Raw genomic sequence first — 55,736 nt, forward strand, 5'->3', positions numbered from 1 at the left:
GCTTCTTCTTTTCCATCGAGCCGGCTTCGTCGCGGTCGATCAGGCGCCCCTGCCGTTCGGAGGTGCGCGCGGTCAGCATTTCGCCGACGATGGCTTCCAGCGTGTCGGCATCCGATTCGATGGCCCCGGTCAGCGGATAGCAGCCAAGCGTGCGGAACCGCACCAGCCGGTTCTCCACCGTCTCGCTGGGGCGCAGTTTCATGCGCTCGTCATCCCTGAGGATCAACATGCCGTCGCGTTCCACCACCGGCCGTTCCTGGCGAAATAGAGCTCCTCGCCGCGGAAAAAAGGACAGGTTTAGGATCGGCGTCCGGCGGCCCCCATCCGCGCGGTCGGTCGCGCGATGCAATCCGAAAGCCGGGTCTGTGCCGAGCGATGCGATCTGGTCCCTGATGGACATGGTCGTCTCCAAGCCAATCACCGGCTCTTCATAATCCTCGTCCTCGACGCTGTCTTCTCACGATCTGCGCTTCCGCGGATCAGGCAAGAGGACTCTGGATCATTATACCGCAGGGGGCGCGTCCATGAAATGGTCCAATCAATGGGTCAGGTTCGCCTGAAGCTGCAACAGGGCCATGATGATCGAGCACAAAACGTCATCAGCACCGGCGCGTACTTCGGCGTTGGCGAGGCCACGGCAGGGTCGGGCCACAATGCTGCCAGCTACCAAGTGAGCTCATCTCCCGCTGGGCCCAATGTGACCCGTTACGGGTCAATACGCTTGGCACCGCAATTGCGTGGATACGTGTGTGGGCTGGGGCGAGGGCCCGTCGCTTCGCAAATGGGGCGGCGGGCCTTTGAACGAACGGGTTTGAGTCGAGCGGCCCGGCATCCCTTGTTGGGATGGGGCTAGGACACCGGGCCTAACCGACGGGGCAGTTTGTGAGAAACGGCGCCGGGGCTGGGGACTATATGCGCTTATGCTGAATAGGCGCAAAGCATACGAAAGAAGTACGAGTGCAACAATCGGGGGGACAACCGGGTGACGACCGCCGCCGTGACCATATGCGAGAAGCCGCACTGGTGCTGATTAAAGCAGAGTGGGAGTAGGAGGGGCGGCTGCGACAGCGTAGGAATAAGGCTTCTCGTTTCCCGCTTTCCACGGCGCCAGAATGCCATACGGCTTTTTGTACTCCTTCTGGACGTTTTGCTGATTTGGCACATCGCTGCGCCGACCGCCTTCGGGTTGTCATAGCTAACGCTTGTCGTTTCGCGGCTTGCCACTATGGCTCCAGCGGGTTCAAAAAGAGGACACCGGCGTGCTTCGTCGATCGGCTGGAGCTCATCTGCTTGGTCTTATCGCCGCAGCGGTTCTGCCGGTCTGGCTGTTCGCGGCATATTTGCTCGTCCAGTATGCAGTGCAACAGCAAGCTCGCTTCGAACAGGATGCCTTGCAGACGGCACGACAAGTCTCGCTGCTGGTCGAGGCGGAACTGATCAACCTGCAGAGGATTCTTGACGGTCTCTCCAAATCGGCCACTCTCGCAAACGGCGATCTGAAATCGTTTCACGATGAGGCTGGTCGCCTTGTGCAAGGCATGGATCAGGTGATCGCGTTGAACGATGCCGATCACAATCAGCTGGCGACCACCGGCATCGCGCAAGGTGGAAATTCGCCACTCGTGGAACCGACAACGGCTGAAGACAGTGAAAAGCTGAAGTCCACTGGTGTCTTGGTCAGCAATGTCTTTGTGGGCCAGCAGTCGGGGGGCTATCGCGTTGCTGTTACAAGGCGAGTGCTCGGACCCAAGAATGAAGAGTGGCTTCTTTCGATCTCGGTTCCGAGTGCGCGCATTCGCGACGTCATGCTACCGGCCGTGCCGGCAGGCTGGACGGTCGGCATCGGCGTTCGCGGCGGCAATTATATTGCGCGGTCCACGCAGCACGAGAACATGACTGGCAAGCCAGGACTGGCCGAATATGTCGACAAAATCATCGGCCTGACCGGCAACTTCAAATCTCGTGATTTCGAGGGAACGACGCTGCTGGCAGGATATTATCGGTCGACCTACTCCGGTACTTTCGGGTATATTAGCTAGCTAAGATATAATTACCAAATTGTTAACCAGGGTTAATGCGTCTTTTCCACAGCATCGTAGTATGCCCTCCAGGTTGGGTTACCTCCATAGGGCGGGGAAGCCATACGTCCGTGCGTTGGGGCGGCGTATGCCCTACTCCTTGAATCCAATCTTCAGTCAACATCTAGTCAGCCTGACGGACGATGAGCGTATCAGTTCACGCCTTTGACATGCTTTGCGAGGGAGCCAAACCAAAAAGGATAAAAGCAAGTCAGCGCGATGGAGAGGAGTAGGTAAAGCGATGGCAAATCCCCAAATTTCCGATTTTTGGAACGACGCAACAAGACCGGTACACAATGGACATCTGCCGGACGCGAATGGTCTTGGCAGGTCCGATCTCGACGAAGGACGTCCAAGCGAAGGCTTTGTCATGATCGTCGACAAGCGAGCGCTTGAGCGTGAATGCCTTGCGCGCGGCCTTATCGAACACAATCCCAACTTGCGCGTTAGCGCGGTAGGATCGCTTGACGAAATCCAGCACATTGCCGGGGACGAGGAGCCATCTGCGATCCTCGTAATTCTTGGCGCCAGAAAGGTCACGGACCAGAGTGTTCGGGCGGAACTTGCGCACTTCATTTCCGAGTTTGGCACCGTACCTGTAATCGTCGTGGTGGATTCCGACGAGCCGGGGGAGATTCTCGCGGCTCTCGAATGCGGCGCCCGAGGCTACATTCCTACGACCGTGAAGGTGAAGGTCGCTGCCGAGGCCATTGGTCTCGCTCGTGCCGGAGGGATCTTTGTACCCGCCAGCTGCGTGCTGGCGCTTCGAGAGGTCATCCACTCGACCGCAAACGGTGCCCGTCCGCTCACCGGCATGTTCACCACACGCGAGGCTGCGGTTGTGGAGGCACTGAGGACAGGCAAGGCGAACAAGATAATTGCCTACGAACTCAACCTCTGCGAGAGCACCGTCAAGGTCCACATCCGAAATATCATGAAAAAGCTCAAGGCTACGAACCGCACCGAAGTAGCGTACAAGCTTAGACAAATGTTGCTTTGAGGCTGCCTCGATCGGTCTTTGCCTGGACGGCTCTGGGCAATGTAACTGCCGGGTGCGTTAAGGGAGGGACCACAGGTTCGCCGTTCCGATCTAAGGTTCCGAAGGTCGATGGCCTCGTCTGAGCGTTTCGCGACAACGGGCACGCTCAGCGTGTGTTTAAGCATGTTCCCAGCCAACCGTCGCGGACCCTGCCCTCACGAGAAATCCAACGCTGCTGTCCCCTCCAAGCTCTGCGCCCCGATATGCGGCTTCGGCGGCCTTCAGTCCTCCCGTCACTCTGCGGACCATTGGAGCCGGTCCGAGTACGTCAAGGGGAAGGCCTAGCTGACCACTGGTGGGCCGCTTCAGTGGCCAGATCCTGAGGCCGAAATAGCTGGCGGCCGAGCGATCGATCCCGCCGCTGAACTGCACCAGCAGCGCTTGGCGAGAGTTCCGGGCAATCCGGCCCAGGCTATTAATGTTCATTGGTGGCTTGTCGGACGGCCTCATCGCGACCACGATCACATCCCATGCATCGTCGGTCAGGAGCATGGGGTGCGAAAAGACACTTACTGTGGCCCCGCTCTCGCGCAGCGTTCGCTCAAGGGACGGCGCACAGGGCGTGTCACAGACGATGGCGAGCCGGGCGGCACGTGGATCGACACCGGCATCGCCGAGCAAGATGCAGCATAACCGCGCGAATTCCGGCAGCAGATTTATGGCTGGGTGGCTGAGATTGGGGGCCGCAACTTTGATGCCGGCCTCGTCACAGGCGTCGAAGTCTACAACGCCCGGCCGAAGCTCCCATGGTTCAGCCATTAGCGAAACAACCGCATCCGAGGGTAAGAGTTCGATAAGCGATCTCGAAATTGGCCCGACCTCAAGACAGTTCGTGACGAGGTCGACGTCCTGCCATTTGCGGCTGCCGATGCGGTTTGTCGCTTCAACGCGTTCGGAGACCTTAGCGTGTTTGGCAAATGCCAACGTCGCGTCTGCGATGGCCACCAGACTCGGATGTCTGGAGGATATGCGGGTGAGCGCAACGACACGGCTGGCATTGGCAAGCGCCGCCACTGTAGCAGTCACGGCTTGGTATCCTGTCGTAGCGCCAACGACGACCGTGAGGCCGGAGAGATCGAGATCAAGCAAGGCTATCGTGTCGCGGCCCAGCCCCAACTCTGACGGCGGCCTCGGCGCTCACCTGGGGCCCACTAATGCCCTTCACGCAGGCGGTTATTGTCATCTTCACCGGCAGTGACGAAGGTCCTGTGGTCGGCGCGATATTGTAGCGCGGCTCCTCATTGCGGCCGGTCTCGGCTGGCGCCGTCAGCCGATAGAGGCGGTGGATTTCCGACCAGCTCTCTCGTGTAGCGGCCGCAAGTGTCTTCCCCAATTGCACAGGATCTCGGGAACACTGAGCGGGCTAAGGCCAAGGATGCGTTTGTACTGATCCGTGCGACGCCAGACACCGCGTATTTTGCCATTCTCTTGGTCGCGTTTCGGGTCGAACGCCTAGCCAACGAAATGGTCTCGGAAAGCCTTGGCCGCATTGCCTTTCGCGACCGGTGGTTGGCAACAGGTGGCAACAGGGCCACGCCTTGTTCAAGGAAGTTGCGCGTTATCGCGGAGGCTTGATGGCATTGAACCCAGGATCTGATGGATTACAATCCCAATGTCACCGGGCAAGGCTAGCGGGCATCGGTGATTGAGAGCTGGTTGCACTCCCGTCCTTAGATGGGAGGTTAGCATCATGGACCAGGATCTTGAAGGTTGCCGCGTGTCGGCGCTCGATAGCGACATCCTGCGAGCACTTTCCATAAAGTCTGGCGGCGCTCCAAACGCCGCGCTGTGTCGATGGGATGGCAAGGGCAGCACGTTCTGACCGACCTACATATGGTGATACCCCGCAGTGGAACATTACGAGCCGCTAAAGGTTGTTGCTTAGCGGTAGAGTGGCCCTCTCCATCCCCCTGCCGAAGATCGGGGCATTACCCTTGATCGGCCCGCGCTCTCCGCCAGAGGCGCGGGCTCAAGGGGAAGCGGGATCCTTTTCGAAAAGCCTTGCTGCGCACGACTACCGGTCGCAGTGTTGCTCGCGGCCGGCCGCTGGTGGGTTGGTGGATCATCTTTGGATGAGCACCCGCAGGATCAACTTCCTCGCCAAACGGATGGCCGAGAACTTGACTGATCCCGCCCACGCCAAGAGATAGGCCAGCCAAGCCTCCGTCCCCGGGTGTCCTTGCGGGGGGCTACAGCCGCCGCGCCTCGGGGACGCCAGCCATCAAGGACGTCCGTCAGTGTGGCGCCCGGCGCCACGAGTGCGATTCCAAGCGCTCTTCACCAACATTCGAGCGGGATCGCCTGCGTCAGCCACCTCCGAACCCATCCAGCCGAGGAGCGTCGCGCGGTCGGTCGCAGCCACCATGCTGGTCACAGCCCGACCATTTCTAAAGGATAGCGCCTGGACGACGCCGCCTTGCAAAATGGGGCGGGAGATCTGGGTTGTCTCCTCGCGTTGCGGAACATTAGGCGTTTAACGAAGTTTGGTTGGATGGCTCGCTCTTGATGCCTTCGGGAGGAAGCTATGGTTCATGTCACGCCTTCGCTTCATGTCTGTCGCCCCCGGGCACTGCAATATGACAGTCGTCGGCAGCTATCCCTTTCATCCGTTTTTATGCTGATGAGAGCGCAATGAACGTCAGCAGCGAAGCGACGAAATCTTTTTGGGCGCTCGACGCCAGCTTGCCCACCGCTCCCCGTCTCGAGCAAAACGAAGAATGCGACGTGGCCGTGATTGGGGCTGGCATCGCCGGGATTTCGGTTGCCTATGAACTGGCACTGGCGGGACGCAAAGTGGTGCTCGTGGATCGTGGACCCTTGCTCGGCGGCATGACATCGCGCACGACCGCCCATCTGGCGCCCATCTGCGACGACGGCTTGAGCGCGCTGGTCGGTTTGCGTGGCGAGGCTGTGGCGCGCGGGTTTCAGGCAAGCCAGCAAGCTGCGGTCGACCGGATCGAACAGCATATCGCAAGGCTGGAAATTGACTGCGATTTCCGGCGACTGGAGGGGTTCCTTTTCCCGGCCGCATGGATGGACGAGAAGGAGGCCGCCAGACGATGCAACGAGGAATATGCGGCCGCGGCAAAGACGGGCGTCGAAGTCGAGCATGGCAAGGGCGTGCCGCTCAAGGGTCATGAATCGGCGCCCGTCCTGCGCTATCCAGGCCAGGCCACCTTCCACCCGCTGAAGTACCTCCGCGCCCTCCTTGCTGATTTCGGGAAGCGAGGCGGCAAGGCATTCGCCGACAGCGCCGTCGTCGAAATCAAGGAGGGGAACCCAGTTCGCCTCAAATGCGACAGCGGCTCAACCATCATGGCTTTGAATGCGGTGTTTGCAACCAACTCTCCGATCAACACTTGGGTCAAGATCCACAGCAAGATGGCGCCCTATCGGACCTATGCGATGGCTTTTGACATCGCCAGGGGAATTCTCCCGGACGCGCTCTACTGGGATATGGACGACCCCTACTATTACGTCCGCCTCAATCGCGGGTCTGGTGAGACCGACTGTCTCATCGCGGGCGGTCGCGATCACAAATCGGGCGAAGCAGACGATGGCGACGCACGCTTTGCGGCGCTCGAAGCCTGGATCAGAGCGTTGGTGCCCGACCTTGGCGGAGAAAGAGCGAGATGGTCAGGTCAGGTTCTCGAAACAATTGATTACTGTGGCTTCATCGGCCGCAGTCCCGGCAACGGCAACGTCTTCATCGCCACCGGCGACTCCGGCCAGGGCATGACGCATGGTGCATTGGCCGGACGCCTGATCCGCGATCTGATCGTCGACGGATCGAACCCCTGGGAAGCCGTCTATGCTCCCGACCGGACGCCGCCCGCTGCCTTCACGCGTTACGTCAATGAGAACCTCACGACGGTGAAGAACCTCGCCGGTTACTTGCTACCCGGCCAGATCAAATCGGCCGAGGATCTCAAACCCGGCGAAGGCGGCGTCCTTCATGACGGCTTGAGCAAACTCGCCGTGTGCCGCGACCGCGACGGCAAGCTGCACAGGCGGTCGGCCAGTTGCACGCATCTCGGCTGCATCGTGCACTGGAATTCCACCGAGCAATGCTGGGATTGCCCCTGCCATGGCTCGCAGTTCGCGCCGGACGGGACGGTACTTAACGGTCCAGCGATCCGAGGTCTAGTTCAGCCGAAGTCATAATGCCAAACGTCAGAGGCGGATCAGCCAGACGACATAAGCCAGCTTCTTTGTGGGTGCTCTTTTTTGCTGGTTTGTGTGGACAAGCCGTGTTTCGCCTATTTGGTCCTGGCCAATCGGGGCTGCCATCTTGGCCGCCCTTGTGAGAGCGGATGGAAGAGAAGCTGGCGCCTTCGCTCGCATCTCGGCCGTTTGTCGAGCGCGTTTCCTGAGGAAGTGATTAGCAGCGCTGCCATGCCGCTTCTCCCCGATCGCCGCCACCAGGCCGGCATGGTCGTCGGACATGACCAGTTTGACGCCCCTGAGGCCACGCGCCTTCAAACCGACGAGGAAGTCCTTCCAGGCCGAGCGGCTCTCGCGATTGGCCATCTCCACGGCCAGGATCTGGCGCCTTCCGTCCCGGTCGATGCCGACAGCGATCAGCACCGCTGGCTCATGACAATGCCGTCTTCGTGCATCATATCCGGTCATATCCGGCATCGAGGATGAAGTGGGCAAACGGCTCTTGCAGCGGGCGCTCGGCAAACGCCTTCAGGCTCGTCCATGCGCTTGCTGATGTCGGGACCGTCATCCCAGGCAGATGCACGCCCGGCCCCGGCCGGCGGGCGCCTCCTCCGCATTCATTACCGGCACCGAACTGTAGGACCTAAGTCGCGAGGTCAGACCAACGATGCAAGCCGCCGGAAAGTCCAGAAGCTCAAAAAGGAACCTTTCACCGAGCTCCCTTGTTTGAGGGGAGAAGGGAGATTGCTTCTAATAGGAGATGAATGATGAAACAACTTCTTCTCGCTTCTGCTTCTTTCCACCGGTCTTGGGATCGCCGGCTGGACTAGCACGACTTCGGGTGGATCCTCTTCAATAAACACAACTACCACCGTGCCGACGGATCAGAACACTGACGCGACCACGACCAAGTCGACTAACTCCAACTCCGCGAAGGACTGTGCACCCGGGCAGCAGACCGGCAGCGCTAAGCAGGCAGCTCCTGGTCAGCAAGATACGGCGGCCAAATCCGCAGCTCCTGGGCAGGTAAAAAAAACTGCGGAAGGTTGCTAGCTTTCCTAAGGCGGGAGCGTCCTGGTTAGTCCGTCGGAAACTTTCGCCCGCTGGCCTCGACCGGCGGGCTTTTTTGTTTGCGCTCGGAACTTCGCTGACCTTGGCTTATTGAAGCTGATGCGGCAGGTTTTCATCGGGCTCTGCTGCTGACTGAGAGTCCTCCTCGGTCGGCCCGTGTCCTGCAACAGGGCGCGGGCCACTGGCAGGCTGAGACAACGCTTCGGCGGGGCGGAAGAGCAGCGAGCGGGAACGCGCTGGCGAGGCTGTTTAGAGATTGATCTTTTTTGTGCTCTCGACGAAAGCCTTCGGGTGATAACTGTTCGAGCCTGTGTTTCTCACCGCAATAGCGAGCCGTAGGAATCGCTGTGGGGGACAGCACGACCTCTATTTCGTCGCGTTCGATCTGCTCCACCACAACGGCCACGATCTACGTGACATGGCGCTGGAGGAAGCGCCGCGAGATCCTGGCAAGCATGATCGAACCCGGCGGAGCCTCCAGGTTCAGCGAGCCGCTGCGGGCGAACAAGGCCATCTATCACCTTGTCGACCAAGCTTGGCTTGAGGGCGTGATCTCGAAGCGCCGGGAAAGCAAGTGCCGCAGCGGTCCGTCGACCAACTGGCTCAAGGCAAAATGCTATTCGATCGACGAATTTGTGCTGCTCGGCGTCGAGCGTGAGGCCGGCAAACCGGCTTTCGCGCTGGTGGCCGAGCGCGACACTGGACGCTATGTCGGCAGCGCTTTCGTGACACTGAACCGAGAAATGCGCGAACGGCTCTGGAAGCGCGTCAAGGACCATCCCGGCACCGCGCCAAAGCGCATGAAGCGGCCGGCGACGCTATGGGTTCAGCGGGAGCTGATCGGCTGCGTCAAGCATCTCGCGGCGAGGAAGATCCGCGACACGCTTCGCGCTGCAAGATTTCCGGAGGATGACGACAACGGCTGGACCAATGATTTCGCAACTTGCACGGCAATGTCCGCTGCTGCCGACCGGCCAATTAGATGATGGTCTATGGCGGCGGCATCGATCCGCAGACGTTGAAGTTCGACTGCAGCCGCTGCAAGCCCCAGACCAAGATCAAGTGCCTGATGCGACCGGCCTATCCCGAGAGCTTATTTGTCGGGTGCTTTTGATCGCGACATACGGGACTTGGATATGCTTCGCTGGCAGCAAATCGGCTTCCACCCGCCCAAAGGGCGTCATTGTAGCGCTGCTTTCAATGTTCCTCGGGCTAAGCGCGTGGGGCGGATACCTGTCGCTGAGGAGCAGGATCATGTAGCCCCGGCGCCCCACTTGTGATGATGCAACCGGTCGACCAACTGTGTCGTGGAACCTATTCGCTTGCCGCACGCTTTGACTCGGTGTCAGGAGTGTGCCGTGAGTTTCAAAGCCGCGGGTGGTAGGCTCTCGTTCGTTGAGTTTCAGTCGCCCACGCTGGTCGCGAATGCACCCGGGGGCGGCAATTGGATTCATGAGATCAAGTACGATGGCTACCGCACCGAGCTGATCATTGAGAACCGCACAGCGCGAGCATTCACGCGCCGGGGCTACGACTGGTCGCATCGATACCGACGAATTGTTCAAGCAGCTGCGGGCTTGCCGGTGAAGACCGCGATCATTGATGGGGAGGCTGTCGTTCTCGGCGACACTGGACTGCCGGATTACCAAGCTCTGGAAAGGGAGTTGGCCAATCCAGACTCGGCGAGGCTCATCTTCTACGCATTCGACCTGCTGCACCTTAACGGGCGCGATCTTCGGCAACAGCCGCTGGTGAAGCGCAAGGCAGCGCTGGAGAAGCTGCTGGAGAACACCGCCCCGACACTGACCTATGCCGAACATCTGGAGGTGAGTGGCAAAGACGTGTTTCACCATGCCTGCCGGATGGGGTTGGAGGGGATCGTATCCAAGCGCGTTGATGGCACCTATCGTTCGGGCGTTCAGACCAGTTGGCTCAAGGTGAAGTGCGTCAAGAGCGACACCTTTCCCATCGTTGCATTTGTCGAGAAACTTGGCGCTCACCCGCGCCGCATCGCATCGCTCTATATCGGGCGTCGCGAGGGCGACCGACTGCTCTATGCGGGGAAGGCGAGAAGCGGGTACACCTTGAGCGCTGCGCAATCTGTTCGAGAGCGGCTTGACCCGCTGATCATCAGCAAGTCGCCTTTGTCAGAGCCCATTGTGAAACCCCAGGCAACTTGGGTGAGCCCGGACGTTCTGGCCGAGGTGCAATTCAGCGGCGTCACTGATCGTGGCGTGCTGCGCGAGGCAGTGTTCAAGGGGCTGCGCGAAGACCTCGTGCCCATCCCGGCCAAGCCTCCAGCTCCATCAAAGCGACGTGGGCCAACCCCGAAGCATGGCGTTCCAAGCCACAACATTCTGCAATTGCTGCCTGACGCTGTCTCGCCCTCCAAGGACGAGCTTGGGCGGTACTGGGAGAGGGTTGCGGATCATGCCCTGGTCCATCTCGGTCACAGACCGCTAAAGCTGGTCCGCCATGCACTCGGCGCGACCTTCTACCACAAGGGCGCGTTGCCGAAGATTCCGGCCGCGGTGCATCAGTTAAGGGTCCAGAAGCGTGAGGGCGGCGAAGGTGTGCGCGTGTGGGTGGACGACCTTGCTGGCTTGCTGGGGTTGGTCGAGATGGATGCTGTAGAACTGCATCCGTGGAACGCCACTGTTGATGACATCGAGCATGCTGACCGCATCGTTCTGGACCTGGATCCCGGCGAGGGCGTCGAGTGGGGTGAAGTGATCGAGACCGCGCTGGCGCTCCGCGGCATCATGGAAGCGGAAGGTTTGGAGAGTTGGCCGAAGGTGACCGGTGGCAAGGGCATTCACCTGATGGCCCCGCTCGGGGCGAAGATCACGCACGACAATGCCCGGCTCCTTGCCCGGTCTTTCGCCAAGCGGCTCGCTGAAGGTCATCCGGACCGTTACCTGCTGTCCGCCGCGCCGGCAGCCCGAAGGGGCCGCATCTTCATTGACTATCTTCGCAATGGGCGCGGCAACACTGCGGTCGGCGCCTTTTCGCCACGGGCGCGGCCCGGCTTCCCAATCGCCCATCCGGTGACCTGGAGCCAAGTTGAGGAATGTATCCGCCCAGATGCCTTTACGATCGACCGTCCGTTCAGGGCAGTTGCCAGAAGGGCGGCGTGAGCCACAGGGATGAAAGGACGGATCGGGAACTGGACAGCGGCACCTAGGAGGCTTCGTCGGACTGTCCTTCTTGTTCTTCTTATGAGGAGGGTCGTATCGGACGCAATCATGCGCCGGTTCGCAGCCGACATCTGCCCTGATTGATAATGCTCGGCCATTATTGGGAACTGCCCCACACCTAAGCGCCAAACGCTTTCGAGGTATGGTTCCCATGAGAGGTCACCGTCCGGCTAGCCCTTCCGATCGCCTTGGCCCGGAAAATCAAGCGTCCCCTCACATGCTCTGATGGCTGAGCAATACATCAGTGAGTCTCGGTGGGTAATGTGAGGATAAGGCGCCGCCCGTTGAGCCGACGGGCCAGAGTTCGCAGTTCCGGTGCTTCTTCCAAAATTGATGATAGGAGGTTTGAGGAAAGAGCGTGCACAAGCTGCGTTGGCAGTTTGAGAATTCGCCGATATGCCGCACAACGGTAAATGCAACGCTGGGCCGGCAGGCACGTCTGACCAAATGTCAGGTCGCAGGAGGACAAGCAGCCGTGACGCAAAAGGGGATCACTCTCAAAGACGTAGCCGCCGCGGCCAACGTGTCGCGCGCCACGGCAGCGCGGGCGCTCAACAGTTATGGTTACGTCGGCGACGAGACGGCGGTGCGCGTGCTGGAGGCCGCCGAAAAGCTGGGCTATCGAGCGAACCTCGTCGCCCAGGCGTTGCGCAGCGGACAGTTGCCGATCGTCGGCTTCGTGCCGGGCGATATCCAAAACCCTTTCTTCGCTCGAATCGCCCACGACATTGAAGTGGAACTGCGCAAGCACCGCCACAATCTGCTGATCGCCAGCAGTGAGGAAGATGTCGAACAGGAAAAAGAATTGCTCCAAAGCCTGCGATCTCTCAGGATTCGGGGTTTTATCCTAGCGCCAACTTCAGCAACTGACAGCAATCACATCGTGCAGTTGGCGCAAGAAGGGGCGCCGATCGTGTTGATCGACCGCGTCGTCAAGGACCTGCAATGCGACAGCGTCGTCGTTGACAATGAGGGTGGTGCGCGCGAGGCGGTGGATTATCTCGTTGGCAATGGTCACGACCGGATTGGTCTTCTGCGGGACGAGTCGCGCATCTTCACCGCACAGGAACGCTTGGCTGGCTATCAAAACTCGCTCCAGTCGCACGGGATTGCGATCGATGAATCGTTCATCGGGGTGTCGCGCTCGACGGTCGAGCACGCCGTCGAAGCCACCATCCGCCTGTTCAGCCGACGCAATCGGCCAACGGCCCTGTTCACGGTGGACAGTCTTATGACGCAAGGTGCTCTTCTTGGCCTGCGTTCCATGGGGCTCTCGATTCCGCACGACGTGTCGCTGGTTGGATTTGATGACTTCAATCTCGCCACGTTCACCGACCCGCAGATAACGGTCGTGGCGCAGCCCATCTCCGAGATCGGACCGCTCGCGGCCAGGTATCTGCTCGAGCGGCTCGCCGGCAAGAAAGTTGCCCCGCGCCGCACCCGATTCCAAACCCGCTTAATCGTGCGCGGCTCGGTTACTCAGCCCATCATGCCCTGAGAGCGGACTCCGCTATTCCAGAAAATTTCTGGCTAGAGGACTTGCCATTGGCGGAATTGCGTGCCCATTATCCGCGTGTGAGATCGATCTCACATTAGCAGAGAAACAAAGTGGGACGGCGCGCTGGCGAGGCAGAGGCCTGCCACATGCGAGTACAAGGAAAACTACATGCTGAACTTCGATAGGGACCGCTTCATAAAAATCCAAAGCGGGGCTGTTTCAATCGCCGGTGAGGCTCGCTCGCTTATACGGACGCTGCTTGCGGAAGGCGTCGAGCGGCTGTTTTTCATGGGTACCGGCGGTGTGCAGCTTCTGACCCTACCCGCAATCGAGCTGGCGCAGCGTTACACCACCTTCCCGATGAGCGCCGCATATCCGGCCCAGGTCGTTCTCGATCCGCCGGCTGGTCTCGACAGCAAGGCTGCGGTCGTCATCCCGTCGTTGTCGGGTACGACCAAGGAAGGCGTCGAGCTCATGGCTTTCCTGAAAAAGCGGGGCGTGCGTACGATCTCACTCACAGGCCACTCGGACACGCCGATCGCGCGGGAGGCTGATCACAATTTCACGAATTTTGCCGAAGACGACACGTCATCGGAAATGTTTTACCTGCAGACGCTGCTGATCGTTCTGGCGTTGCTGGCTGAACGCGGCGAATACGAAGGCTTCGACGCGGCTGTCGCCGAACTCAAGCTGTTGCCGGGCCTGCTTGCCGATGCGAAGGCTGCCTTCGAGGACAAGGCGGCTGAACTGGCCGCGACGATCAAGGACGAGACCTATCACATTTTCACCGGCGCTGGCTCGGTTTGGCCGCAAGCCAACTACTACGCCATGTGCATCCTCGAAGAGATGCAGTGGATCCGCACCCGCCCGGTGCACGCCGCGGACTTCTTCCACGGCACGCTCGAACTGGTCGAGCCGGGCGTCAGCGTCTTCGTGTTCAAGGGCGAGGACGCTCTTCGCCCGTTGGCCGACCGGGTCGAGAACTTTGCCAGACGCTACACGGACCGTGTTCGTACCCTCGATGCAGCCTCGGTAAAATTGCCGGGCATCTCCGCCCACGTGCGGAGCATGATCTCGCCGGTCCTGCTCGCCACCTTGCTTGAGCGGCTGAGCGCGCATCTCGAGGTGCTGCGCAACCACCCGCTGACGACACGTCGCTACTACAAACGCGTTGAATATTGATCCCTCTCACATCCCAAGGAGCTGTTTATGAAACGTTCGCTGCAAGTCGTGGCGGTCACGGTGGCCGCGGTATCATCGTTGGGGTGGTCTATGAGCGCCAGTTCAGCCGCTTCGACGACCGTCGCGGCCGACCCCAATGCCAAGGTCGAATATAGCGGCACGCTGTCGATCCTGACCAAGTTCGGGCTGCAGCAGCTGTCGCCCTATTTCGTCAACCTGGCGCAGGACTACGAAAAACTTCATCCGGGCGTGAAGGTCGAACTCATCCAGGAAAGCGACGACAGCGTAAAGGGCAAGACCAAGACGCTTGTCGCTTCGAACTCACTGCCCGATGTCTACTTCTCTTGGACGGGCAGTTGGGGTGGCAATTTCGTGCGCGGCAATCGCGCCGTTGATCTTACTCCCGTCATTGGTCCCGATACCGCGTGGGGCAAGTCGCTGTCTCCGGCGGCCGTCAAGGCGTTCGAATACAACGGCAAGTTCTATGGCATTCCGCTTTACCAGGATGCCAAGTTCATGGGCTACAACAAGCAGGTCTTCGCCAAGCTTGGCCTGAAGGCATCCGCCACTTTCGAGGAACTGCTGACCAGCTGCGACGCCATCCGCAAATCCGGCGCGACACCGATCTCGTTCGGCAACAAGGAGGCCTGGCCGGCAATCCACTTCGCGGGTCAGCTGCTCGCCTACAGCGTGCCGCAGGCGACGCTGGAGCGCGACTTCGATCCGGCCACCGCCGATTACAGCGATCCAGGCTATGTCGCGGCACTCAAGCAGTTCAGTCAGCTTGTCGAGCGCTGCACCGATGGCGCCGGCGTCAACGGCACGTCCTATGCCTCGGCTCTCCAGGCCTTCACCAACGCGCAGTCGGCCATGTACTACCAGGAAATCATCGAGTTCGATCAGGCCGCCACCTCCGACTCGGCGTTGAAACCTGTCGATTTCGGATTCTTCAGACTGCCGGTGCCTGATGGCGCCAAGGGTGACCCCAACTCGATCGAGGGCGCGCCGGAGGGCTACATGATCAATGCAGCATCGAAGAACGTCCCGCTGGCGATCGATTTCATGAAGTTCGTGACCTCGAAGGAAAACGCGCAGGTGCTGTCGGCGCCGCCCTATGGCCAGCCGAGCGCCACCATCGGCGGCGCCTCGGAAAACAATATGAGCGTGGCTGTGGTTGACGGCCTCAAGGATATCAACGCGGCCTCCTACCTCATGCCTTGGCTGGATACGGCCAATCCGCCGCGTGTCGCCGCCGTCTGGCTGTCCAGCCTGCAGGCGCTGGCGGGCGGCTCAATGACGCCTGAGCAAGTGATGGACGAGGTGCGCAAAGCCGCATCCGCGGCCAAATAAAGCAGACCATGGCAAGCGCCTCGGACACAAGGGACAGCGGCGCCGACCTTCGCGGCGTCGCCAGGCCGCAAGGGCCAAAAAGCCCGCGCGTCCGCTTCGACAATCTGTTGTCGTTCCGATGGGCGGCGATTGCGCTCATCCTCATTGGCTGGTTCGTCTACTATCCGATCGTCGATAATTTCATCGTCAGCACCACCGACCAAGACATCTATACCGGCGAGGTCACCAATGTCGGCCTCGCCAATTACGGCCGGCTGCTGCATGACCCGGTCGTGCTGCTCGCGCTCTGGAACAACTGCCTCTACGCCATCATCTCCGTCATCTTCCAGGTCTTCGGCGCGTTCCTGCTCGCGGCCATCATCGAGGACTTGAGGAGCGAACGCTGGCGCCGCCTGTGGCGCGCCGTCTATTTCGTGCCATCTGCCATCTCGATCACGGTGACTGGACTGCTTTTTTATTTCATCTACCAGCCGCAGATCGGCTTGCTGGATGCGGCGCTCAGCCGTGTTGGCCTCAGCCAGCTCGTCATGCCCTGGCTCGGCAATGAGCATACCGCCATCTATGCCATCATCGCCATGAGCCAGTGGCAGGGTTTTGGCTATTCGACGCTTCTGTTTGCCATTGCCATCCAGAAGATCCCGCGCGACCTCTACGATGCCGCAACGATCGACGGCGCGGGTCCGCTTCGCCGCCTGTGGAGCATCACCTTTCCGCTGACCCGGGAAATGACGGGGTTGATGATCATCGTCACCATCACCGGCGCTTTCCAGGTGTTCAACGAAGTCATGGTGATGACCGCGGGCGGGCCCAACAACCGCAGCCAGGTGCTGGGTACATGGCTCTACCAGAAGGCCTTCATCGAGGACAGTTTCGGCTATGGCGCGGCGATCGCCGCCGTCATCTTCATATTGACCATGCTCACCGGCGCGGCCCAGCTCTGGTACACCAAGCGCCGCCGGGTGCAGCTATGAGCGCAACGGTCGCAGCCGGGCGCAGCCGGCACGTCAATGTGTGGTCGGTCATCGCCAGGACATTGCTCTATTCGTTCCTGGTCTGCCTCGGTGTCGTCGTCATCTATCCGCTGATCTGGATGGCGCTGAGCGGCTTCAAGGACAATGCGCAGATCTTCGGCGATCCCTTCGCGCTGCCTACCCATTGGTCATGGAACAATTACGCACAGGCGTGGAACCAGGGCGTGCGTGGCTACGTAACAGTCTCGGTGCTGGTAACTGTTACCTCGGCCGTATGCACCGTGCTCATCAGCGCCTGGACCGCATTTGGCCTGACCCGAACGCGAATGCCGGCAAAGCCGCTGGTCATCGCCATCGTTCTGGGCGGGCTCATGCTTAGCCCGACCGTCGCGATCATTCCTCTGGTGAAGATGCTGCAGGGGCTTGGCCTCTACAACACCTACTGGGCGCTGATCATCCTTTACACGGCGTTCCGGGTGCCGTTCACCACTTTCCTCATCCGCGCATACATGCTGGACCTGCCTGGAGATATCGATGAGGCGGCGACGATGGACGGCGCCAGCGAAGGCCAGATCTTCTGGCGCCTCACCTTGCCGCTGTGCCGGCCGATCATCATCTCCTGCGTCATCCTGCACGTCCTGTTCGCCTGGAACGAATATCTCTTCGCCATGATCTTCACGAGTGGCAGCGATGTGCAGACGTTGCCGGTTGGACTGACGTCGATCATGGCAACGCACGGGACCAACTATGCCGTGGTCTTCGCCGCCATGACGATCTCGGCCCTGCCCATCGTGATCGTGTTCTTTGCCGCGCAACGCTACTTCATCCGGGGCCTGTCCGAAGGCATCGGCAAATAACAATCCCCAAAGGAGCCTTCATGCCGCAGCTCGCTGCTCACCAGCTGATCGGAGCCAATTTCAGCTTTCAGCACTTCCCGTTCGATGAGGTCGCCAGGACGATCCGCGACTTTGGCATGCGCGAGATCGAACTGTGGGGGATTGCCCAGCATCTAGACCTGTTCCATGCCACGGACGCGCGTGTCGAATCCGTTCGCCGGGTGCTCGCCGACAACGAGCTGTCGGCTTGGTGCTTTACCCCTGAGCAGATGTTGTATCCAATCAACATCGCCGCCGGCGACGAGGCACTGCGCCAAGACAGCATCGAGCGGTTTTGCCGTGCAGCCGACATCTGCGCCCTGCTCGGTGCGCGCTATCTCTTCCTGACGCCCGGTCATGGCTATGAGAGTCACGCCCGGCAACTGGCATGGGACCGCGCGGCCGACGCGATCGGCAATATCGCCCGGCATGCCGCCGGAAACGGGGTGCGCTGCCTGCTCGAACCTTTGCAGCGGCTCGAGAGCAACATCGTCAATGATGCAGCGGGCCTGCGCCAAATGCTGGACGAGCTGGGCGCTGACAACATCGATGTCGTGCTGGACACTGTCGCCACGGCCACGGCCGGCGACACCGTGGCCGGCTATGTCGACCTGTTCGGCTCGCGGCTGGCGCATGTCCATCTTATCGACGGCACTCCAGGTGGGCATTTGGTGTGGGGGGACGGGACATTGCCGCTCAGCCACTATGTGAGCGAACTGGCGCGCCTCGGCTATGCGGGAAAGCTCACCTTCGAGCCCTTCGGCAACGGTTCCTACGCGCTGGACCCGGTAAAGGCCTGGACACGCTGTCTCAGCGCCATCGAGCCCTATCTGAAACGCGCAACGGTGCTGGCATGACCTCAAGGAAGTTTGTCGCTGTCGGCGACAATTGCCTAGACCTCTATCTGACAAACGGCTTGATGACTGTTGGCGGCAACGCCTTGAATGTTGCCGCGCAATGGCGGCGCAATGGCTGGAGCGCACGCTATTTCGGGGCCGTCGGCCAGGATTCCGAAGGCGAGGTGGTTCTTGCCGAACTGGCAGGTGTCGGCCTGTCGCGCGGCGATGTCGAACAGCGCCTCGGCGACACTGCGGTGACCTTGCTTCGGGACGAGGCTGGCGATCGGAAATTCCTGCACGAATCCTTTGGGGTTGGTGAAGATTATATGCCCTCGCCGGAGCACTATGCGATCATTGCCGCAGCCGATTGGGTGCATCTCGGCACCAATGCGAACAAGGGCTTTGTTCGCAGGTTGGTGGTGGACAACGTGCCGTTCAGCATCGACGTCTCGACGGCCCACTTGGTCCTGCCGCTCGATGGCGTGCCGTTGCTGTTTGCTTCCGGCCCTGATGACGACGATATTCCGATCGAGCCGTCGCTGTCCGCGCTCCGCGCCGCCGGTGCGCGGCAGGTGGTTTTGACTTGCGGCCGACGCGGCTCCTACTTTGACGACGGCATCGACGTCGTGCATGCGCCGGCGACGCTTGTCGATGTCGTGGATACGTGTGGCGCCGGCGACAGCTTTATTGCCACTTTCCTCGCCGGCTTCCGTTTCGGCGGCCTTGGCGCCCTGGAAGCATTGCACAAGGCGTCGGTCGCCGCGGCGCAGACCTGCACCCATCTCGGCGGGTTTCCCCAGAGACCGCGTCCCATACCCGATTGGCTACCGGCCAAATATGCCAGCTTCATTACCCACGCGCAGGGAGCCCGAGCGTGACCAAACTTCGTTTGCGGCGGCCTGCGGTGGCGCTTCCGTCCGACCGGTCGTTTTGGCTCGAGGACATCGGCGCCGACACCGCGAGCGAACCGTTGAACGGCGATGAGCGCGCCGACGTGGTGATCGTCGGTGGCGGCTACACCGGTCTGTGGACGGCGCTGCGGATCCGTGAACTGGCGCCGGAGACGCGGGTCATCATGCTTGAGGCAGATCTATGCGGTTCAGGAGCTTCAGGGCGCAACGGGGGCCAAGTCCATTCCTGGTTCGCCGAAATCGAGCAGATCAGTGCCGTCGTCGGCCTCGACGAAGCGCGACAGCTGTGCGCCGACACGGTGGAATCGATCGCGGAGCTGAAGGCGCTGCAGCAAAGCGGAATCATCGATATGGATCTGCGGTTGGACGGATGGCTGTGGACCGCGAGTTCAATTGCGCAAGAGGGCGCCTGGGAGAACGCCGTTGCCATGACGGCGGCGGTTGGAGAGAACCGTTTCAAGCCGCTGACGGCCGAGGACATTGAACGCCGCACCGGTTCATCGGCATCCTATGTCGGCGTCGTCGAGACCAATGCAGGCACAGTCCATCCCGCCAAGCTGGCCATCGGATTGCGCAAGCTGGCATTGGCCCGCGGGGTCATCATCCACGAGCGCAGCCCGGTCCTCGACATCGAGCCCGGCAGGACATGCACGGTGCGCACGGCGCACGGCGCGGTACGGGCTGAGAAAATCGTGCTTGCCGCCAACGCCTGGCTCTCGGCGCTGCCTGAACTGCGGCGACATCTTTATGTGGTCGGCAGCGAGGTGATTGCCACCGCCGCCGTCCCCGAACTGCTCGACAGCATTGGCTGGCGCAACGGCGCCTCGATCTGCGATTCGCAGGCCCAGGTGCTCTACTACCAGCGCACCATCAGTGGCAGGGTCGTCTTCGGCCGTGGCAGCGGCAACGTCGCCTTCAGCGGGAATTTCGGCGCCAGCTTCAACCGCGGTCCGGAGCATGGCCGCGACAATGTGCGAGAGCTGCATCGGGTCTACCCGTCGCTGCGTGGTGTGGCGATCGAATATGACTGGTCGGGGCCAATCGACTGCGTGCCTGAACACGTTCCCGTCTTCGACCACCTGCGCGATCATCCCAACATTTTCTACGGCATGGGATTCAACGGCACCGGCATCGCGCAGACGCCGATCGCCGGACGCATTTTGGCCAGCCTGGTGCTCGAGCGAAAGGATCGCTGGAGCGACAGCGGCCTGGTTGGCATCGAGCGGCGCATGTCGCTGCCGCCGGAGCCATTCCGCTACCTTGGCGCCAAGCTCGTGCGCGGGGCGGTCCGCCGCAAGAACGATGCCGAGATCCGCGACCGCAAGGCGGACAGGATCACCAACCTGCTGGCCGGGCTGAAGCCAGGCCACCGCAAGAAATAAGCAACGTCCACAGCGTCTTGTCCGTCACGCCATCGAGGAGGATAGGGTTGCCGATCTGCCCTTGATGTAACTCACGACCCTTCACGGCAGCCGCCGATGCGTGGCTGTAGCCGCCGATCGTCAGCGCGTGGCGCCGGCAAACAAAGCTGGGCCCGGGTTTCTTTCCCAGCGCTAAAAAGAAGCTTGATCCCTTCGTCGATATGTGTGCCTAATCCGATGTGAGATCGATCTCATGTCGCGATCTCAAATTGCCCTTCCCGACGGGAGTGCGCTTTTGGTCTGAATGAGGATGAAGAGGGAGGATTAAATGAGGAAATTGATTGCGTGGGTGGCCTTGGCTACTACCACGCTTGCGTTCGCGTCTGGGGCGTCGGCGGGTGAAACCATGGACAGGGTAACCTCGAAGAAGGCCATGGTGGTCGCCACAAACAGCGGCTGGCCGCCGCAGAGTTTCCTCGACGACAGCAATCAGTTGGTCGGCTTCGACATCGACGTCTCAAAGGAAATCGCAAGGCGCCTCGATGTCGAGGTCAGTTTCGACACGCCGGACTGGGCGACGATGACGGGCGGCCATTGGCAGGGGCGCTACGATCTGGGTGTCGGCTCGGTGACGCCGACCAAGGCGCGGGCCAAGGTGATCGATTTCGAAGGCGTCTATTATTACAGCCCCTATGTTTATGTAGTTCACAAGGACAGCCCGGCCAAAACGGTCGCCGACCTGAACGGTAAGATCATCGGCGTCGAGACCGCCACCACGTCGGAGGATTTCATCCGCCGACAGCTCGAGATCGATGCTCCCGGGCTTCCCCCCATCGAATACAAGCTGGAGCCAGGTGAGATCAGGACTTTCGCCGACTCAATGCTGCCGTTCGATGATTTGAGGTTGGGCGACGGCGTGCGCCTCAACGCGCTCATCGCACCAGAACAGACAGCTCAGAACGCGATAAAGAACAGCTATCCGTTGCGTATCCTAGAGGGCGGCTATGCCTTCCGCGAGCCACTGGTTGTGATCGCGGAAAAAGGTGATGCCGAGTGGAATGCCAAGATCGGCGGCATCCTCGACGAGATGAAGAAGGACGGCACCCTCGCGAAGCTGACCACCAAGTGGTACGGCAAGGATTACAGCGCCGACTGAGGAGTCGTCGTGGTCGAAGCTTGAGCGGGATACATTTAAATTGAACTCCCGCTCTGTTCTGTTTGTTTCGGCCGCCCCGCCTAGCCGCAAACTTCACTCATCACACCGATTATGACGTATCCTGACACCTATTACCAACGCACGCTTGCCGACAACACCATCAGACCGCCGCTAAGCGGCGTTTCCGAGTGCGAAACAGTCGTTGTCGGCGGCGGACTGGCCGGCCTGACGACGGCGTTGCAGCTGGCTCGCGCCGGCAGGCAGGTGATCGTGCTTGAGGCGCAGCGCATCGGCTTCGGCGCTTCGGGTCGCAATGGCGGCTTCGTTAACCCCGGCTTCGCCACCGGCACCGATAACATCGCCGCCATGGCAAGCGTGGACGCGGCGCAAAAACTGCACCGCCTGTCCATCGAAGGCGTCGATTTCGTGCGGCAGACGATCCGTGATCTCGACATCAAGGCGGCAGAGCCGCGCTCCGGTATATTGGGCGTGCTTCGTCACGATGGCGGCGCCGCACTCAAGGCATATGCCGAGCAACTGGCGCGCGATTTCAACTATCGGCTCGACTATCTCGAGCGCGACCAGGTGCGAGCGGTGCTGCATTCCGAGCGCTATCATCAAGGATTGCGCGATCCCAGCGCCTTCCACATGCATCCGCTCAACTATCTGCGCGCCGTTGCCAGCGAGATCGAACGGCTGGGTGGCAGAATCCACGAGAGGTCGGGGGCTGTTGAAGCCAGCCTTGACGGCGCGGAAAAGATCGTTCGCACCCACGGCGGCGACGTGCGCGCCCGCCAAGCCGTATTTGCCACCGGCGGCTATACGGGGCCACTGGTCGGTCGGCTAAAGCGAGCGTTCCTGCCGATCGCCACTTACGTCATGGTGAGCGAGGAAGCCCCTGATCTGATCGCCAAGGCGATTACGACAACCGACGCCGTTGGCGACAACCGTCGCGCTGGCGATTACTACCGCATTGTCGAAGACGGCAGACGGCTGCTCTGGGGTGGACGCATCACGACGCGGGCAGCCTCGCCGGGCGTGTTGGCGAGGCAATTGCGCCTTGAGATGGTCGCCACCTATCCGCAACTCGAACAGCTCAAGGCCGAACTCGCTTGGTCCGGGCTCATGTCTTATGCCCGCCACCTGATGCCCCAAATCGGCGTGTTGCAGCCGGGCGTCTGGTACCTCACGGCTTTTGGCGGCCATGGCATCAACACCACGGCGATCGCCGGCAAACTGATCGCCGAAGCCATACTCGGAGAATCGGACCGCTACCGGCTGTTCGCACCATTCGGGCTTGCCTGGGCGGGCGGGCCGGCTGGACTTGCGGTCGCGCAACTTACCTACTGGAAGCTGCAGGTCCAGGATTGGTGGCGCGAGCGCGCCCGCTGACCACAGGGAGATAAAGGACGTGATCGGCCGACTATTGCTTACTCACCCGGACGCGGCGCGCCGGCTTGGCGTGTTCTTCGTGCTCGCCGCCATCTCCGCCGGCCTGTATGGGTTCGGCATCAAAGCCAGTTGGCTTGGCAAGCTTGTTCCGGGGTCAGTCGAGTGGCTCGCCGCCAACCCTGAGATCGGGCGGGCGGTCTCAGCGGTGCTGATCGCACTGATCGTGGCGGCGAACTGGAACGCGCTGCGGTATCTCAGCCGCAAACCGCAGATTGTGTCGGTCTGGATAGAGCTGTTCGTGTTGTTAATGCTGTTTTTCTATTCCTTCGACCTGTCCTTCGCATTCATCGCCAAGAAGATCGGCTTCCTTGTCTCGAAGGGCGTCGTGACGACTCTCTACATTTCGGCCATTTCGATCGCCATCGCCACCCTCATCGCCTTCGTTGGCGCCATCGCCAAACTTTCCCGCAACGGCGTGGTCTATGGCTTGGCGACCTTCTATACCTCTCTGTTTCGTGGCTTGCCGCTGCTGATGCAGATCTACATTATCTATCTCGGCCTGCCGCAGATTGGCTACGTGATAGGCGCCGTGCCGGCTGGCATCATGGCGCTGTCGCTCTGCTACGGCGCGTACATGACCGAGATCTTCCGTGCCGGCATCGAAAGCATCTCGCGCGGTCAGACCGAGGGTGCTACGGCACTCGGCCTTAGCGCTAACCAGACGATGTTCCTGGTCATCCTGCCGCAGGCGATGCGCGTCATCGTGCCGCCGACTGGCAACCAGTTCATTGCGATGTTGAAGGATTCTTCGCTGGTCTCGGTGGTCGGGGTCTGGGAGATCATGTATCTCGCGCGCACGCAGGGCCAGACGGAGTTCCGCCACATCGAGATGCTCATCACCGCCTCGATGATATATTGGCTGCTCTCGATGGGGCTCGAGTTCCTGCAGTCGCGGATCGAGGATCGGTTCGGGCGCTCACTCAAGCGCTGATCGTCATCCTCCGTGATTTTCGCCAAGACGAGTTGCAGCGCACCGCTTCAGGTCGAATGAGTACCGCTGAAGCTGCTTGACCAGGACGGTCTCAACTCGGTCCTCACGGGCTCGGCCGCTTCGTCGTGGGAGTTCCGCGTCCATGTCGACGCGCCTATTACGGGTGTTCGAGAGCGTGACCGACACGTCGGGCCACCAGGGCCATCTGAGCAGCAACAAGGTTCAATCGCCGAGGGGAGGCGCCTGAACCGGCGGTACCGGCAGCATCACCGAGGCGGCCGACATGCGGGGCAGTGTCGGTGCTGCTCGAGCGGCGCTAGCAGCAAACCGTTCCAGTCGATAACGTAGGGGCGTCCAGGATGCAGCCAGCATGCACACGGTCACCGAGTATATCAGTGGCTCGCCTGAGGGCCGCCAGCGGTCGCGCGGACTTTGGATTTCCAGCACGGAATAGCCCAATTCCCGCAGCTGCCCGCTGACCTCGCGTTTTATGCGGCGCTGCGCATCACGTGTCATTAACCGATGACGTACCGAGGCAGGTGTCGGCCAGAGCGTTCGATTCGTTTTTCACCACTAACGGGGTCGGCAAAGGCACCTGCCGGGGCTTAGGTAAGTCTATGGTTTGTTCGTCCGGCGGCAGCATGAAAATCTATCCGAGCAGGGTATCGGAACCGCAGCGCGTGCTCGACAGCCAGATCGAGTCTTGGCGAGCGAGCACCCCCGCGGACGGGATCGTCATGGTTCTCGAGCATGAAGATCGTGTCTGGTTGATGGCCAAGCTGGCCCGCCAGGCTGGGCTGGTGGCGGGCAACCCCGATGGCTTTTCCATGATCCGGCGTTGGAACAATACGTCCTTTTGCAAGTTTGGATCGGCCAGCAAGGAGTAACGAAATGTCAGAATCGCGCGAATGGTTTGTGCAGTGGCTCAGGGATGCTCATGCCATGGAGGAGCAAGCCCAGACTATGCTCAACGGGCAGTTGAGCCGTATCGAAAATTATCCTGAGCTCAGCAGCCGAATCCGGCAGCACCTCGACGAGACGGTGCAGCAGGCCGCTCGGCTCAAGACCTGCCTCGACCGCATCGGGCAAGGGTCCTCCGCGCTGAAGGATGCCGGCGGCAAGCTAACGGCTATGGTGCAGTCGCTGAGCGGCATCTTCGCTGGCGACGAGGTCATGAAAGGATCGCTTGCGAGCTACACGTTCGAGCACATGGAGATTGCCTCCTATACAATTCTCATCGCCGCCGCTCGATCGCTGGGTGAGGCCGAGGTCGCACGCGTATGCGAGGAGAACCTGCGAGAAGAGGTCGCGATGGCGGACTGGTTGAAAGATCATCTCCCGTCTACGGCCGAGCAGTTCCTTGCGCGGGCCGATACGGAAAGCGAGAGCGCCAAGCGCTAGCCGTCAGGGCTTGCTCGCTACTTGGCCGCCGTAGCCGGCCCATCCCACGGGATACCCCGGCTCAGTCCGCTTGCAAACCCAGGGCGTCGTACCGGAAGGACACCTTGAGCTCTGAAACAGAGTCGCTCGAAAACAGGCTTCGGCAAGGATCCGCGTGGTCCGAACGTGAAGGTCGCTTCGGGTTCTGTTGCTGCGATGGAAAAGCAAGCCGGTCGCGGATCCGCCCTCGCCGGCGATGTAATCGGGCGGCTGTTGCGGGAAGCCAACAGGACGTCAAGGACCACATCACCCCACTTTCCCCGCGTGATCGAGCCAGGGTCGAGGACCGCGGCGCAGTGCATCGAGTATCGCGCCCTATCTCTGGTAGCTCCGACCCGCCATCACGAACGTCGTCTTCTCCGGCGTGCCCGACGGCGGCGCCCGCAAGAGGGGTGCCGTCCGACACGAGGTTGCCGATCTCGCTAAGCACTCGCAGATGTCGCGGAAAGGCGCTTCGGCAACGGCGCGCGGCCAGCCGCAATCGTCCTCACATGGACATTTTGACCGCGTCGGCACGGTTCCTTGCAGAGCAGTTTCGATAATCCGCCGATTCCCCCAGTCGAGAGATATGTGCGGCATCCAGCCACCGTTGAAGACGTCGCATCTTATCGGCAGCCCTGAGCCTACGAAAGTCCGATTTGAGGCGGACACGCCCCATGGACCGGAACGCATCCATGGACGCCTGCGGCATACTCCAGACCTCCCTCATTTCGCTTCGGCGATCTTGCTGAGGAAAGCTACCAAGCTCTGCTGCGGATTCTTATCGTCCCCAGCCACGACGTTGAGACCCCAGCGCCCGAGAACCGCTTCCTGAACCACGTTCGGGGCCGGCATGAACACGAATGACTTTGGACGGTCTCGCTCGTAACCGGACAGGCGCCAAGTCTGCCACAGACGATGCAGCAGTAGACGGATGTTCATATCGGACATGCTGTAACCGATGAACAGGATGGTGCGCCCCAGCGCATCGGCCCGGAACTTCACATCCAGCGGGGAATCGAAGGAAAGCCGGTCAAAATAGTCCGTCTCGGCCAACACTAGCGAAGTATCGTCATCAAAATCGCCATGGTATTTGACGATCTGGGTAAGGTCGCCGCCGGCTTTGGCGATGTCCTTCGCATTGGCTATTTTGACGAATGGGCGGCCATGTATCTCGAAAGCCGCTTCCAGGTTCCGGTCGTAGTTGGTGGTGTAGATAATCGGGAAGTCGAGCAACACGATGAGTTTGTGGATCTCCGATCGCCTCACCTTTTCCCGAGAAACACTCCACTCCCGGTCCATCCAGCTTCGCAGGGACCCTATACTGCCGTGCTTAAGGCGGTAGTACTCGGCAAGGGCCTGATAGCTGGCGTCAGGCATACCGACCATCTGCTCATCCAGGCCAAGCTCATTTGCCATGTGCTCGATGAGTTTTCTCCATGGTGGCAAGCCGACGCTCATCGACACTCCGGCGCCAACAAACAGCATGGCTCTCCGCTCCTTCAGTGATCCCGCAATTTGTTCGAACACCGACTCCATGCCAGCAAACTGGCGAATGCCTCTTCTGTTCCAACGATTGCTTCCGCGACCACAGGCAAGTCCGCAGTCGCTCGCCCGGACCGAAGCCGCAAAGGACGCGAAGAATAGAATTTTTCAGCCGGATAGCGTTTTCACCAACCTCAAGCGTTGGAGAGCGTTCGCGTCGACATCCTGCCGGCTCGGGCTGTTGCCGCGGCCATATGTCAGCTGGGATGACGCCGATATTGGGCTCGCTGACATTGTTCCTGCGCGCTCTCGCGCAGCTGGGAACCACTAGCAATCCGACTGTTCGGTCTCGTCAGCAGACCGATAGGTAGATCGATGGGCAAAAAGGCCAAGCAACGCACGGAGTCTCAGGCGGATCGGGAAAGGGCGATCGAGGCAAGCGGTTTTGCGCACAAGTGCGCCTCACCAAAGAAGAGGCACCGAAGATGCTGACTGGTGCCCGCATGAGCGGCTTCTCGGCACCGGACAATTCGCTGGGCTTTTCGCCCCCCTCCTCTTGGCCGGCCGCGCACGTTGATGACGCGACGTAGGCTTACCGAAGGCCAAAAAAGCTCAGTATCAATAATACGACGACCACCGCTCCAACGAGCCAAATGATATTATTCATGATCTGTCTCCTATTGCTTCCGAAAGCTCGTGCTTAGCTAATAGCTGATTGGAATGGGCCAGATGCTTGCGCTGCTTCTTCTTCGAGCTTCACAACCTTTTCCCTGATCTCCTCCGGGTCGGCATGCTCCAGCCCGACAACATCGTTTCTGGTTTCCTCAAGTGCAACGATGATCTCATCGAGTTTGGCGTGGATGGCGGCGGTGTCGCGATAGCCCTGTATCAGGACAACACCAGTAATCACGATGGCCGCGACCGACAGGCCATACGTAACCGTATTTGTCAGGCCAAAAGGTACCAGCGCTGTGCAAAGCACCATGGCTATGAGCATCACATAGAACCCGGGGGGCCGGGAAAGAAAGTCGGCCGCGACGAAAAGGAAGCGATTCATTCCAACCATTGTCCGCCAAAAGGCCAAGGCGAAGATAGCGCCGTGACCGCCACGCAGAAAGGCACTGCCAGGAGCATGCCCGCCTCTAGAAACCGGGTTTCTTTGTCGCTTAACATTAGGGTCGCCTCATACGCATCGTTGAAGATAGAGGGTTCGCACGCCTCTCGGCAGAAGCGAGCGAACCCTTATTAGCGCAGGAAGGAACGTAGCTGTGCCGATCTACAAGATTGTCAGCCAGCGATCGCGAGAAAAAGGTGACGGTCCCAAATAGCGGTGCGAGCAACCAGCGCGCCTCACCAACACTTCTATCCATCTGATTTCTCCGAACTTTCCGAGAAACAATAACCTTGGAAGCAAGCTGTTCCACACCACATCATGGGTAGGACCATTGCGTTTTACGCTCGGACTTAAGTCTTACCCTCTGCCCGACCGAAGCCTCAACCCGGGAACGTTTGACGTTGCCCCAAGTTCGGTTTGGAGGTCGGCGTTGGACGATGTCGTGGTCGCCGGCCGCAAGAGGAGAAAATCATGAGAATGCATCTTACGAGCGCCGCTGCGGCGTTGTTGCTCTTCGCTGGTGTCGGCGCGGTCGCGGCTCAGGACGTGATCATCACGCCTGAGCAGGACACGGTCATCCATGAGTATGTGAAGAAACAGCCTTTGGCATCGGTGAAGGTTCCCGGCGTGGAACTCAATATCGGCACAGCGCTGCCCGACACCGTCGAGCTGCATGAAGTGCCCGACGTCAAATACCGCTATGTCGTGATCGACAACCGGACAGTTCTGGTGGATCCAGGCACTCGCAAGATTATCAAGGTCTATGACTGACCAACCTTTCGGCTGAAGCCCGTCGCCTATGTGGCGGCGGGCTGCCAGCTGAGGCTCGGCGGGCACCACACCGAAGAACAACATGAAGTTAGGCCAGATCATCGCGAATGCCTTGACCGCCGCTCTGGTTGTGTGGCTGCTGGCGATCGCGTTGTTACTATTCGGCCGACCGCTTTGGCCCGAGACTAAAGCCCGGATGGTCATCCTTATGCCGGTTGATGCCATGACAACGACCTCAGTGGAGATCGACACGCATCCCAATTTGCCAGAGACTTTTGATGTCAAGCTGGCGCTGCCGCGACCCGAACTGCAATAGCGGCAGGCACAGACTGGCGTTTCAGCTAGCGCAACCCCTGCATGATAGCGTCGACGACTACGCCAATTTCCTAATCAATCTCTTGGCCGGGAATGCCTTGGGTTTCCGCCGCCCGTTTCGCGTCCACAGTCATATCGATTACCAGCAGCACCGGGTCGATGATCGGATCGTCCTGTAAATGGTCCGATATCCAATGATAGAGAAAGTCACTGCTGCGCTTGCTCATTCTTCCCTGAGGCCTGCTTCGTTCAAGACGATGATTTCGCCGTCGACAATGGAGTTCTCGGCGCCGAGGCTCTTGGCCTCTTTCAGGTCGCAATATTTCGCCGTCCAGTGGTGGCCGTTGCGCGTATAGATCCTGGTGCCGTCTTCGTCGATGATGAGCTGCGATCGGTAGCCGTCGAACTTGACCTCGTGAATCCAGCCGTCTCCCTCCGGAGGTTTCTTCACCAGGGTCGGCATCAACGGCTCGACGAACTTTAAACGCATGCCAGACTCGCAAAACCCTCGATTCAATTAGCCTGCGCCAATAGTTCCGGAACATTTTAGACGAATTGCATGTTTGAAGAGTTATGAAGATCGAAGCCGACGAATGCCGGGCAGCGCTGGTGCTGATCCGGCGCACTATCGAGGAACACTGCCCGCCCGGCGTGCTGCCCATCGAGAGATGATCCACGGTCTCTACGGTCCGGAACTGATCCATGAGGCGGAAGCGCTGGCGGATGCCATCGTCGCAACTATCGATCAGATGCAATTGCGCGTTATGGTGAAACCGCCTTCCCCCAGTACGAAATAGTGGGCCGACACAGGGAAGATCACCAGCGCGCGTTTCCGCCGGCCGCCATCCTACGCCGCCAACGCGTGCCGCGCGTCCACCGAGGCGGAAGCGAACGATGCCTTGAAGAAGCTTCCAGATTGCAAGAAGTGACTGCGTGTGTCGTTTGCTCGAAGCGCGTCAACAATCGCCCTGTCTTGCCCTCGCCAGTGCCATACACTGATGCGCCATACCGCGGGAAAGACCTTCCTGCTTGTCCAGCCAAGGCCCGAAATGACCATGCGGCAATGATGCCTTTGCCTCCAGCGACTGGCGCCCGATCGCCAGCTTGCGATCTTCGGAGAGCCGAGCACCAGTTGATCGACCCTTTGCGGCCTCGCTCGCTCGGATGCGCTTGTCGACGTGGGGCGCCGACCTGCCGCTGCCGCGCCAGCATGTAAATCATGCCCGCGAGCGCATGGCCCTGGTGAACGATGCCGCGGAGCTCGTTGGCAAGCGCCATCATTGGCATTGGCCCGAGCGGGATGAGATCGAACATATCGAGCAGCGCCGTGGTGTGTTGCTCGACTAGGTCGGGACAGGCGCGCAGCAGGTCAGAGATGGCCACAAGCGAGGTTTCGTCTATCAGGGCGTTGTTGCCCCGCCCTTCAGCCAGGATGCACATAGGCGCGCATGCTCGACGCCGTGGCGATCGATGATCCGCCGGATCGTGGCGACGGCTCGGGTCTCTCCTGGAAGCGGGTAGGCCAATTTGCTGACAATCCGGACATTGAATTCCTGGCACAGCCGCTTTCACGCGAGGGGTCGACGACCATGCCGGAGGGGATATCGCGAGGAAGGGGTCTGTTCGTGCCAGCATGCCGCGCCTCGGTTGGGAGCACGTGGCGGATATTGCATAAGTCGCGGCTTATAGGCAAGTCATCGGATTTCAAGGTAGCGATCGGCGAGATCGTGATCACCCACGTCAGCCAGGATGAATGTGATCGCCGTCTCTCACGATGATGCGAACGTAGAGGTTCACGCGTATGCTGCGATACGCTTTAGGCCATCTCATCCTCGCCTCGGACGCGTTGAGCCGTTACGTCGATGGACAGATCATTGAGTTTATGGCGGGCAATACATGCATTGAAAAGAACGGCGCGGCGACGATCCCGTTGGCTTGGACGCGCTTATCGCCTGGCCAATATCAGTTGATCGCTAGATGGTCTGAGAAAGCATGGGATTCCCCAACAGCTGAAATTCGTCAATAAAATCGCTCTCCGAAGCTGCCATTCCGCTCCCGGCATCGCGAGATAATCGGCGACGATCTCGTCATTCTGCTCGTCGGTCCAGTCACCGGCCATGGATGCCTTAGACAATTGCGGAGTGGGAGAGGGCCCGCTTCATGTCAGCAACTGTGTCGGCACGCCGAGCGCCGGCCCGGCCTCGCCGAGCCGCGGGTCGAGCGTGTGCACCGTGGCGCCATGCTCCGATGCAATGGCGAGATGCAGCGCATCGCCGGCCCGAAGCCCAAGCATATGCTGATCGGCAAACTTCGCTGCGGTCCGGAATTGCTCGCCCGTCACGCCGAGCACGGTGAAGCTCTCGATGACTAGCTTGTTGAACATGGCGAGCGCCCCAGCGCGCTGTTCCAGGCTGATCTGGCTGGTCCGCAGCTTTATCGCCATGGCCGAAGACATCTCGGTGAGGGTCCAGTCGCTGATCAGAAGCTGCGCCGCATCCTGCTCCGCCAGCCAAGTCTGGACGCGCGGCGTCATCGCTTCATTGGAGAGCGCCGCGACGATCAGCGACGTGTCGAGATAAAGCATCAGTAGCGGTCGCCGTCCCGCATCGCGCGCACCAGATCAGCAGCGCTTTCAGTCTGCGGCGGCACAATCGCCGTCAGAGACCGGAGCAGGGCAGCGTCGATTGGTTTGCGAGGATTGGAAACGGCGGTGAGCCGAGCAACCGGCTTGCCGCGCCGAGTGATGTCGATTGAATGGCCTGCCTCGACCCGGTCGACCAACTCGCTCAGATGGGCCTTGGCTTCTGCCAGATTGATCACATCCATGACATTCTCCTGACCATGTAGGTGGTCATATAGCGTGTTCAACTTAAGAATTCCAGAGCGAACTCCCGGCGCGCAAGCGGCTGGGTTGGCTTGCCGCTTCCGTGGACTCGGGCGCACCCGGTTTGTATCGAGCGACAATGCATAGAGGGCAGTTCAGCTTGTTCTTGATTGTTGCGTGCATCACGTAGCTCTCCGTTTTCAGCCTGATCAAAAAATGTTTTCACCTAAGGAACATCGCAGGCTCCTCGAAGTTGGGTAGGCACGGAGGAACGTGCCATGAACAGTGTCATCTATCTTATCGGTCTCATCGTTGTCGTGCTCGCGGTCCTCTCCTTCCTCGGTTTTCACTAGGTGACCCATGCAGCGTGATAATGATGAGGGCGGACAGCCCACTGATTTCGACAAGGCGAAAAGCGACGTTTCCGAGAGGCTTCGCGAAGAATCCGAGAGGCTTCGCGAAGAAAAAGAACGTGCCAGCGAGTTGCTTCACGACGCGCGGGACGAGGTGAGCCGCAAGGCTGGCGATTACGCAAAAGAAGCCGCGCATGTCATCTCCGACAAGGCACAGGAGGCGCAGCGCGACATCGGATCGAGCTTGGCGGCGTTGGGTGGCGCGTTGCGCGCGGCGAGCGATCACCTGGCCAACAACGATGAAAGGAACGCATCGAAATTCGCGTTGGATGCCGCCGGCGGCTTGGAGCGGCTTTCATCTTCCTTGAAACAAAAGCCTTTTGGCCATGTCCTGGAGGACGTGCAGTCCTTCGGCCGACAAAATCCCGGTGTCCTGCTTGCGGGATCCGTGTTGGCCGGTTTGGCTCTCGGGCGGTTCATCAAAGCTTCTCCACCGGCAGGCCCTGAAGCCTCTCAAAGCGCTCCGGGAGACGCCAAGTCACACACGGATGAGGCATCGGATTGGTCTGCCGATAGGTCCCAAGATTTTGGCCTCGTCGGCAATGATCCGGCCACGCAGAACGCGGAGCAAGACAGATGAACACTCAAGACAATCCTAGTCTTGCCACGCTGGTCACCGACTTGACCCAGCACATCACCACCCTGGTGCAGACCGAAGCCAAGCTTTTTCGGGCGGAGCTTTCTGAGAAGCTTACCAAAGCCGGATCGGGTGCCGGTGAAGTGCTGGGTGGCGCGATTTGCCTCCTCGCGGCGCTTTTGGTGCTGCTGCAAGCACTCGTCATCGCCTTGACACAAGCAGGGCTTGGCGCAGGGTGGTCTTCCCTGCTCGTCGGTGTGGTCGTGGCCGTCTTGGGAGTCATCCTGCTGCGGACCGGGCTGGCTAGCATGGCACCTTCCGAGCTTACGCCCGACCGGACCCAGGAACAGCTCAAGCGTGATGCAAACGTGATCAAGGGACAAGTCAGATGAATAAGAAATCCGCAGCCGAACTTGAGCGCGAGGCCGAGGCGGCACGCGCCAGGGTCGTGGAGACCGCTGAATCCATTCGGGGCAGGATGACGCCTGGACAACTGCTGGACGAATTCACCGGCCTGTTCACCGGAGGACAAAGTTCGGCCATGCTCAGCAACCTCAGAACGCAAGTCAGGGACAACCCCTTGCCGGTCACTATGGTGGGCGCAGGCCTAGCTTGGCTGATGCTCGGCAGCGGCCCCTCAAATGGCACGCGTGACGCTGCCGGCTACACAGCGCCTGGCCGGCGTGACAGCGAGCAGAGTCGCGGCTTGGGCAGTGCACTCTCCGATGCAGCTGAAACGGTCTCGTCGGCCGCAAGCAATGTCGGCGATACGGTGTCGAGCGCGGCGAGCGTCGCTACCGAGATGCTGGCGAGGAACGCGGCCGGTGCAAGATCGACCACCGGTGACATGGCGGCGAACGCCAGCCGCTCTGCGCAAGAGTTGTTGGCGGAGCAGCCCTTGGCCATAGCGGCCCTTGGCCTGGCCATAGGCGCCGCTATAGGGGCCATGCTGCCCCATACCGCAGCGGAGGACGAGCGACTGGGCGGCTATGGGGACACACTTCGCGATACTGCCGAATCCGTGCTCAACAGAGGCCTCGATGAGGCCAAACAGGTTGCAGCCGATGCATACGACACCATCAAGCAGGAAGCTGGCCGGCAACATATGGACGCGGGCACAACGGCCAATCAGCTTGGAGAAATCGTGAAGTCCACAGCAGACAAGACCGAGCATGCCGTGCGTGAACGGATTTCCGATCCTTCGCAGGAAAAATCTTAGCTGGCGGTGAGCCGTACCACATGACCTGCGTCAGCTGTTTCTGGAACATCCTCGTCTGGACGGCGTTTCCTTTTCGAACTTCTAAATCAAGGAGAACCGCGTCATGGATTGGAACCGCGTGGAAGGAAACTGGAAACAAATGAAAGGCAAGGTCAAAGAGCAGTGGGGCAAGCTCACCGATGACGACCTTGACCGGATTGCAGGCAAGCGCGATCAGCTGGAAGGCACGATTCAGGAGCGGTACGGTATCGAGAAGGATCGTGTGCGGCGCGACATTGACGACTGGTATGGTCGGCAAGATTGGTAGTCGTGCCGTACGGCCATCTTAGCCCTTGAGCTCAGAAGCATCTCGGTCCCGCGCGGTAGCGTCGGCGGCAGGCGCAAGTCGGCGCGTGGCGCGGATGGAAAGTGCGGCAATGCGGAAAGGCGACAGCCCGCCGGGGTAGTGTGTTTGTAGCAGAGGTTCGCCCAGTAGCAGAAGATCTCTTACGCCAAGCCGAGCAACGTGACACCGCGAGTCCGCATGACAGACGTGCCGGCGCGGTACCCGTTTCAAAGCTTCACGGACGCCTCCCGCGCCCAGAGCGCAGCTGGCGGCATGCCTGCACAAATGGATCGAGTACCGGCCCCATGCGCGCCGTACCCGCAGGCATGAACCACCCATTCCGGACTGCGTTCGTGGTCGAAGTGAAAATCTTTTCGCGAAAATAAGCCTCATAAGCGAGGGTCCGGGCTCCCCGAGTCAATGTATTTGGTCGTCGGAGAGGCCCAGAGGCCCAGATCGTCATCCAGGTGCCAGTCCATGTGGACCAGCACCCGCATGCCAAGTCCGCCAAATCCTGCTGCGAAATGACTAGAACGGAGCAACGAAATCAATAGTTTGGATCGCGGCGGCGTTTCTCTCTCCCGCTACCAAAATTCTCTTAAGAGAATCGTGACGTTACGCGAGCAGAGGCCCTTCTCTGCGTGCTCAGTGGGGGGCTTTCATTTTCGGTTAAGCCAACGATCGGCTTTGCCACGGCTCGCCTTCGCGAGGGTTCCGGTTCAGAGCGCAGTGTCAGGCATAATTTGGCAATCCCGACACCGGCCCGCTGCTCTCCCCCGAAGTAGCGGGCTTTGGTGCTTGCCGCTAGCTCGGCTTGCCGCCCAGTTCGCGGAAGACTTTACACCAAAATCGACAATCCGAGCTGCGACCCTCCAAATGGGCAGTCAATGCGCGGTACGCAACAGCAGTCGCCGCGTCCACCAGGAAGAGAAGATGTTGGCATGACCGCAACCTGTCGACCCGCGCGCGGGTCGTGGTCCAATTTAAGGCCGCAAGGTTCAACTTGTGCGAATTGTGTTCGCCCTGCCGCGATTAATCTTCGTCAAACGCGATCTGGCCTCGACCACGCGCCGTTGCGCGGCCCGTATTCTGTTGCAGAGAGCGATATTGATGCGGCGCCGCAAGTCTTCATCCAGCATCTCGTTCGCATTTTCGAGGGCAAGCTCCTCTCGGTTAAGCCGCTGTCGGGCTCGCGCCAGTTCCATATCCAAAAGTTCCATTATTCCGCGTCCATTGCGGTCCCTTCGATTGGTAAACCGCTTGTGATCGGCTTTGGTTCCCCGCTGTTCGTGAGGACCTGGACGGCCCTGGGCCTACTAGGCGCGACTTCGCCTCCTGCGCTCACTACTGCGGGCATTTCGCCGAGCAAGTCTAAGTTCAGCAAGGGTTGGTCTCCACCAGCCTCTGAAGCGTTCGGTCGGCCCGGCGGCTGACCGAGCAGGCCATGTGCTCACAAGTTCGGCCAGGGTTGCCGAACGCCACCTGCCCCAAACGAAGTCGCCGCTCGCAGGTGTGGCATGGGGATAGAAGGTGGCTGCGTCTGATAGCTCAACGAGTTCACCGGAAATTTCAGTGAAGACGACTATCCCGTACTGCACGGTTGCGACAGCACGGCCCAAGGTAGGCAGATCCTGAACTGGCAACGGATAGCGATGGCGCCGGCGTTCACCAGCCCGCTGTTGTGCGGCTCTATGGGCTTCCGTGTTTCTGGTGGCCGCAAGCCGCCGTTTCCTTTCCTCCGGTTCGGCGTATTGCGCAGCCTGTTCGATGTTTGGCCATCGACGCCGGAGCGCTTCATATGAGCGGAATGGAACTCGCCAGGCCCGCAACTCATCGTCCCAACTCGCCCACGGCACGGCACGCAGTTCTTCTAGCACCGTCCTGGAATAGGGCGTGCGAATGCGCAGGTCGTCCGCGATTTCCAGATACTGGCTCGATATTGGGTCGAAGGCGAAGGCATCTCGTCCCTTGCTATCGTCATGGGGCGCCCGCAACGCCGCCTCCTGCTCCAGCCAGCGGTCGATCCGGCGGGCCGCGGTCTTGCCGGGCACGAACCAGCTCTTGCGCTCGTCGCTCCATCTGGCACGCGGAAAAGCTTTCTGAAACCGCTCGACCGCCATTCGATCGTATGCAAAGCCGGCTTCGGCACCAATTGCATCCTGTTTGTGCGGCGCAGGACGAGCGTTGGAGTCCGTCATTGTAAATCAACCGAGTTCGCTGCATGGAACGCGGCGCCGGGCCAAAGGTTCATCAGCCCCTGGCAAGCGCGCAGGAATATGGCACCTGAACGAAGCCAATGCTTAAGACGTGTGCTGTGAAACTTTCCCCACGCTCGGCAGTTTAAGCAGGGTCCGAGAGGATCAAGGATGTCGAAATCAGACGAGAGAGCGGCTGAAGGCGAGCGGCCGAAAAAGGCTCGTTCGCGTCCCATAAAAGGCGAGGACGCAGAGGTGAGGCATGTCATCGAGACACATGATCTATCACCAGCGCAGGCGCGGGAGTTGATACGTCGCTATGGAAATGACTGGCGAAAGATTGACGAGGCCGCCAAGTCCTACAAAGACCACTGAGGATCAACAGCTAAGTCTTTCTTGCTCACCAAGAGTTTATTGAGACTCGGATGATCCGCATCGCAACCTTCAACTTGAACGGCGTGAACGGTCGCCTGCCCGTGCTCATCAAGTGGCTGGGTCAGACTGACTATGACATCGTGTGCCTTCAGGAATTGAAGACCTCGGACGAGAAATTTCCCGCCGAAGCCATCAGGAACGCAGGTTACGGCGCAATCTGGCACGGGCAAAAGTCCTACAATGGTGTGGCCATACTCGCCCGGGGGAGGGAGCCGGTGGAACGTCGACGCGGCCTGCCGGGCGATCCCGACGATACCCACAGTCGGTATATCGAGACCGAGGTGGATGGGATTGTGGTCGGCTGCCTCTATCTGCCCAACGGCAATCCAGCGCCCGGCCCGAAATTCGACTATAAGCTGCGCTGGTTCGACCGTCTGATCAGCTACGGCCAGCTACTGCTCAGGGAAGGTGCAACAAGCGTTCTTTGCGGCGACTACAATGTCGTGCCAACGCCCATCGATGCCGTGGCACCAAGACGTTGGCTAGGCGACGCAGTCTACTTTCCGGAGAGCCGACAAGCCTACGCTGAAATGCTTGGTAACGGCTGGATCGATGCCATTCGCCGTATCCATCCGGAGAAAGGCATCTACACCTATTGGAACTTCTCCTACCGGGGCGGTTATGATCGGAGTTCCGGCCTCCGGATGGACCATCTTCTCGTCAGCCCATCACTTGCCATCAGGCTGCGGGATGCCGGCGTCGACGCTGACTTGCGAGGTTGGGAAAAGCCGAGCGATCATGCGCCAGCCTGGATAGAACTTGACCTCTCCGGCCAGGTTGCGGGTCATGTCAATCGTGAGGCTGGATGATCGTCGCTCCCGGAAGCGAAGCATTTCTTTGACATCGCGGCGTGGACCACGGCCATCCGGCAAAAGGAACAAAGTGCGGGGCCGCTAGTTGAGATTTGTTGAGACCAGAGCGGAGGCGTCCTCACTGCTCTATCTGGCCCCCTACAATCCAGCGCGAGGATAGCCGTGGGTATTCTTGAGAGCGTGAAGAAGGCGGCCGAGTTGGCGACGGGTATTGGCCGACCGAGAACGCAAGAACTCGCCGAACTGGTGAGGTTGAAGAAACCACTCGAATTTCGGTTCAAGGACGATGGCCTCGTGCCGAACCATCCGTTCTGGCCATTTGTCGTCTATCGTGGCGCCGTGAAGCCGATGGAGCAATTCGACTTCGCGGCCGTGCTGGAAGAGCTTTTCGAGGCGAATGGCTGGCGTGACAGCTGGCGTGACGGCATCTATCACTACGTTCATTACCATTCCCGCATACACGAGGTGCTTGGGGTTGCGCGCGGTACCGGCAGGGTTCGGTTCGGAGGCAAAAGGGGCCGGGTATTATCCTTGAAGGCCGGCGACGTGGCCGTTCTACCGGCCGGCACCGGACACCAATGCCTCCGCGAAAGTGATGACTTCCTGGTGGTCGGTGCTTATCCGGCATCGGGCACTTATGACGAATGCACGACAGCCCAGGAACATGAGCGGGCATTGCGAACGATTCCCAGGGTTGCCCGTCCCCGGAAGGATCCGGTCTATGGGAGCAAAGGCCCGCTGCTGTCAGTATGGCCGAAATGACGACAAAGTGCGAACGTTGAGACGCGCGAGCGACGCTCCGCAGGCGCCGCGTTGACAATTTCCGGGCCAGCGGCCCTGCCGCGCATGCACATTCGTGATCTTGCACCCGCGGTTGCGGAAGTACTGCGTGCGCCTTTTGCATGTCACCGCACGGCGACCCAGGAACTAGAGCCCGGGTGACAACGTTTTGACGGCAGCAAACGCCGCCTTGATGTCTTCCGAGACGAGCGGCGTGCATTAGTCAGGCAAAAGGAGAGACTTACATGTTTCGCAATCTTTTAGCCACGACGGCGCTTGCGATGCTGACCGCCACGGGCGTTTATGCGCAGCAGGCGACGACGCCGAAACCCGCGCAGGCACCCGTTACGGAGGCGCCGGGTTCACGGGTAACGCGCGCTGATGGCAGCTTGGTAACCAACATCATCGGTGAAACAGTCTACAATGGAACGGGCGATGATGCCGAAAACATCGGCAAGGTTAGCGATGTGGTCTTTGACACGAATGGTCAGGCGAAGTCCGCCGTTATTGGCGTCGGTGGCTTCCTTGGGCTCGGCACCAAGGAAGTTGCTTTCGATTATGGCAAGCTTCAATGGGCCGAGAAGAACGGCGATCGTTGGCTCGTCGCCCAGACGACCAAGGATGAGCTGAAGGGCCAGCCAGACTTCGACCGTGTGGCTTTGGAGCCTGCCGCGGAGAACAAAACTCCGCCTTCGACGTCGACCGATACGACGCAGACCGTGCCGGCGGCTATGCCAGTTCTTGCGAGCGCCATCATAGGGAAAACCGTCTACAATGGCACCGGCAACGACGCCCAGAACATCGGCGATGTGAACGATATTGTTCTAGCCAAGGACGGCAAGGCGAAGTCGCTCATTCTCGGAGTCGGTGGCTTCCTCGGGATTGGCGAAAAGGACGTTGCCTACGATTTCGAGAAGGTACAGTGGGCTGAAAAGAACGGGTCGCGCTGGGTGGTCGCACAGACCACGAAGGAAGAGTTGGAGTCGCAGCCAGCTTTCGACCGCAAGGCCTATGACCCCGCGCCGGCGACCACCGCATCCAATGAAGTTGCGCCGGCCCCTACCGCTACGGTGCCGGCAGCGCCGTCCAGCGACTCCGCGCAGAAAGCGCCGGCGCCCGCCGACCAGACCACAACCGGGTCTATCGACAAATCGACGTTGACCGAAACGCCGATAGGACAGATTCGGGCCGAAGATTTCGTTGGAACGACCGTTTACGGGGCCAATGACGTCAATGTGGGCGAGATCGGCGACGTCGTGCTGAATGGCGACAAGACGGTCGATGCGGTCATCATCGACGTCGGTGGTTTTCTCGGTGTCGGCGAGAAAGAGGTGGCGGTCGGCATGGACAATCTCAAGTTCATGACCGACAAGAACGGCAGGCGTTACCTGTACACGACGTTCACAAAGGAGCAGCTCGAGGCTCAAGCGGCCTATGACAAAGGCACCTATGTGCAAAAACGCAGCGAACAGCGCATGATCTTGCGCTAACCCGTCAAAGCCCGCATCGGCAACGATGCGGGCTTTTTTGTCATATCAGAAGTTCGACAAAACCCGGCCGGGCAAGTCCCGCGAAGCAACCAAGGGTCTGGCGGCGCGTTGAGTTCGGGAACTTCATCGAGGGACAGAACCTTCAAGGGAGATGGCGAGATGGCCGACGACAAGAGCAAGCGGGATTTTCGCGATAGAGACAGGCTGGCGGGCGACGAGGAGTATGAGGTTGGTTATTTCGCCAGCAAGTTCGGCCTCACCATCCCGCAGGTCCGCGAACTTGTCGCCAAGCATGGGAATGACCGTGAAACACTTGAGCGCGAGGCAAGGGCGCTTGGCACGCGATAGCGCGAGACCAGCAGGCCAAGGCAGGTCGCTCCCGTTATGAATCGGATCGCCCGCGCCGGGTTGGCCGCGTGCATTTTTGGGAGGTTCTTCTGATGTCCGTCCAATGTCGCGTTTCGGTCGACGATAGCCAATTCATCGACAATGTTACATTTGAGGTGGTGCCACGTATCGGCGAGAGCATTTCAATGTCGCTCCACGGAGCCCACACCAATCTGCGCGTTTTGCGGGTATTGCACTTGCCCGAAGGTGAATCCCCCGACGGTTCACTCATTGTCCTGGAACTCACCAGCAAAATTCTCTGATCGTGTCAGGGGTCGAGGCTCGCGTTCGCGATTCAGATTGTCATCAACCTGCCGCTCTGCTTCCTGCTTGGCGAATCCCATACCGCTCCCGGATACGCCCAGCAGTGGGTCGCGATTGCCCGTCGATTCGATCAGGATCATCGTCAGTGAGGTCGCCTCATTGCTCCTTGGCTTTGATCATCCCATAGGTTCGAGCGGCGGTGAATTACCCGTGAGGCCAAGCCCGCCGCCAGCCGATGCGATCCAACCTTCAACGGGTCAGGACGAGAGCCTCCTCGTCGTCGCGCTGCTTGCCCCCGAACGCTGCTGCAACGCTCGCTATGAAGGCACCGATAGCCATCGACAATGCGCCTATAAGCGCGAAGGATGCAGTGGCTTTCCTTGCGGTATCGGCCGCCTGTTTGGCCTTGACCTTGGCGTCGTCGACCTTGGCGATCACCGCATCCACTCGGGTCTTCGCATCGGCGTCCGACAGGCCTGTGCGGGCGGCGACGAGTTGCGCCAGATAGGCCTTGTCTTCGGGCGATACCTCGCCATTTGCCGCCCCCGCTAACAAGATGCGCGTTGCCTGTTCCGTAGCGGTGGCGACGTTCTGTTCATTGGCGGGCGCTGCGGCAGGGTTCGCCGACCGGAATAGAGAATCTACAAAATAGCCAGTCCAGATGCCAGAAGATGGGGCATCCGTCCTGGCCGCATTGACGGCTGCCGTCGTTGCCCCCATCGCGGCGCCTGACGCCACGGAGGATGCAGCCTGCACACCCGTGCCCAGCGCCGCCGAAAGAGCCGAGCCGAGCACGCCGGCAACAAGCAACGTTGCCAGCGCCCACGCAAGGAAACCGTGTGCGGTGTCACGAAAATAGACCTCGTCGGTGTGGACATTTACCCACTTGGTGCGCAGCCGGCCGGTCAGATAGCCGCCTACGCCAGCTGATAGCCATTGAACGATGACAAGCCAGGCAGCCGCCGAAACCGCGAAGGTCGTGGTCGAAGCGCTCGATCCAGTCCAGGGCGAAACCATGGTCAGTCCTAGACCGGAGCCGACCAGCATCAGAATAACCGTCAGTGTCGAGGCCGCGAAAGCGCCCGCGACGATCGGCCCCCAGCTGACGGCCGATGAGGATGACTCAGTGACCGGCGTGATGTCTCTCGATGAAAGCACGGTTGCCATTTTCACCCCCTACCGCGCAAAAAGCATAATCAGAATGATGATTGGGATCGGAACCCCGAGCAACCAAAGCAAGATACCTCGGCCCATATCAACCTCCTTTAAGGTGCTGAGACGAAGTAACAATTCTCCATGAAGGCTTTCGTTCCAGAGCTACCGCATTATGTGGCAACTCTCCTGGAGTTCCCGATGCGGGACTGGTCAGGCACGGAACTTACTCGACTGGCGGCAAGCCGTGCGTTGTCGTGGAAGTTACCCTTCGATACGCGCGGAGTTTACCGCGCCTCCGTCGCGCCGCCTTTCGAGAGCCTTGGCTGAGCCTGTGATTGTTCTGGTGGGCAACAAGACTCAATCGTTTGGGAAAGTTTCGAGGACTTGAGGCTATTGAGGACCTTAGGCATGACAAAAAGCTGCCCGGCGCGCCATTGTTGGGATGTTCCGCCGTTGGCTGACATACGAATTTGAGAAGCGGCCAGAGGAACACAACAAGAGGGAACAGTTTCACGCTGGCTGGCGTTAGTTGGCGGGCGCAAGAAAAACCCGCCTGCCATGGTCGCCACTCCCCTGAGCTAACTCACAAGGCTTTCGGCCGTTTCGGAGCATCAAGATGCTGTCTGATCCGACCGTGCTGATTTTGATGGGCATTCGATCCTATGTCGCGGGCGGCCAACCTTCACAGTCCAGCGAGTTCGGCGCCCCAACGTCAGTCACGGAGAGGCTGAGCCGCGCGCGCCTCGATCAAGGTCTTTCGTGCTGCCGGGCCCGTCCAGCGGACCGTCAAGCGAGATCTGTCCAACCGTGAATAGCCCGAGCTCGCTGTATCTCCTGGCTCGGCGCAGGGTCATGTCGTCGATCAGCCCCTCGCGCACCGTATTGATCGGAGCATTGAGAACAGAATGGGGCATGCACCCCTCCCGCGCAGCGGGTTCATTCTTCGGCCCTTTCAAGACATTTGGATAGATGACAGCCATAATGGCGACAAGATAGCCACACGGAGCAACATCCAGTTAAAGCTGCGACCTTAGCCTGCTGGCAAGCCAGTCCGTCATCTTTTCGCGCAACGAACGCGCTTGCCATTCTTCCAGACTGATCTGCCTGGATCGCTGCAAATCCTGGTTGAACAAGTCGATTTGAGTCTTTGCGAAATCCTTGCCGTATACATTCAACGTGGCTTCGTCGTTCAGACGTAAGGAGCGCTCGTCCAAATTGACTGAACCAAAGCTCGACCAGACATCGTCAACGATCAAGAGTTTGGGATGGTACATGGTGGGCTGAAACTCAAATATCCGAACGCCGGCTTGGAGCAACGCGCCCCAGAAGTAGCGCGAGCCATGTCGAGTCAACGGCACGTCCGTTAGCGAATTGGGTACGAGGACATCAACGGATACGCCCCGATCCCTGGCCTCCAAGATCTGCTGAAGGGCGATGTCATCCGGCACGAAATACGCCATCCCGATACGCAAGTGGCCTTGAGCAGCAGCTATCGCTGTCAACATCATCAGTTCCACATCCTGCGAGCCATTCGGCTGCGAAGATAGGATCAGCTGCGCGTCAAGCTCTCCTGCTGGTTCGGGTGCAGGATAGAACTTCTCACCCTGCAAACTCTCCCCCGTGGTCTCGAGCCAGTTTTGCGCGAACGCTGCTTGGAAGGCTGGCACCGCCATTCCTTCAATTCGATAGTGCGTGTCGCGCCATTCATCCGGATTGCGTGCGTTTCCGCGCCAGTTGTCGGCGATGCCGACACCCCCGGTGAATGCGACGCGTCCATCCACGATCAGCAGCCTGCGGTGGGTCCGATTGTTGACCCGGTCAAGCGTGTACCAGTGGATGGGTCGATAACGCTCGAATGTCACGCCGGCTCTTGTCATGATCTGGATCAGGTCTTCATCGAACGGAAGACTGCCGACCCAGTCGACCAGAACCCGAACCTCAACGCCCTCTTTTGCTTTGGCCGCCAGGGACGTCGCGAACTCATAGCCGACAGCACCCGACCAGTAGATATAGGTTTCGATATCGATGGTTGAATGAGCCACTCGGATGGCTTGCAGCATCGAAGGAAAAATCTCGTCTCCGTTGACCAGGGTTTGCACGGCGTTGGAACTAAACAGCTGTCCTTGCGAGAAACTGCTCATCGTCTTGGCAAATTGGGGATCCGCAGAGTCAAAACGGTGAGGCACGATCGATCGCAAAACGCGCGGTTGGGGGGCGAGATTTATGACCAGGATCGTGAGCAAGCTGGTGGTGACAGCAATTGCCGCGTAGGTGAGCCCTGTGCGCAAACACCCAGACTTGCGAGCTTTCGCGCTTGCTGGCTGAGCCAGGAGACCGGAAGGCCGCACTTCAGTCACTCTTTTGCTTACGAACGTGGCTACCGGAGGCCATCAGCACAAAAGGTGCTGCGGTACGGGAAATCATCGCTCGAATTGGGGTGAGCATGCTCGCGATCGAAAATTGCTTTCTTCAAGAACTTACAACGGGCATCCAGGTTCCCTGGCATCGCCTCAGATCAGCAAGATCGAGAGAAGCCGGTATTTCCATCCGAAGATGGAGCAATAGAAGCTCGTGTGCGGCAACTACTGTCAGTAAGCTCAATGACAGCATTGGGCGACATGAAGTGGGCGACTGTCAAAATCAGGCGATGGGAGCAGACGAACCTAGGCGCTTAACCGACAAGCCTCGACTGTAGCGACAACATAGATTTGCCGTTGGTTTTTCTTGCGATTCATTCAGAGGACTTCTACCGCAAGCCCTGACCCGGATCAGCCATCGCGGCCGAGGCGCGCTTGCCCCCCATTGCATTGATGTGCGTCAATGCCGCCGTGTGCCTCGCAGATATCGTCAGCTAACGGCTATGAGTGCTCGCCCGCCGATCAGTCACAACGCCTTCCTCATCCGCAACAGTGGCACGCCCGCTCCGCCTCGGTTGTCGACGACTTCTTCAACCGCCTCAAAGCCGCAGGCCCGATAGAGCGGTTCGCCGGCCATTGTTGCCATAAGCTCGACACTTGTGAAGCCCTCGCCGCGGGCGGCATCCTCCACAGCGTGAGGATTAGACGCCCCACGCCTCGGCGAATGAAGCTGGGATGCGTATACATGGCACGCACGCGCGCAGCGTCTTTCGTCGGGTCAAGCAGCGCTGCATCGCGCCCGGGCGAACGGTCGCCGCCGTAGAGAGTTGCGCGCCGACTCCATCCGCCGCAACCGGCCAAGATGCCATTTTGCTCCACAATGAAATATGTTCCATCATCGACGAGTTGCGTATCGAGCCCCAGGATTGCTCGGCTCGAAATGATTTGCTCCTCTGTGAGGAACGGCTTTTGAAGCTCGCCGATGGCTGCATTCATCAGCACAGCCAGCGCCGGCATATCGGCACGTGTCGCCAATCGATGGTCTAGGCTGATCCTCGGCATCTCGGCAGGTCCAGTGCAAACCGCTATGAAGTTAGCACAGATCGTCAAGATGATGGGGAAAAGCTAAGGCATGGCCGGGGTCGAAGCCTCGCCCTTCACCGCCGCTCGCGCCGACGTTGGCCCGGAGCTTACCAATTTGAGGAACCCTCTGCCAGTTTCCCGGTTATGAAACCGAAGGGGCATTGCCGCCTGAGACAGGAGATGAGAATGAAACGGCTTCTTTTCGCATCAGTCATAATGGCGTTATCTACCGGCCTTGCCTTAGCGCAGTCGAGCGCCACAACCAGCGGATCGTCTGCGACAACGACGACCACCACAACGGTGCCAAGTGCCAGTGATCCGGCCCCTGACTCTACAACAACGAGCGGGACCAATCCAAACTCGGCGAAGGACTGCGCGCCTGGTCAACAGGCCGGCAGTGCGAAACAAGCGGCTCCCGGACAGCAGGACACTGACGCCAAAACAGCTGCCCCTGGCCAGATGAAGACCACGACCGAAGGGTGCTAAGCTCACCTCGTCAGCACAAATTAAAGGAGCTCGATCTATCGGCTGCAATGCGGATCGACCGGGCTCCTATACAGGGTTTCGAGAGAACACTTACTCCTGGCTAACGTCTTTGCAAGAGGGCAATGGGCGGATACGACTCGCGTGCCGGAGTAAGCCGGGGGGGCGCCAAATGACAAAAAACAACGGCAACGGATTGGGCGGACCGAGGCAGGCTGGCCGTAAGAAGCACCTCCCCAAGAGTACCTACGGCACGGCCCGTTGCGACTCACTCCCAAACTCAGTCGGCTATGAACGCCGCGTAGTCAAAAAGGTCGTGTTTGGCGCTGAGCGTCGGCTTTTGGACATTGAGTTAACGGCAGATTCTGGCCTTTGATTGACGGGGAATGCTTGATTGAAGGGACATCTGACTGCAAATCTTGTCGCATCGTCGCCGATCTGCGGTCGACCTGTCGAGAACCGGATGTGCGCGATCTCGGAGTAGGCAAGCAAGGCCGCAAAATCCATGCGAGGACACTTCTTACGATCCCCATCATGTTGTTGACTTATGGTGGGCTCCCAGCAATTGCGCCGTTCGCCTCACATGGGACGGTCGGTTCCGCGCTGTCCACCTAAAACCACCGTCGAAGAAATTGGCTTGGAACCCCGGTTCGATGGAACCTGTCGGCTTACCGCGGGTTGCTCAGCAACCCCTCGCAGAGCAAGCCCAAAGGAGGACCGCAATGGCGCGCAAAGCAGCTCCCCCCAATCCCAATGCCGCGACGATCCACGACCAAACCCTTGTTCGAGGGCAGGGTGGAGAGCTGCACCAGGTTGCGGAAGGTAACACAGACTATTTGACGACGGCTCAGGGAGGCCCGATCGCCGACGATCAGAATACGCTCAAGATCGGAGCGCGTGGTCCAACTCTCATTGAGGATTTCCACTTCCGCGAGAAGATCTTCCATTTCGACCACGAGCGCATTCCCGAGAGGGTCGTGCATGCCCGGGGCTACGGCGCCCACGGCTTTTTCGAGACTTACGACTCCCTCGCCAAATACACCCGTGCCGACATTTTCCAACGTGCTGGCGAAAAAACGCCAGCGTTTGTTCGCTTCTCGACGGTGGCAGGCAGCAAGGGCTCGTTCGACCTGGCCCGCGACGTACGCGGTTTCGCGGTGAAGCTATACACCAAGGAGGGCAACTGGGACATTGTCGGGAACAATATCCCGGTGTTCTTCATCCAGGATGCCATCAAGTTTCCCGACGTGATCCATTCGGTAAAGCCGGAGCCCGATCGGGATTTTCCACAGGCCCAGTCGGCACACGACACCTTTTGGGATTTCATCAGCCTGACGCCCGAATCCATGCACATGATCATGTGGGTGATGTCGGATCGGGCCATTCCGCGGTCGTTCCGTTTCATGCAGGGTTTCGGGGTCCATACCTTCCGGCTGGTCAACGCGGCCAACGAGTCCACTTTCGTGAAATTCATCTGGAAGCCGAAACTCGGCATGCAATCCGTGGTCTGGAACGAAGCGGTTAAAATCAATGGCGCCGATCCGGACTTTCACCGCAGGGATCTCTGGAATGCCATTCAAGCCGGCCAATTCCCGGAATGGGAGCTCTGTCTGCAACTTTTCGACCAGGAATTTGCCGACAGCTTCGATTTCGACATCCTCGACCCTACCAAGATCATACCGGAAGAGGTCCTGCCCCCGATACCCGTTGGCCGTCTGGTCCTCGACCGCATGCCGGATAACTTCTTCGCCGAGACCGAACAGGTCGCTTTCATGACCCAAAATGTCCCGCCGGGCATCGATTTCAGCAATGACCCGCTCCTGCAGGGTCGCAACTTCTCCTACCTAGACACCCAGCTGAAACGCCTCGGCGGTCCCAATTTTACCCATCTGCCGATTAATGCACCGAAATGCCCGTTCCATCATTTTCAGCAGGATGGCCAAATGGCGATGCGCAATCCGGTCGGACGGGCGAACTACCAGCCGAACTCGTTTGGTGCGGGACCGCGCGAATCCCCCGAGCGTGGCTTTCACGCCTTCGCTGACGGCGAGGAGGGGCAAAAAGTGCGGGTGCGCCCTGAGAGCTTCGCTGACCACTACAGCCAGGCTGGCCAGTTCTTCAACAGCCAGACGCCTCCCGAGCAGCGCCACATCGCCCAAGCGCTGACCTTTGAGCTCAGCAAGGTGGAGACCCCGGCCATCCGGGAGCGAATGATCGCACACCTGTTGAACATTGACGACGGGTTGGCCGCGACAGTCGCCGACAAGCTCGGCATTACCGATTTGCCGAAGCCGGCGGACGCAACGGTGGCACCGAGAAAGGATCTGGAGCCATCGCCGGCCTTGAGCATCATCGAGAACGGCCCCGACAGTTTCGAGGGCCGCAAGGTCGGTGTACTGGTCAGCAATGGGGCCGACGCCGCTCTGTTCAAAGCCTTGCAAGCCGCGATCGAAGATGAAGGGGCGACCTTGGAAGTCATTGCCCTGAAGGTGGGCGGTGTGCAGGCTAGTGACGGCACCAAGATTATTGCGAAGCATATGATCGACGGCGGCTCGTCCGTACTGTTTGACGCAGTGGCTCTGCTGCTCACCGAAGAAGGAGCGGAATTGCTCACGGGAGAGGCGGCAGCACAGGATTTCGTTGCGGATGCCTATGCCCATTGCAAATTCATCGGGTTTACGCCCGGCGCGGTTCCTATTCTGGCCAAGGCGGGCGTCGATCCGGTAGCCGATGAAGGCCTCATTCCCTTGACAGATGGGAACACTGCCGGAACGTACGTGGAGGCGTGCCGCAAACTTCGGCTTTGGGCGCGGGAGGCGAGGGTCAAGTTATAGGAAAGGTTCATCCGACAGGCCACCCCCCGCCGAATGAGCTGGAGCGTTCCCTTTCGAACTGAAAGGAATGAGCAGTGGCTGACGAAGAAACCAGACGCCCGGTCATAACCCCGCAAGCCGTGCGGGCCTGGCGCGCGAGTGCGGAGTTACGGAGAGCCAAATCCGTGAGATCGTTTCATTGGTCGGGACGGACAGGGCATCGATCCTGCGCGAGGCCCGACTTCTTAAACAGGGCGGGGGTTGAGTCCGCGGCTTTGTATTTTTTCGACCAAACGACAGACTGGCAGGAGGATGCGCCAATGTCGAAAGCGAAAGAGACCCTGCGCAAGAAAGTCGAGAACGACGCCCAAGGGCAATATGTGCGTAGCGACCATGGTCGCGAAAACGATGGCGTGACGAGCGTCAAACCGCGCGTATTGCCGAGCCGCCCGACGCAAAATTCCGAGGCCGAGGGCTCTGAGGGCTGGCGGAAACGGGATTGACAGCTCTCTTCAGCCTAAAGAGCGGCGCTATGCGTCTAGTGGTTCAGTGCCGCGCTCGTCGTTGAACAGCGACGCCTCGACGAAAAATGCCGGGGCTTCGAGCGTCCAGAGCACATCGTTGGCGCCGTAGGTCAGCTCCGCGGTCCCACTTAATGCCCGCGGCGTAACGCGATTGAGCACGACGCTCCCAAAGCCATTGTTACCGATAGACTTGATCGCAGGGCCGTCTTGCTCCGCCCAGGTCAGTTTGAATGTCTGACTGTCTTGCCCACCAGCAATGCCCCATGTGACTGCGATGATGCCTCGGTTGCCGGACAACACTCCGTATTTGGCGGAGTTTGTGCACAGTTCATGGAACGCGATCCCGAGATATTGCACGGCGTGGGGACTGAGCGTGACGGGAGGACCTGCCATTGTGATCGCGTCTTCCCGACCGAAGGATTTGGCTTGAGCCAAGATCAGATCGGAGAGTGTGGCGCCTTTCCAGTCCGCCGAGATCAACAAATCGTGCGATCTCGACAGCGCCATGATGCGCTCCCGCACCTGTTTTTCGAACACGTCGGGGCTTTCCGAACGCTTGTTGGTCTCGCGAATCATTGAAAGGATCACCGAGTACTGGTTCTTCACCCGGTGATTGACTTCGCGCATCAGCATGCGGATGCGGTGTTCGCTCTCCTTGGCTGCGGTTATGTCGCGGGCGATTTTCGAAGCACCGACAATGCGGCCTGCGGCGTCGCGGACCGGCGAGATGGTGAGTGAGACCGGCACCAGTGTCCCGTTTTTGCGTTGGCGGATTGTCTCGTAGCTATCGAGCCGTTCGCCACGCCGGAGACGCTCGAGGATCCGTGGCTCCTCATCATGGTGGTCAGGCGGGATCAGCATGGTCACATGCCGCCCCACGGCTTCGGGGGGAGTGTAGCCGAACAGCCGCTCGGCGCCTTTGTTCCAGCTTTTGATGAACCCATCCAAATCCTTGCTCACAATCGCATCGAAGGACGATTCGACGATTGCTGAAAGGTGCTGGACGGCGTCCTCGCCTCTTTTGCGGTCGGTCAGGTCCAGCAACATATTGACGGCGCCGACCAAATTGCCGTGCTCGTCCCTCAGGGGAGTCGGAAATGGCAAGAACGGAAAGAAACTGCAATCGGGACGCTGCGCGATGGCCTCGACATTACGGACCGGACGATTTTCCTTGAGCGCGATTGCCATGGGGCATTGGTCGTGAGGCAACTCTTCGCCATCGACGGTGAACAGGCGGAAGGTGACACACCACTGATCCTGGCCAATCCTCGGTTCCCGGCCAGCAAGTTCGACCGCGGCCCTGTTACAGTAGGTGATGATGCCTCGTGCGTCGGTCGTGTAGACCGCGACCGGCAATGCATCCAGGATTTGGTGGAAGCGGTCCTCATTTTGGTTCACCGCCAATTCGGCGGATTTGAGCCGGGTCACGTCGACGGTGAAACAGCGCGAATGCACCAGTTGACCATTTTCGAAATGGCCGCTGGAACTGACTTCCACGTGCTTGATCGAGCCATCGCGTGCACGCAGTCTGGCCGGATATCGCTCGACGGCTTCGCCTCGCGCGAGACGGGCGAGGATGTCGTTGATGGCATGCTCATCAATGTGAAAGCTGGCGATGTCGCGACCGACGTAGTCAGGGGCTTCATAGCCTAAGAGGTTCAACTCGGCTTTGTTGGCATGGAGAATACGGCCGGCGCCGTCAACGATGTGCAGACCGATGCCGCCGTTCTCGAAAAAATCCTGATAATCGATTTCCGGAAGCCCAAATCCGTCCCCCGCCACAACTGCGCTTTCCATGAATCCGAAATCCCCTGTCGGCCACGCGGTGGCCTTGTGAAACGTCGACATCCCACAATGGTTCCGGGAGTGGTCCGCTTGCGCCAATCCACGGCAGGGCCCCGGTTCTCCATGCTGCAATAGAAATGGCCCCGGCAGACGCGCCGGGACCATTGAAAACCGTCTCAATTCAAGCCGCTTTCAATTCGGCCGCCCGGTCGTTCACGCCGGCTTCGCCCAGAGACGTCAGGGCCTTGTCTGTAGCTTTCTCCTCCTCGAGGGTCGCGCTGAGAAGTTGAACGATATCGTCCTTGCCAAGGGAGGTAGCCCATGCAATCAAAGTGCCGTAGCGCGCGATCTCGTAGTGCTCGACAGCCTGCGCGGCGCCAACGAGCCCGGCGTCAAGCGACGTCGAACCCTCATACTCCTCGAGAATTTCGGATCCCTCCTCGAGAATGCCGTCGATGGCGGGGCAGGTTTTCCCGCGCGCAGCCGCGCCGAGGATTTCGAAAACCTCCTCAAGCCGTTCCACCTGGCCCTCGGTTTCGGCACGATGCTTTTCGAAGGCTGCGGTGACCTGCCCGTCATCCGCGCCCTTGGCCATCTTCGGCAAGGCCTTCAGAATTTTTTTCTCGGCGTAGTAGAGATCCTTGAGACCGTCGAGGAACAGATCCTCAAGGCTCTTGGTCTTCGCACTTGCCTTCTTGGTGGTTGCCATCGCTGTGTGCTCCTTGTTGGCTTGTTTGAAATGACCCGTCGTGGGCATTTTCTAACTCGGAGAGAAGCCGGCAGTTCCCTTGCCAACCATTTAAATGGGTCGTCCATGACACTTCGGCGTGTCGCTTCGGCGTTTGGCCGTATCCGCGTTTTTCCAACTGGTCCGCAGCTAGCGCGAGGAGGGCGATGCCGATCTATGTGCTGCCTTTGCGGGCGTAAAAGCAGAACAAGGTCGGCGAGCCTTCAGGAACGCGGTCAATGCGTTGCGTCATCAACAAGCGTCAATGCAATCGGTCCCCGCAGGCGAATTTGTGAGCGCGGCGGAACCTTCCGATCGCAGCAGCTTTACTCAGATGAGAAGAAGAGCTGTCAACGCAGGCTGGATGCAAATACTCGCTGGTCGCGCATTTCAGCAGACCTCGGTTGCGAGACGAGCCTGATGTCGGCGTGGAAAGGGCACGCAATGGAGTTGTTATTTCTTCACGACCTCGCCTCGCTCCGAAGTGACGGACTCCACCCCGAACTTGTGCGTCTTTTCAGACAACGGGCCACTTTGTCGGCGTCAAGCGTTATGGAGTTGCACCCCGGTGGGTCACGCTGTTGCGGGCAGGCAGGTCCCAATCCTCCACGCATACCAAGTCGGCGGTTGCCCAGTGATGTGATACGATTTCCCAAGAAGCCGAAATCCACAGTCCGGGATCCCTGATGTCGGCACCCGAAACACAGGCTGGCCGGACGATCGTTGCGTGGCCATGCAGCTAACCCTGGGCATTGTCAAAAACGACGCCTATCGGCTTTGGCGCCCATGCCTGTTGTTATTCATGCTCGCTTTGGCCGCCTGTTCTTCATCCGACCACGTCGCCCAGCAATCAAAAATCGCGGCGTCGGCTTCGCGGACGGCAGCCATGGTCTTGGACGCCTGGGCCGCCGGGGCCGCCCCTTCAGATTATGCATCGGCCACATTGCAATCATCGGCCGAGACGCTTGCCGAGGCAGGTCGGCAGATGCAGGCTGACAATTCTCCTCCATCTTCCGAAAGTCGCGGTGTCATGGAGGCGATCGGCCAGCTGTCGGCTGCGGCAAGGCGCGCCCAGGCCGGGGTGGAGGCCGGCAACCCGCGGCAGGTGAGCCAGGCGCGGCAGGAACTCGCGACGGCCGCGACGGACCTCGCCGCCTTCTATGCCAGATCTGTCGCGCCCAAATCATGAAGAAGCTGTTGGAAATCTCTCTTGGCATCGTCACCAGCGTTGGCGGCTTCCTTGAGGTTGGATCGATGGCGACAGCCGCGCAAGCCGGGGCGACTTTCGGCTTCCGGCTGGTCTGGGCAATCCTCCTTGGCACCATCTGCATCATCTTCCTGGTCGAGATGGCTGGCCGGTTCGCTGCCGTCAGCGGCCACACGATCACGGACGGGATCCGAGAGAGGTTCGGCTTCAATGCCTTCCTGTGGCCCTTGCTGGCCATTTTGCTGGTCAACTTCATGGTGATGTCGGCAGAAATCGGCGGCGTTTCCATCGCTGCGGAACTTGCGACAGGGATAGGCTTTCAATGGTGGGCCCTGCCAGTGGCGTTCCTGGCGTGGCTGTTTCTATGGAAAGGCACCTTCGGTTTTATCGAGAAGGGCGTGGCGATTCTCGGTCTCGTCACGCTCTGCTTCGTGGTCGCGGCGGTGATGCTGAAGCCAGATTGGAAACAGGTCGCTGCCGGGGCGGTGCCCGGTCTGCCGGAGCATGACGCGGCAAGCTACTGGTTTATGGCTGTCAGCATTCTGGGCGCGTCGATATCGCCCTACCTTTTCATGTTCTATTCCTCGGGCGCCGTCGAGGACCACTGGGACAAAACCTATCTCGGCACCAACCGCGCCATTGCGGGCCTCGGCATGAGCTTCGGCGGCACCATCTCGCTCGGGGTGCTGATCGTGGCCGCTCTTGTGCTCGGCGCGCACGGCATCAACCAGGTCAACAACTATCACCAACTGCCGCTGATGCTGATCCCGATATTCGGGTTCTGGGGCTTTGTCCTGTTTGTAGCTTCGCTTGCCATAGCGTGCTTCGGCGCGGCGCTCGAAATCGGCCTGCAGCAGGCGTATCTCGTCGCACAAGGCTTTGGATGGACGTGGGGCGAGGACCTGAAACCCCGCAGTGATCCTGCCTTCTGCGGTGTCTATACGCTCTCATTACTGGTGGCAGCCATCCCGATCGCGCTCGGCCTCGACCCGCTGAAGCTTACCATCTTCTCCATGGCCGTGACGGCGGCCAGCCTGCCTTTGACCGTGGTCCCGTTCCTCTTTCTGCTCAACGATGAGCGCTATGTCGGCGAGCACCGCAATGGCATGATTTCGAACGCCGCGGTGATCTTCATCGTCGCGCTTGGCTTCGTCCTTGCCGTGGTGAGCATTCCCTTGCAGATTTTGGGAGGTTCATGATGGATGTGCTGCGCGATCTGCTGGACAAACAGGTCCTTGACCGCCAGCGGGTCAAGATCGGCAAGGTGGACGGATTGGTGGCCGAGTTGAGGCAAGGCAAGCCGCCCAGGATCGTCGCGGTCGAGCTCGGGTCGATCACGCTGGCGCGGCGTCTTGGTTCGCGGCCGGGACGCTGGATGGCATGGCTTGCGGCAAGGTTTGGCGGCGAACGCCATGCCGAGCCGCACCGCATAGCGTGGAACAAGGTGCGCGATATCGGCGTCGACATCGAAGTCGACATCGACGTGCACCGGACAGCAATCTTCGATTGGCAAGACTGGCTGCGCAACCACGTCATCGGCCGCATCCCGGGAGCCTGACATGGACACCGTCAATCTTGAACATCTCGCTGGTCGACGGGTGCTCTCGCTGCGCGGCAAAAGCGTCGGTCACATAGAAGAGATGCGAGCAGAACGGCACGGTGACGATATGGTCGTCACCGAATTCCACGTCGGCATTTTCGCCGCTTTCGAGCGCCTCTCCGCCTTGGCGATCGGCACCGCGGTCCTCGATTTCTTTCACCTGCGTCACCGCGATTGCCTCTACCGCATCCCCTGGGACCAGATCGACATCTCCGACCCACTCAGGCCTCGGTTGCGATGCACCCTTGAGCAACTTTCTCACATGAAAGGTGGATTTGAAGGCAAGCGCGAGGCGGGGCCGCCCAAGAGCTCGGGGATCGTCACGCGGAGCACCGCGGGGAAATTTGCTCTTGCGGTTTTCCTGTGTGCAGGGGCCGTCGCCGCGGTTTTGTGGTACATGACCGCGGCGAGGCCTCTGTTTAAGGATCAGGATCGGCAATTTGAAGGCCGGGGCGATCTCGCGCGCGGCAAGCTCGTCTTCGCTGCAGGTGATTGTGCGTCCTGTCACGCGACACCAGGACAGCCCGACCGGCTGAGGCTTGGCGGCGGTATGGCGCTCGCTTCACCATTCGGCACCTTTCGGCCTCCCAACATTTCTTCCGATGCGGTGGATGGTATTGGCGCATGGACTGTCACCGACTTGGCGAACGCCTTGATCAGCGGCGTGTCGCCCAAGCGTGATCACTATTATCCCACTTTTCCCTACACGAGCTTTACCAGCATGACGCCTGACGACGTGAAGGATCTCTACGCGTATCTCAAGACACTTCCGAAGGTGTCTGGTCGTGCACCCCCGCATGACCCTGCGCTGCTGTTCGGCATCCGACGGTCCGTGGGGATTTGGAAACTGCTGTTTTTTCGCCAACGATCAACCGCTGCCCGCCTCGACCGAGATATTGTGCATGATCGTGGCGCTTATCTCGTCGAGACCATCTCGCACTGCGCTGAGTGCCATTCTACCCGCAACGCCTTTGGCGCAATCAAACCGGACACTCGCTTTGCCGGTGGCATCGATCCCCAAGGCACGGGATTTGTGCCGAACATCACGCAGGACAGAATGCGCGGATGGACCGAGAACGACATCGCCACGATGCTTAAAACG

Annotated in this window: 56 protein-coding genes and 3 pseudogenes (1 of these 59 running past the window's edge); 38 read left to right on the forward strand and 21 right to left on the reverse strand. The window is 59.8% G+C overall.

What is annotated here, in order from left to right; all coding sequences use genetic code 11:
• A pseudogene (locus tag NKG99_RS22190) lies at positions 1 to 265 on the reverse strand (sulfate adenylyltransferase subunit CysD); the annotation flags it as partial.
• 994 nt (positions 266 to 1,259) lie between these two features.
• On the opposite strand from NKG99_RS22190, the gene NKG99_RS22195 reads away from it, so the two are divergent.
• Together NKG99_RS22195 and NKG99_RS22200 are read left to right on the forward strand one after the other, a co-directional pair.
• On the forward strand, positions 1,260 to 2,039 hold the full coding sequence (locus tag NKG99_RS22195) for a hypothetical protein (protein WP_352870755.1): 780 nt from the start codon (positions 1,260 to 1,262) through the stop codon (positions 2,037 to 2,039).
• A 280-nt stretch (positions 2,040 to 2,319) separates the two neighbouring features.
• Positions 2,320 to 3,078 (forward strand): LuxR C-terminal-related transcriptional regulator, encoded by a 759-nt coding sequence (locus tag NKG99_RS22200; RefSeq protein ID WP_352870756.1) that lies wholly within the window; start codon positions 2,320 to 2,322, stop codon positions 3,076 to 3,078.
• A 156-nt stretch (positions 3,079 to 3,234) separates the two neighbouring features.
• Here NKG99_RS22200 and NKG99_RS22205 read toward each other — a convergent pair whose 3' ends face one another.
• On the reverse strand, positions 3,235 to 4,206 hold the full coding sequence (locus tag NKG99_RS22205; RefSeq protein ID WP_352870757.1) for a hypothetical protein: 972 nt from the start codon (positions 4,204 to 4,206) through the stop codon (positions 3,235 to 3,237).
• Positions 4,207 to 4,807: 601 nt separating this feature from the next.
• On the opposite strand from NKG99_RS22205, the gene NKG99_RS22210 reads away from it, so the two are divergent.
• Together NKG99_RS22210 and NKG99_RS22215 are read left to right on the forward strand one after the other, a co-directional pair.
• Complete coding sequence (locus NKG99_RS22210) at positions 4,808 to 4,939, forward strand: hypothetical protein (RefSeq protein WP_352870758.1); 132 nt, start codon at positions 4,808 to 4,810, stop codon at positions 4,937 to 4,939.
• 809 nt (positions 4,940 to 5,748) lie between these two features.
• A complete protein-coding gene (locus tag NKG99_RS22215) occupies positions 5,749 to 7,281 on the forward strand; it encodes an FAD-dependent oxidoreductase (RefSeq protein ID WP_352870759.1) in 1,533 nt (510 codons plus the stop codon).
• A gap of 179 nt (positions 7,282 to 7,460) precedes the next feature.
• On the opposite strand, the pseudogene NKG99_RS22220 reads toward NKG99_RS22215, so the two are convergent.
• Positions 7,461 to 7,835: pseudogene (locus tag NKG99_RS22220) on the reverse strand (transposase); the annotation flags it as partial.
• Between the two features lie 864 nt (positions 7,836 to 8,699).
• Between NKG99_RS22220 and NKG99_RS22225 the strand changes: the two are divergent.
• The 16 genes from NKG99_RS22225 (at position 8,700) to NKG99_RS22300 (ending at position 25,476) form a co-directional block, all read left to right on the forward strand.
• Entirely contained in the window at positions 8,700 to 9,338 is a 639-nt protein-coding gene (locus NKG99_RS22225; RefSeq protein WP_352870760.1) for a hypothetical protein, read from the forward strand.
• Positions 9,335 to 9,466 (forward strand): hypothetical protein, encoded by a 132-nt coding sequence (locus tag NKG99_RS22230; protein ID WP_352870761.1) that lies wholly within the window; start codon positions 9,335 to 9,337, stop codon positions 9,464 to 9,466. Before NKG99_RS22225 ends, NKG99_RS22230 begins: the two co-directional genes overlap by 4 nt.
• Positions 9,467 to 9,710: 244 nt before the next feature.
• On the forward strand, positions 9,711 to 11,489 hold the full coding sequence (ligD, locus tag NKG99_RS22235) for a DNA ligase D (RefSeq protein WP_502913087.1): 1,779 nt from the start codon (positions 9,711 to 9,713) through the stop codon (positions 11,487 to 11,489).
• 418 nt (positions 11,490 to 11,907) lie between these two features.
• Positions 11,908 to 13,047 (forward strand): LacI family DNA-binding transcriptional regulator, encoded by a 1,140-nt coding sequence (locus NKG99_RS22240; RefSeq protein WP_352870762.1) that lies wholly within the window; start codon positions 11,908 to 11,910, stop codon positions 13,045 to 13,047.
• A 168-nt stretch (positions 13,048 to 13,215) separates the two neighbouring features.
• Positions 13,216 to 14,229 (forward strand): SIS domain-containing protein, encoded by a 1,014-nt coding sequence (locus tag NKG99_RS22245; RefSeq protein WP_352870763.1) that lies wholly within the window; start codon positions 13,216 to 13,218, stop codon positions 14,227 to 14,229.
• Between the two features lie 27 nt (positions 14,230 to 14,256).
• On the forward strand, positions 14,257 to 15,579 hold the full coding sequence (locus tag NKG99_RS22250) for an ABC transporter substrate-binding protein (RefSeq protein ID WP_352870764.1): 1,323 nt from the start codon (positions 14,257 to 14,259) through the stop codon (positions 15,577 to 15,579).
• A gap of 8 nt (positions 15,580 to 15,587) precedes the next feature.
• On the forward strand, positions 15,588 to 16,550 hold the full coding sequence (locus NKG99_RS22255; protein WP_352870765.1) for a carbohydrate ABC transporter permease: 963 nt from the start codon (positions 15,588 to 15,590) through the stop codon (positions 16,548 to 16,550).
• The gene (locus NKG99_RS22260; RefSeq protein WP_352870766.1) at positions 16,547 to 17,407 is read left to right on the forward strand and encodes a carbohydrate ABC transporter permease; all 861 of its coding nucleotides are present in this window, start codon (positions 16,547 to 16,549) and stop codon (positions 17,405 to 17,407) included. Before NKG99_RS22255 ends, NKG99_RS22260 begins: the two co-directional genes overlap by 4 nt.
• A 20-nt stretch (positions 17,408 to 17,427) precedes the next feature.
• On the forward strand, positions 17,428 to 18,282 hold the full coding sequence (locus NKG99_RS22265) for a sugar phosphate isomerase/epimerase family protein (RefSeq protein WP_352870767.1): 855 nt from the start codon (positions 17,428 to 17,430) through the stop codon (positions 18,280 to 18,282).
• Complete coding sequence (locus NKG99_RS22270; protein ID WP_352870768.1) at positions 18,279 to 19,142, forward strand: PfkB family carbohydrate kinase; 864 nt, start codon at positions 18,279 to 18,281, stop codon at positions 19,140 to 19,142. The genes NKG99_RS22265 and NKG99_RS22270 overlap by 4 nt, the downstream gene beginning before the upstream one ends.
• A complete protein-coding gene (locus NKG99_RS22275) occupies positions 19,139 to 20,557 on the forward strand; it encodes an NAD(P)/FAD-dependent oxidoreductase (RefSeq protein WP_352870769.1) in 1,419 nt (472 codons plus the stop codon). The genes NKG99_RS22270 and NKG99_RS22275 overlap by 4 nt, the downstream gene beginning before the upstream one ends.
• A 307-nt stretch (positions 20,558 to 20,864) precedes the next feature.
• Positions 20,865 to 21,692 carry a transporter substrate-binding domain-containing protein gene (locus NKG99_RS22280; RefSeq protein ID WP_352870770.1) on the forward strand — a complete coding sequence of 276 codons (828 nt, stop codon included), beginning with the start codon at positions 20,865 to 20,867 and terminating at the stop codon, positions 21,690 to 21,692.
• A gap of 111 nt (positions 21,693 to 21,803) precedes the next feature.
• Positions 21,804 to 23,084 (forward strand): NAD(P)/FAD-dependent oxidoreductase, encoded by a 1,281-nt coding sequence (locus NKG99_RS22285; protein ID WP_352870771.1) that lies wholly within the window; start codon positions 21,804 to 21,806, stop codon positions 23,082 to 23,084.
• A 19-nt stretch (positions 23,085 to 23,103) separates the two neighbouring features.
• Positions 23,104 to 24,075: an amino acid ABC transporter permease gene (locus tag NKG99_RS22290; protein ID WP_352870772.1), complete on the forward strand. Its 972-nt coding sequence runs from the start codon at positions 23,104 to 23,106 to the stop codon at positions 24,073 to 24,075.
• 641 nt (positions 24,076 to 24,716) lie between these two features.
• A complete protein-coding gene (locus tag NKG99_RS22295; protein ID WP_352870773.1) occupies positions 24,717 to 24,962 on the forward strand; it encodes a hypothetical protein in 246 nt (81 codons plus the stop codon).
• Positions 24,963 to 24,966: 4 nt separating this feature from the next.
• The gene (locus NKG99_RS22300) at positions 24,967 to 25,476 is read left to right on the forward strand and encodes a ferritin-like domain-containing protein (RefSeq protein ID WP_352870774.1); all 510 of its coding nucleotides are present in this window, start codon (positions 24,967 to 24,969) and stop codon (positions 25,474 to 25,476) included.
• A 744-nt stretch (positions 25,477 to 26,220) separates the two neighbouring features.
• On the opposite strand, the gene NKG99_RS22305 is transcribed toward NKG99_RS22300, so the two are convergent.
• Positions 26,221 to 27,033, reverse strand: a complete 813-nt coding sequence (locus NKG99_RS22305) for an SIR2 family NAD-dependent protein deacylase (protein ID WP_352870775.1) — start codon at positions 27,031 to 27,033, stop codon at positions 26,221 to 26,223.
• 646 nt (positions 27,034 to 27,679) lie between these two features.
• The gene (locus tag NKG99_RS22310; RefSeq protein WP_352870776.1) at positions 27,680 to 28,036 is read right to left on the reverse strand and encodes a low affinity iron permease family protein; all 357 of its coding nucleotides are present in this window, start codon (positions 28,034 to 28,036) and stop codon (positions 27,680 to 27,682) included.
• 528 nt (positions 28,037 to 28,564) lie between these two features.
• Between NKG99_RS22310 and NKG99_RS22315 the strand changes: the two genes are divergently transcribed.
• Entirely contained in the window at positions 28,565 to 28,864 is a 300-nt protein-coding gene (locus NKG99_RS22315; protein ID WP_352870777.1) for a DUF1236 domain-containing protein, read from the forward strand.
• 82 nt (positions 28,865 to 28,946) lie between these two features.
• Positions 28,947 to 29,180: a polymerase gene (locus NKG99_RS22320; protein ID WP_352870778.1), complete on the forward strand. Its 234-nt coding sequence runs from the start codon at positions 28,947 to 28,949 to the stop codon at positions 29,178 to 29,180.
• 70 nt (positions 29,181 to 29,250) lie between these two features.
• Here the strand turns inward: NKG99_RS22320 and NKG99_RS22325 are convergent, their stop codons facing one another.
• From NKG99_RS22325 to NKG99_RS22335, 3 genes are all read right to left on the reverse strand, one after another.
• On the reverse strand, positions 29,251 to 29,406 hold the full coding sequence (locus NKG99_RS22325) for a hypothetical protein (protein WP_352870779.1): 156 nt from the start codon (positions 29,404 to 29,406) through the stop codon (positions 29,251 to 29,253).
• Positions 29,403 to 29,669 (reverse strand): ATP-dependent DNA ligase, encoded by a 267-nt coding sequence (locus NKG99_RS22330; RefSeq protein WP_352870780.1) that lies wholly within the window; start codon positions 29,667 to 29,669, stop codon positions 29,403 to 29,405. Before NKG99_RS22330 ends, NKG99_RS22325 begins: the two co-directional genes overlap by 4 nt.
• 466 nt (positions 29,670 to 30,135) lie before the next feature.
• Entirely contained in the window at positions 30,136 to 30,345 is a 210-nt protein-coding gene (locus NKG99_RS22335; protein ID WP_352870831.1) for a DUF3102 domain-containing protein, read from the reverse strand.
• 4 nt (positions 30,346 to 30,349) lie between these two features.
• Between NKG99_RS22335 and NKG99_RS22340 the strand changes: the two genes are divergently transcribed.
• Both NKG99_RS22340 and NKG99_RS22345 read left to right on the forward strand, forming a co-directional pair.
• A complete protein-coding gene (locus NKG99_RS22340) occupies positions 30,350 to 30,526 on the forward strand; it encodes a hypothetical protein (protein ID WP_352870781.1) in 177 nt (58 codons plus the stop codon).
• Positions 30,527 to 30,627: 101 nt separating this feature from the next.
• Entirely contained in the window at positions 30,628 to 30,957 is a 330-nt protein-coding gene (locus tag NKG99_RS22345) for a hypothetical protein (protein ID WP_352870782.1), read from the forward strand.
• Between the two features lie 380 nt (positions 30,958 to 31,337).
• Here NKG99_RS22345 and NKG99_RS22350 read toward each other — a convergent pair whose 3' ends face one another.
• Entirely contained in the window at positions 31,338 to 31,763 is a 426-nt protein-coding gene (locus NKG99_RS22350; RefSeq protein ID WP_352870783.1) for a type II toxin-antitoxin system VapC family toxin, read from the reverse strand.
• Positions 31,763 to 32,005, reverse strand: a complete 243-nt coding sequence (locus NKG99_RS22355) for a type II toxin-antitoxin system Phd/YefM family antitoxin (RefSeq protein WP_352870784.1) — start codon at positions 32,003 to 32,005, stop codon at positions 31,763 to 31,765. The genes NKG99_RS22350 and NKG99_RS22355 overlap by 1 nt, the downstream gene beginning before the upstream one ends.
• 358 nt (positions 32,006 to 32,363) lie before the next feature.
• On the opposite strand from NKG99_RS22355, the gene NKG99_RS22360 reads away from it, so the two are divergent.
• From NKG99_RS22360 to NKG99_RS22375, 4 genes are all read left to right on the forward strand, one after another.
• A complete protein-coding gene (locus NKG99_RS22360; RefSeq protein WP_352870785.1) occupies positions 32,364 to 32,996 on the forward strand; it encodes a hypothetical protein in 633 nt (210 codons plus the stop codon).
• Positions 32,993 to 33,385 carry a phage holin family protein gene (locus NKG99_RS22365; RefSeq protein WP_352870786.1) on the forward strand — a complete coding sequence of 131 codons (393 nt, stop codon included), beginning with the start codon at positions 32,993 to 32,995 and terminating at the stop codon, positions 33,383 to 33,385. Before NKG99_RS22360 ends, NKG99_RS22365 begins: the two co-directional genes overlap by 4 nt.
• Positions 33,386 to 33,471: 86 nt before the next feature.
• Entirely contained in the window at positions 33,472 to 34,212 is a 741-nt protein-coding gene (locus tag NKG99_RS22370; RefSeq protein ID WP_352870787.1) for a hypothetical protein, read from the forward strand.
• 103 nt (positions 34,213 to 34,315) lie between these two features.
• Positions 34,316 to 34,519 (forward strand): CsbD family protein, encoded by a 204-nt coding sequence (locus tag NKG99_RS22375; protein WP_352870788.1) that lies wholly within the window; start codon positions 34,316 to 34,318, stop codon positions 34,517 to 34,519.
• 320 nt (positions 34,520 to 34,839) lie between these two features.
• Here the strand turns inward: NKG99_RS22375 and NKG99_RS35985 are convergent.
• From NKG99_RS35985 to NKG99_RS22385, 4 genes and pseudogenes are all read right to left on the reverse strand, one after another.
• A pseudogene (locus NKG99_RS35985) lies at positions 34,840 to 34,920 on the reverse strand (catalase); the annotation flags it as partial.
• A gap of 421 nt (positions 34,921 to 35,341) precedes the next feature.
• Positions 35,342 to 35,458: a Y4oE-related protein gene (locus NKG99_RS35990; protein WP_502911013.1), complete on the reverse strand. Its 117-nt coding sequence runs from the start codon at positions 35,456 to 35,458 to the stop codon at positions 35,342 to 35,344.
• A 77-nt stretch (positions 35,459 to 35,535) separates the two neighbouring features.
• Positions 35,536 to 35,757: a hypothetical protein gene (locus NKG99_RS22380; protein WP_352870789.1), complete on the reverse strand. Its 222-nt coding sequence runs from the start codon at positions 35,755 to 35,757 to the stop codon at positions 35,536 to 35,538.
• Between the two features lie 96 nt (positions 35,758 to 35,853).
• Positions 35,854 to 36,735 carry a hypothetical protein gene (locus NKG99_RS22385; RefSeq protein ID WP_352870790.1) on the reverse strand — a complete coding sequence of 294 codons (882 nt, stop codon included), beginning with the start codon at positions 36,733 to 36,735 and terminating at the stop codon, positions 35,854 to 35,856.
• Between the two features lie 422 nt (positions 36,736 to 37,157).
• Here NKG99_RS22385 and xth point away from each other — a divergent pair, with 422 nt between their 5' ends.
• From xth to NKG99_RS22405, 4 genes are all read left to right on the forward strand, one after another.
• On the forward strand, positions 37,158 to 37,976 hold the full coding sequence (gene xth, locus NKG99_RS22390; RefSeq protein WP_352870791.1) for an exodeoxyribonuclease III: 819 nt from the start codon (positions 37,158 to 37,160) through the stop codon (positions 37,974 to 37,976).
• A 165-nt stretch (positions 37,977 to 38,141) separates the two neighbouring features.
• The gene (locus NKG99_RS22395) at positions 38,142 to 38,741 is read left to right on the forward strand and encodes a cupin domain-containing protein (RefSeq protein ID WP_502911010.1); all 600 of its coding nucleotides are present in this window, start codon (positions 38,142 to 38,144) and stop codon (positions 38,739 to 38,741) included.
• Positions 38,742 to 39,004: 263 nt separating this feature from the next.
• Complete coding sequence (locus NKG99_RS22400; RefSeq protein WP_352870793.1) at positions 39,005 to 40,249, forward strand: PRC-barrel domain-containing protein; 1,245 nt, start codon at positions 39,005 to 39,007, stop codon at positions 40,247 to 40,249.
• 159 nt (positions 40,250 to 40,408) lie between these two features.
• Entirely contained in the window at positions 40,409 to 40,597 is a 189-nt protein-coding gene (locus NKG99_RS22405) for a DUF3606 domain-containing protein (protein WP_352870794.1), read from the forward strand.
• Between the two features lie 263 nt (positions 40,598 to 40,860).
• On the opposite strand, the gene NKG99_RS22410 is transcribed toward NKG99_RS22405, so the two are convergent.
• From NKG99_RS22410 to NKG99_RS22430, 5 genes are all read right to left on the reverse strand, one after another.
• Complete coding sequence (locus tag NKG99_RS22410; protein ID WP_352870795.1) at positions 40,861 to 41,040, reverse strand: hypothetical protein; 180 nt, start codon at positions 41,038 to 41,040, stop codon at positions 40,861 to 40,863.
• A gap of 109 nt (positions 41,041 to 41,149) precedes the next feature.
• Positions 41,150 to 42,067 carry a hypothetical protein gene (locus NKG99_RS22415; RefSeq protein ID WP_352870796.1) on the reverse strand — a complete coding sequence of 306 codons (918 nt, stop codon included), beginning with the start codon at positions 42,065 to 42,067 and terminating at the stop codon, positions 41,150 to 41,152.
• 704 nt (positions 42,068 to 42,771) lie between these two features.
• Positions 42,772 to 42,969, reverse strand: coding sequence for a hypothetical protein (locus NKG99_RS22420; RefSeq protein ID WP_352870797.1), 198 nt, complete (start codon positions 42,967 to 42,969; stop codon positions 42,772 to 42,774).
• Positions 42,970 to 43,071: 102 nt separating this feature from the next.
• Complete coding sequence (locus tag NKG99_RS22425) at positions 43,072 to 44,412, reverse strand: phospholipase D-like domain-containing protein (protein ID WP_352870798.1); 1,341 nt, start codon at positions 44,410 to 44,412, stop codon at positions 43,072 to 43,074.
• 540 nt (positions 44,413 to 44,952) lie between these two features.
• Positions 44,953 to 45,474, reverse strand: a complete 522-nt coding sequence (locus NKG99_RS22430) for a GNAT family N-acetyltransferase (RefSeq protein WP_352870799.1) — start codon at positions 45,472 to 45,474, stop codon at positions 44,953 to 44,955.
• Positions 45,475 to 46,700: 1,226 nt separating this feature from the next.
• On the opposite strand from NKG99_RS22430, the gene katE reads away from it, so the two are divergent.
• Entirely contained in the window at positions 46,701 to 48,812 is a 2,112-nt protein-coding gene (katE, locus tag NKG99_RS22435; protein WP_352870800.1) for a catalase, read from the forward strand.
• A gap of 299 nt (positions 48,813 to 49,111) precedes the next feature.
• The gene (locus NKG99_RS22440) at positions 49,112 to 49,294 is read left to right on the forward strand and encodes a hypothetical protein (protein ID WP_352870801.1); all 183 of its coding nucleotides are present in this window, start codon (positions 49,112 to 49,114) and stop codon (positions 49,292 to 49,294) included.
• Between the two features lie 27 nt (positions 49,295 to 49,321).
• Here the strand turns inward: NKG99_RS22440 and NKG99_RS22445 are convergent, their stop codons facing one another.
• Together NKG99_RS22445 and NKG99_RS22450 are read right to left on the reverse strand one after the other, a co-directional pair.
• Positions 49,322 to 51,163: a PAS domain S-box protein gene (locus NKG99_RS22445; protein WP_352870802.1), complete on the reverse strand. Its 1,842-nt coding sequence runs from the start codon at positions 51,161 to 51,163 to the stop codon at positions 49,322 to 49,324.
• A gap of 118 nt (positions 51,164 to 51,281) precedes the next feature.
• Complete coding sequence (locus NKG99_RS22450; protein ID WP_352870803.1) at positions 51,282 to 51,809, reverse strand: YciE/YciF ferroxidase family protein; 528 nt, start codon at positions 51,807 to 51,809, stop codon at positions 51,282 to 51,284.
• Positions 51,810 to 52,554: 745 nt separating this feature from the next.
• Between NKG99_RS22450 and NKG99_RS22455 the strand changes: the two genes are divergently transcribed.
• The 4 genes in view from NKG99_RS22455 to NKG99_RS22470 are tightly spaced (at most 1 nt apart) and all read left to right on the forward strand, a layout consistent with a single transcriptional unit that may run on beyond the window.
• A complete protein-coding gene (locus tag NKG99_RS22455) occupies positions 52,555 to 53,016 on the forward strand; it encodes a hypothetical protein (RefSeq protein WP_352870804.1) in 462 nt (153 codons plus the stop codon).
• The gene (locus tag NKG99_RS22460) at positions 53,013 to 54,233 is read left to right on the forward strand and encodes an Nramp family divalent metal transporter (RefSeq protein ID WP_352870805.1); all 1,221 of its coding nucleotides are present in this window, start codon (positions 53,013 to 53,015) and stop codon (positions 54,231 to 54,233) included. The genes NKG99_RS22455 and NKG99_RS22460 overlap by 4 nt, the downstream gene beginning before the upstream one ends.
• Positions 54,233 to 54,592, forward strand: a complete 360-nt coding sequence (locus NKG99_RS22465; protein ID WP_352870832.1) for a hypothetical protein — start codon at positions 54,233 to 54,235, stop codon at positions 54,590 to 54,592. Before NKG99_RS22460 ends, NKG99_RS22465 begins: the two co-directional genes overlap by 1 nt.
• A 1-nt stretch (position 54,593) precedes the next feature.
• Positions 54,594 to 55,736: the 5' portion of a c-type cytochrome gene (locus NKG99_RS22470; RefSeq protein WP_502911012.1), read on the forward strand. 141 nt of this gene lie beyond the right edge of the window; 1,143 of the gene's 1,284 nt are visible here — the first part of the coding sequence; its start codon is at positions 54,594 to 54,596; its stop codon lies off the right edge, out of view.

This window comes from Mesorhizobium sp. M1409 (assembly GCF_040317535.1).
In the GTDB taxonomy this organism is placed as follows: domain Bacteria; phylum Pseudomonadota; class Alphaproteobacteria; order Rhizobiales; family Rhizobiaceae; genus Mesorhizobium.

Bases quoted from the DNA above. Each gene is read 5' to 3' on its own strand.
- NKG99_RS22285 (WP_352870771.1), top strand. From the start codon at position 21,804: ATGACGTATCCTGACACCTATTACCAACGCACGCTTGCCGACAACACC.
- NKG99_RS22210 (WP_352870758.1), top strand. From the start codon at position 4,808: ATGGACCAGGATCTTGAAGGTTGCCGCGTGTCGGCGCTCGATAGCGAC.
- NKG99_RS22440 (WP_352870801.1), top strand. From the start codon at position 49,112: ATGTCGAAAGCGAAAGAGACCCTGCGCAAGAAAGTCGAGAACGACGCC.
- NKG99_RS22255 (WP_352870765.1), top strand. From the start codon at position 15,588: ATGGCAAGCGCCTCGGACACAAGGGACAGCGGCGCCGACCTTCGCGGC.
- NKG99_RS22410 (WP_352870795.1), bottom strand. From the start codon at position 41,040: ATGATCCTGATCGAATCGACGGGCAATCGCGACCCACTGCTGGGCGTA.
- NKG99_RS22315 (WP_352870777.1), top strand. From the start codon at position 28,565: ATGAGAATGCATCTTACGAGCGCCGCTGCGGCGTTGTTGCTCTTCGCT.
- NKG99_RS22245 (WP_352870763.1), top strand. From the start codon at position 13,216: ATGCTGAACTTCGATAGGGACCGCTTCATAAAAATCCAAAGCGGGGCT.
- NKG99_RS22330 (WP_352870780.1), bottom strand. From the start codon at position 29,669: ATGCGTTTAAAGTTCGTCGAGCCGTTGATGCCGACCCTGGTGAAGAAA.
- NKG99_RS22325 (WP_352870779.1), bottom strand. From the start codon at position 29,406: ATGAGCAAGCGCAGCAGTGACTTTCTCTATCATTGGATATCGGACCAT.
- NKG99_RS22265 (WP_352870767.1), top strand. From the start codon at position 17,428: ATGCCGCAGCTCGCTGCTCACCAGCTGATCGGAGCCAATTTCAGCTTT.
- katE (WP_352870800.1), top strand. From the start codon at position 46,701: ATGGCGCGCAAAGCAGCTCCCCCCAATCCCAATGCCGCGACGATCCAC.
- NKG99_RS22415 (WP_352870796.1), bottom strand. From the start codon at position 42,067: ATGGCAACCGTGCTTTCATCGAGAGACATCACGCCGGTCACTGAGTCA.
- NKG99_RS22280 (WP_352870770.1), top strand. From the start codon at position 20,865: ATGAGGAAATTGATTGCGTGGGTGGCCTTGGCTACTACCACGCTTGCG.
- NKG99_RS22250 (WP_352870764.1), top strand. From the start codon at position 14,257: ATGAAACGTTCGCTGCAAGTCGTGGCGGTCACGGTGGCCGCGGTATCA.
- NKG99_RS22215 (WP_352870759.1), top strand. From the start codon at position 5,749: ATGAACGTCAGCAGCGAAGCGACGAAATCTTTTTGGGCGCTCGACGCC.
- NKG99_RS22380 (WP_352870789.1), bottom strand. From the start codon at position 35,757: ATGGAACTTTTGGATATGGAACTGGCGCGAGCCCGACAGCGGCTTAAC.
- NKG99_RS22320 (WP_352870778.1), top strand. From the start codon at position 28,947: ATGAAGTTAGGCCAGATCATCGCGAATGCCTTGACCGCCGCTCTGGTT.
- NKG99_RS22200 (WP_352870756.1), top strand. From the start codon at position 2,320: ATGGCAAATCCCCAAATTTCCGATTTTTGGAACGACGCAACAAGACCG.
- NKG99_RS22420 (WP_352870797.1), bottom strand. From the start codon at position 42,969: ATGCCCCATTCTGTTCTCAATGCTCCGATCAATACGGTGCGCGAGGGG.
- NKG99_RS22365 (WP_352870786.1), top strand. From the start codon at position 32,993: ATGAACACTCAAGACAATCCTAGTCTTGCCACGCTGGTCACCGACTTG.
- NKG99_RS22310 (WP_352870776.1), bottom strand. From the start codon at position 28,036: ATGAATCGCTTCCTTTTCGTCGCGGCCGACTTTCTTTCCCGGCCCCCC.
- NKG99_RS22270 (WP_352870768.1), top strand. From the start codon at position 18,279: ATGACCTCAAGGAAGTTTGTCGCTGTCGGCGACAATTGCCTAGACCTC.
- NKG99_RS22350 (WP_352870783.1), bottom strand. From the start codon at position 31,763: ATGCTTTATCTCGACACGTCGCTGATCGTCGCGGCGCTCTCCAATGAA.
- NKG99_RS22260 (WP_352870766.1), top strand. From the start codon at position 16,547: ATGAGCGCAACGGTCGCAGCCGGGCGCAGCCGGCACGTCAATGTGTGG.
- NKG99_RS22230 (WP_352870761.1), top strand. From the start codon at position 9,335: ATGATGGTCTATGGCGGCGGCATCGATCCGCAGACGTTGAAGTTCGAC.
- xth (WP_352870791.1), top strand. From the start codon at position 37,158: ATGATCCGCATCGCAACCTTCAACTTGAACGGCGTGAACGGTCGCCTG.
- NKG99_RS22370 (WP_352870787.1), top strand. From the start codon at position 33,472: ATGACGCCTGGACAACTGCTGGACGAATTCACCGGCCTGTTCACCGGA.
- NKG99_RS22345 (WP_352870782.1), top strand. From the start codon at position 30,628: ATGCTCGACGCCGTGGCGATCGATGATCCGCCGGATCGTGGCGACGGC.
- NKG99_RS22465 (WP_352870832.1), top strand. From the start codon at position 54,233: ATGGATGTGCTGCGCGATCTGCTGGACAAACAGGTCCTTGACCGCCAG.
- NKG99_RS22400 (WP_352870793.1), top strand. From the start codon at position 39,005: ATGTTTCGCAATCTTTTAGCCACGACGGCGCTTGCGATGCTGACCGCC.
- NKG99_RS22305 (WP_352870775.1), bottom strand. From the start codon at position 27,033: ATGGAGTCGGTGTTCGAACAAATTGCGGGATCACTGAAGGAGCGGAGA.
- NKG99_RS22360 (WP_352870785.1), top strand. From the start codon at position 32,364: ATGCAGCGTGATAATGATGAGGGCGGACAGCCCACTGATTTCGACAAG.
- NKG99_RS22445 (WP_352870802.1), bottom strand. From the start codon at position 51,163: ATGTCGACGTTTCACAAGGCCACCGCGTGGCCGACAGGGGATTTCGGA.
- NKG99_RS22460 (WP_352870805.1), top strand. From the start codon at position 53,013: ATGAAGAAGCTGTTGGAAATCTCTCTTGGCATCGTCACCAGCGTTGGC.
- NKG99_RS22375 (WP_352870788.1), top strand. From the start codon at position 34,316: ATGGATTGGAACCGCGTGGAAGGAAACTGGAAACAAATGAAAGGCAAG.
- NKG99_RS22385 (WP_352870790.1), bottom strand. From the start codon at position 36,735: ATGACGGACTCCAACGCTCGTCCTGCGCCGCACAAACAGGATGCAATT.
- NKG99_RS22300 (WP_352870774.1), top strand. From the start codon at position 24,967: ATGTCAGAATCGCGCGAATGGTTTGTGCAGTGGCTCAGGGATGCTCAT.
- NKG99_RS22355 (WP_352870784.1), bottom strand. From the start codon at position 32,005: ATGGATGTGATCAATCTGGCAGAAGCCAAGGCCCATCTGAGCGAGTTG.
- NKG99_RS22295 (WP_352870773.1), top strand. From the start codon at position 24,717: ATGAAAATCTATCCGAGCAGGGTATCGGAACCGCAGCGCGTGCTCGAC.
- NKG99_RS22450 (WP_352870803.1), bottom strand. From the start codon at position 51,809: ATGGCAACCACCAAGAAGGCAAGTGCGAAGACCAAGAGCCTTGAGGAT.
- NKG99_RS22405 (WP_352870794.1), top strand. From the start codon at position 40,409: ATGGCCGACGACAAGAGCAAGCGGGATTTTCGCGATAGAGACAGGCTG.
- NKG99_RS22430 (WP_352870799.1), bottom strand. From the start codon at position 45,474: ATGCCGAGGATCAGCCTAGACCATCGATTGGCGACACGTGCCGATATG.